At 45.9% G+C, this 57,671-nt stretch carries 53 protein-coding genes and 2 pseudogenes (1 of these 55 running past the window's edge); 21 read left to right on the forward strand and 34 right to left on the reverse strand.

What is annotated here, in order from left to right; translation table 11 throughout:
• Positions 1–351: 351 nt before the first annotated feature.
• Together xseB and xseA are read right to left on the reverse strand one after the other, a co-directional pair.
• The gene (gene xseB, locus QUA71_RS13745) at positions 352–579 is read right to left on the reverse strand and encodes an exodeoxyribonuclease VII small subunit (protein WP_333046043.1); all 228 of its coding nucleotides are present in this window, start codon (positions 577–579) and stop codon (positions 352–354) included.
• Positions 576–1,745 carry an exodeoxyribonuclease VII large subunit gene (xseA, locus tag QUA71_RS13750; protein ID WP_333285683.1) on the reverse strand — a complete coding sequence of 390 codons (1,170 nt, stop codon included), beginning with the start codon at positions 1,743–1,745 and terminating at the stop codon, positions 576–578. The genes xseB and xseA overlap by 4 nt, the downstream gene beginning before the upstream one ends.
• A 236-nt stretch (positions 1,746–1,981) precedes the next feature.
• On the opposite strand from xseA, the gene QUA71_RS13755 reads away from it, so the two are divergent.
• A complete protein-coding gene (locus tag QUA71_RS13755; RefSeq protein ID WP_333285685.1) occupies positions 1,982–2,716 on the forward strand; it encodes a hypothetical protein in 735 nt (244 codons plus the stop codon).
• Here the strand turns inward: QUA71_RS13755 and gmk are convergent.
• The 11 genes and pseudogenes from gmk to QUA71_RS13810 form a co-directional block, all read right to left on the reverse strand.
• Positions 2,713–3,282 (reverse strand): guanylate kinase, encoded by a 570-nt coding sequence (gmk, locus tag QUA71_RS13760; RefSeq protein WP_333285687.1) that lies wholly within the window; start codon positions 3,280–3,282, stop codon positions 2,713–2,715. The two genes, QUA71_RS13755 and gmk, sit on opposite strands and share 4 nt — an antisense overlap.
• Positions 3,283–3,360: 78 nt before the next feature.
• The gene (gene remA / locus QUA71_RS13765) at positions 3,361–3,627 is read right to left on the reverse strand and encodes an extracellular matrix/biofilm regulator RemA (RefSeq protein ID WP_190659785.1); all 267 of its coding nucleotides are present in this window, start codon (positions 3,625–3,627) and stop codon (positions 3,361–3,363) included.
• A 996-nt stretch (positions 3,628–4,623) separates the two neighbouring features.
• On the reverse strand, positions 4,624–6,726 hold the full coding sequence (locus tag QUA71_RS13770; protein ID WP_333285688.1) for a M3 family metallopeptidase: 2,103 nt from the start codon (positions 6,724–6,726) through the stop codon (positions 4,624–4,626).
• Between the two features lie 164 nt (positions 6,727–6,890).
• Positions 6,891–7,727, reverse strand: coding sequence for a hypothetical protein (locus QUA71_RS13775; protein WP_333285690.1), 837 nt, complete (start codon positions 7,725–7,727; stop codon positions 6,891–6,893).
• A gap of 707 nt (positions 7,728–8,434) precedes the next feature.
• A pseudogene (locus tag QUA71_RS13780) lies at positions 8,435–8,626 on the reverse strand (ATPase); the annotation flags it as partial.
• 50 nt (positions 8,627–8,676) lie between these two features.
• A pseudogene (locus QUA71_RS13785) lies at positions 8,677–8,922 on the reverse strand (IS1 family transposase); the annotation flags it as partial.
• Between the two features lie 81 nt (positions 8,923–9,003).
• On the reverse strand, positions 9,004–9,297 hold the full coding sequence (locus QUA71_RS13790) for a TIGR03792 family protein (RefSeq protein WP_333285692.1): 294 nt from the start codon (positions 9,295–9,297) through the stop codon (positions 9,004–9,006).
• Between the two features lie 26 nt (positions 9,298–9,323).
• Positions 9,324–11,534 (reverse strand): PAS domain S-box protein, encoded by a 2,211-nt coding sequence (locus QUA71_RS13795; protein ID WP_333285694.1) that lies wholly within the window; start codon positions 11,532–11,534, stop codon positions 9,324–9,326.
• A 581-nt stretch (positions 11,535–12,115) separates the two neighbouring features.
• Positions 12,116–13,324 carry an AAA family ATPase gene (locus QUA71_RS13800; protein ID WP_333285696.1) on the reverse strand — a complete coding sequence of 403 codons (1,209 nt, stop codon included), beginning with the start codon at positions 13,322–13,324 and terminating at the stop codon, positions 12,116–12,118.
• 71 nt (positions 13,325–13,395) lie between these two features.
• Entirely contained in the window at positions 13,396–13,941 is a 546-nt protein-coding gene (locus QUA71_RS13805) for an RNA 2'-phosphotransferase (RefSeq protein ID WP_333285698.1), read from the reverse strand.
• 321 nt (positions 13,942–14,262) lie between these two features.
• Positions 14,263–14,946: a class I SAM-dependent methyltransferase gene (locus tag QUA71_RS13810; protein WP_333285699.1), complete on the reverse strand. Its 684-nt coding sequence runs from the start codon at positions 14,944–14,946 to the stop codon at positions 14,263–14,265.
• A 523-nt stretch (positions 14,947–15,469) separates the two neighbouring features.
• Here QUA71_RS13810 and QUA71_RS13815 point away from each other — a divergent pair.
• The 4 genes from QUA71_RS13815 to QUA71_RS13830 all read left to right on the forward strand — a co-directional run bounded on the left by QUA71_RS13815 (position 15,470) and on the right by QUA71_RS13830 (position 21,267).
• Positions 15,470–18,325, forward strand: a complete 2,856-nt coding sequence (locus QUA71_RS13815; protein ID WP_333285701.1) for a diguanylate cyclase — start codon at positions 15,470–15,472, stop codon at positions 18,323–18,325.
• A 150-nt stretch (positions 18,326–18,475) separates the two neighbouring features.
• The gene (locus QUA71_RS13820; RefSeq protein ID WP_333285703.1) at positions 18,476–19,057 is read left to right on the forward strand and encodes a Uma2 family endonuclease; all 582 of its coding nucleotides are present in this window, start codon (positions 18,476–18,478) and stop codon (positions 19,055–19,057) included.
• A 188-nt stretch (positions 19,058–19,245) separates the two neighbouring features.
• Positions 19,246–21,024, forward strand: coding sequence for a leucine-rich repeat domain-containing protein (locus QUA71_RS13825; protein WP_333285705.1), 1,779 nt, complete (start codon positions 19,246–19,248; stop codon positions 21,022–21,024).
• A gap of 18 nt (positions 21,025–21,042) precedes the next feature.
• A complete protein-coding gene (locus tag QUA71_RS13830) occupies positions 21,043–21,267 on the forward strand; it encodes a hypothetical protein (protein WP_333285707.1) in 225 nt (74 codons plus the stop codon).
• Between the two features lie 8 nt (positions 21,268–21,275).
• Here the strand turns inward: QUA71_RS13830 and QUA71_RS29255 are convergent, their stop codons facing one another.
• Complete coding sequence (locus QUA71_RS29255; protein WP_445243780.1) at positions 21,276–21,599, reverse strand: DUF6887 family protein; 324 nt, start codon at positions 21,597–21,599, stop codon at positions 21,276–21,278.
• Positions 21,599–21,757, reverse strand: coding sequence for a DUF6888 family protein (locus QUA71_RS29260; protein WP_445242796.1), 159 nt, complete (start codon positions 21,755–21,757; stop codon positions 21,599–21,601). Before QUA71_RS29260 ends, QUA71_RS29255 begins: the two co-directional genes overlap by 1 nt.
• 230 nt (positions 21,758–21,987) lie before the next feature.
• Between QUA71_RS29260 and QUA71_RS13835 the strand changes: the two genes are divergently transcribed.
• From QUA71_RS13835 to QUA71_RS13845, 3 genes are all read left to right on the forward strand, one after another.
• Positions 21,988–22,281: a hypothetical protein gene (locus tag QUA71_RS13835; RefSeq protein WP_333285709.1), complete on the forward strand. Its 294-nt coding sequence runs from the start codon at positions 21,988–21,990 to the stop codon at positions 22,279–22,281.
• A complete protein-coding gene (locus tag QUA71_RS13840) occupies positions 22,268–23,407 on the forward strand; it encodes a DUF6745 domain-containing protein (RefSeq protein ID WP_333285710.1) in 1,140 nt (379 codons plus the stop codon). The genes QUA71_RS13835 and QUA71_RS13840 overlap by 14 nt, the downstream gene beginning before the upstream one ends.
• A 107-nt stretch (positions 23,408–23,514) precedes the next feature.
• Positions 23,515–25,248: a leucine-rich repeat domain-containing protein gene (locus tag QUA71_RS13845; protein WP_333285712.1), complete on the forward strand. Its 1,734-nt coding sequence runs from the start codon at positions 23,515–23,517 to the stop codon at positions 25,246–25,248.
• A gap of 460 nt (positions 25,249–25,708) precedes the next feature.
• On the opposite strand, the gene QUA71_RS13850 is transcribed toward QUA71_RS13845, so the two are convergent.
• The 4 genes from QUA71_RS13850 to QUA71_RS13865 form a co-directional block, all read right to left on the reverse strand.
• Positions 25,709–26,554: a nitrate ABC transporter ATP-binding protein gene (locus QUA71_RS13850; protein ID WP_333285714.1), complete on the reverse strand. Its 846-nt coding sequence runs from the start codon at positions 26,552–26,554 to the stop codon at positions 25,709–25,711.
• A 184-nt stretch (positions 26,555–26,738) separates the two neighbouring features.
• The gene (locus tag QUA71_RS13855; protein WP_333285716.1) at positions 26,739–28,739 is read right to left on the reverse strand and encodes a nitrate ABC transporter ATP-binding protein; all 2,001 of its coding nucleotides are present in this window, start codon (positions 28,737–28,739) and stop codon (positions 26,739–26,741) included.
• 255 nt (positions 28,740–28,994) lie between these two features.
• The gene (gene ntrB / locus QUA71_RS13860; RefSeq protein ID WP_333285718.1) at positions 28,995–29,837 is read right to left on the reverse strand and encodes a nitrate ABC transporter permease; all 843 of its coding nucleotides are present in this window, start codon (positions 29,835–29,837) and stop codon (positions 28,995–28,997) included.
• 79 nt (positions 29,838–29,916) lie between these two features.
• A complete protein-coding gene (locus QUA71_RS13865; RefSeq protein WP_333285804.1) occupies positions 29,917–31,311 on the reverse strand; it encodes a CmpA/NrtA family ABC transporter substrate-binding protein in 1,395 nt (464 codons plus the stop codon).
• 890 nt (positions 31,312–32,201) lie between these two features.
• On the opposite strand from QUA71_RS13865, the gene QUA71_RS13870 reads away from it, so the two are divergent.
• On the forward strand, positions 32,202–32,621 hold the full coding sequence (locus QUA71_RS13870) for a hypothetical protein (protein WP_333285720.1): 420 nt from the start codon (positions 32,202–32,204) through the stop codon (positions 32,619–32,621).
• An 85-nt stretch (positions 32,622–32,706) separates the two neighbouring features.
• Here QUA71_RS13870 and QUA71_RS13875 read toward each other — a convergent pair whose 3' ends face one another.
• Entirely contained in the window at positions 32,707–35,475 is a 2,769-nt protein-coding gene (locus QUA71_RS13875) for an HAD-IC family P-type ATPase (RefSeq protein ID WP_333285721.1), read from the reverse strand.
• On the opposite strand from QUA71_RS13875, the gene QUA71_RS13880 reads away from it, so the two are divergent.
• Positions 35,474–35,707 (forward strand): hypothetical protein, encoded by a 234-nt coding sequence (locus QUA71_RS13880; protein ID WP_333285723.1) that lies wholly within the window; start codon positions 35,474–35,476, stop codon positions 35,705–35,707. The two genes, QUA71_RS13875 and QUA71_RS13880, sit on opposite strands and share 2 nt — an antisense overlap.
• 177 nt (positions 35,708–35,884) lie before the next feature.
• Positions 35,885–36,067, forward strand: a complete 183-nt coding sequence (locus QUA71_RS13885) for a hypothetical protein (protein ID WP_333285724.1) — start codon at positions 35,885–35,887, stop codon at positions 36,065–36,067.
• 81 nt (positions 36,068–36,148) lie between these two features.
• On the opposite strand, the gene QUA71_RS13890 is transcribed toward QUA71_RS13885, so the two are convergent.
• Complete coding sequence (locus tag QUA71_RS13890; protein ID WP_333285726.1) at positions 36,149–37,603, reverse strand: methyl-accepting chemotaxis protein; 1,455 nt, start codon at positions 37,601–37,603, stop codon at positions 36,149–36,151.
• Positions 37,604–38,023: 420 nt separating this feature from the next.
• Between QUA71_RS13890 and QUA71_RS13895 the strand changes: the two genes are divergently transcribed.
• Positions 38,024–39,046, forward strand: coding sequence for a cysteine peptidase family C39 domain-containing protein (locus tag QUA71_RS13895; protein WP_333285727.1), 1,023 nt, complete (start codon positions 38,024–38,026; stop codon positions 39,044–39,046).
• Between the two features lie 51 nt (positions 39,047–39,097).
• Here QUA71_RS13895 and QUA71_RS13900 read toward each other — a convergent pair whose 3' ends face one another.
• The 3 genes from QUA71_RS13900 to QUA71_RS13910 form a co-directional block, all read right to left on the reverse strand.
• The gene (locus tag QUA71_RS13900; protein WP_333285729.1) at positions 39,098–39,433 is read right to left on the reverse strand and encodes a hypothetical protein; all 336 of its coding nucleotides are present in this window, start codon (positions 39,431–39,433) and stop codon (positions 39,098–39,100) included.
• Positions 39,430–39,918 carry a hypothetical protein gene (locus tag QUA71_RS13905; RefSeq protein WP_333285731.1) on the reverse strand — a complete coding sequence of 163 codons (489 nt, stop codon included), beginning with the start codon at positions 39,916–39,918 and terminating at the stop codon, positions 39,430–39,432. Before QUA71_RS13905 ends, QUA71_RS13900 begins: the two co-directional genes overlap by 4 nt.
• Before the next feature lie 170 nt (positions 39,919–40,088).
• Complete coding sequence (locus QUA71_RS13910; protein WP_333285733.1) at positions 40,089–41,117, reverse strand: isochorismatase; 1,029 nt, start codon at positions 41,115–41,117, stop codon at positions 40,089–40,091.
• A gap of 78 nt (positions 41,118–41,195) precedes the next feature.
• Between QUA71_RS13910 and QUA71_RS13915 the strand changes: the two genes are divergently transcribed.
• A complete protein-coding gene (locus QUA71_RS13915) occupies positions 41,196–41,927 on the forward strand; it encodes a TVP38/TMEM64 family protein (protein WP_333285735.1) in 732 nt (243 codons plus the stop codon).
• Positions 41,928–41,943: 16 nt separating this feature from the next.
• On the forward strand, positions 41,944–43,479 hold the full coding sequence (locus tag QUA71_RS13920; protein ID WP_333285737.1) for a mercuric reductase: 1,536 nt from the start codon (positions 41,944–41,946) through the stop codon (positions 43,477–43,479).
• A gap of 257 nt (positions 43,480–43,736) precedes the next feature.
• Here the strand turns inward: QUA71_RS13920 and QUA71_RS13925 are convergent, their stop codons facing one another.
• The 3 genes from QUA71_RS13925 to QUA71_RS13935 form a co-directional block, all read right to left on the reverse strand.
• Positions 43,737–44,213: a Uma2 family endonuclease gene (locus QUA71_RS13925; RefSeq protein ID WP_333285738.1), complete on the reverse strand. Its 477-nt coding sequence runs from the start codon at positions 44,211–44,213 to the stop codon at positions 43,737–43,739.
• A gap of 91 nt (positions 44,214–44,304) precedes the next feature.
• On the reverse strand, positions 44,305–45,258 hold the full coding sequence (locus tag QUA71_RS13930; RefSeq protein WP_333285740.1) for a phosphatase domain-containing protein: 954 nt from the start codon (positions 45,256–45,258) through the stop codon (positions 44,305–44,307).
• 138 nt (positions 45,259–45,396) lie between these two features.
• Positions 45,397–46,482 carry an RNA ligase gene (locus tag QUA71_RS13935; RefSeq protein WP_333285742.1) on the reverse strand — a complete coding sequence of 362 codons (1,086 nt, stop codon included), beginning with the start codon at positions 46,480–46,482 and terminating at the stop codon, positions 45,397–45,399.
• Between the two features lie 190 nt (positions 46,483–46,672).
• Between QUA71_RS13935 and QUA71_RS13940 the strand changes: the two genes are divergently transcribed.
• On the forward strand, positions 46,673–47,233 hold the full coding sequence (locus QUA71_RS13940) for a hypothetical protein (protein WP_333285744.1): 561 nt from the start codon (positions 46,673–46,675) through the stop codon (positions 47,231–47,233).
• A gap of 147 nt (positions 47,234–47,380) precedes the next feature.
• Entirely contained in the window at positions 47,381–48,382 is a 1,002-nt protein-coding gene (locus QUA71_RS13945) for a hypothetical protein (protein WP_333285746.1), read from the forward strand.
• Between the two features lie 7 nt (positions 48,383–48,389).
• Here the strand turns inward: QUA71_RS13945 and QUA71_RS13950 are convergent, their stop codons facing one another.
• Positions 48,390–48,713 carry a hypothetical protein gene (locus QUA71_RS13950; protein ID WP_333285748.1) on the reverse strand — a complete coding sequence of 108 codons (324 nt, stop codon included), beginning with the start codon at positions 48,711–48,713 and terminating at the stop codon, positions 48,390–48,392.
• Between the two features lie 136 nt (positions 48,714–48,849).
• Between QUA71_RS13950 and hemC the strand changes: the two genes are divergently transcribed.
• The 4 genes from hemC to glgA all read left to right on the forward strand — a co-directional run bounded on the left by hemC (position 48,850) and on the right by glgA (position 52,999).
• Positions 48,850–49,821 carry a hydroxymethylbilane synthase gene (gene hemC / locus QUA71_RS13955; protein WP_333285750.1) on the forward strand — a complete coding sequence of 324 codons (972 nt, stop codon included), beginning with the start codon at positions 48,850–48,852 and terminating at the stop codon, positions 49,819–49,821.
• Positions 49,822–50,177: 356 nt separating this feature from the next.
• On the forward strand, positions 50,178–51,002 hold the full coding sequence (locus QUA71_RS13960; protein WP_333285752.1) for a trypsin-like peptidase domain-containing protein: 825 nt from the start codon (positions 50,178–50,180) through the stop codon (positions 51,000–51,002).
• Between the two features lie 357 nt (positions 51,003–51,359).
• Positions 51,360–51,530: a hypothetical protein gene (locus QUA71_RS13965; RefSeq protein WP_333214903.1), complete on the forward strand. Its 171-nt coding sequence runs from the start codon at positions 51,360–51,362 to the stop codon at positions 51,528–51,530.
• Between the two features lie 41 nt (positions 51,531–51,571).
• Positions 51,572–52,999 (forward strand): glycogen synthase GlgA, encoded by a 1,428-nt coding sequence (glgA, locus tag QUA71_RS13970; protein WP_333285754.1) that lies wholly within the window; start codon positions 51,572–51,574, stop codon positions 52,997–52,999.
• A gap of 133 nt (positions 53,000–53,132) precedes the next feature.
• Here glgA and QUA71_RS13975 read toward each other — a convergent pair whose 3' ends face one another.
• The 3 genes from QUA71_RS13975 to QUA71_RS13985 form a co-directional block, all read right to left on the reverse strand.
• Positions 53,133–53,561, reverse strand: coding sequence for a DUF1824 family protein (locus QUA71_RS13975; RefSeq protein ID WP_333285756.1), 429 nt, complete (start codon positions 53,559–53,561; stop codon positions 53,133–53,135).
• Positions 53,562–53,780: 219 nt separating this feature from the next.
• On the reverse strand, positions 53,781–54,494 hold the full coding sequence (rnc, locus tag QUA71_RS13980) for a ribonuclease III (RefSeq protein ID WP_190739146.1): 714 nt from the start codon (positions 54,492–54,494) through the stop codon (positions 53,781–53,783).
• A gap of 377 nt (positions 54,495–54,871) precedes the next feature.
• Entirely contained in the window at positions 54,872–55,375 is a 504-nt protein-coding gene (locus QUA71_RS13985; protein WP_333285758.1) for an NYN domain-containing protein, read from the reverse strand.
• A gap of 672 nt (positions 55,376–56,047) precedes the next feature.
• Here QUA71_RS13985 and QUA71_RS13990 point away from each other — a divergent pair.
• Positions 56,048–56,191 carry a chlorophyll a/b-binding protein gene (locus tag QUA71_RS13990; protein ID WP_006632525.1) on the forward strand — a complete coding sequence of 48 codons (144 nt, stop codon included), beginning with the start codon at positions 56,048–56,050 and terminating at the stop codon, positions 56,189–56,191.
• 193 nt (positions 56,192–56,384) lie between these two features.
• On the opposite strand, the gene QUA71_RS13995 is transcribed toward QUA71_RS13990, so the two are convergent.
• From QUA71_RS13995 to QUA71_RS14005, 3 genes are all read right to left on the reverse strand, one after another.
• Positions 56,385–56,600 carry a hypothetical protein gene (locus QUA71_RS13995; RefSeq protein WP_333214914.1) on the reverse strand — a complete coding sequence of 72 codons (216 nt, stop codon included), beginning with the start codon at positions 56,598–56,600 and terminating at the stop codon, positions 56,385–56,387.
• A gap of 106 nt (positions 56,601–56,706) precedes the next feature.
• A complete protein-coding gene (locus QUA71_RS14000) occupies positions 56,707–56,925 on the reverse strand; it encodes a hypothetical protein (RefSeq protein ID WP_333285760.1) in 219 nt (72 codons plus the stop codon).
• Between the two features lie 463 nt (positions 56,926–57,388).
• Positions 57,389–57,671: the 3' portion of a response regulator gene (locus QUA71_RS14005; RefSeq protein ID WP_190655560.1), read on the reverse strand. Its footprint extends 110 nt past the window's final position; the window shows 283 of its 393 coding nt (coding positions 111–393); its start codon lies off the right edge, out of view — the gene reads right to left on this strand; it ends in the stop codon at positions 57,389–57,391.

The raw sequence follows: 57,671 nt of genomic DNA on the forward strand, positions 1-57,671 counted from the left end.
ACTTGTTTCTGAGATTGCAAGAGATACACCAAAATTTTGAGAGTCAGATATTCAGTATTTTTTAGTTGCCGTTGCAGGTGAATTTGGTAAAATTGAGGAAACATATTTAACAGATGGGGTTGGTTGAGAAAAATGACCCCATCTTTTTTTACCTTAAGTTGTCTCAATCCGCTACTGGCAATGCTTTTGACTGGGTTGTCACCCCGTCAGCAGCGCAAGTCCTCTAAAGAGGACTAATGAATTTAACAGTCCTCTTCAGAGGACTTTCGCTATGAGACAGGGAATTAATTCCCTGTCGGACTTTCGGTTTTACCTGCTATTTCACCTACATTAATCCGAGTTTATCTCCGGTTAAAAATCGGGTTCTGCGGCTAAAAGCTCGATCGACAAATCCATCTGTTCCTTCCCCCGCGCCAAAAACCTTTCGCACTCCTGCCAACACTCCACAGCCACCCCAAACTGCTCAAAAACCTCCTCTAGAGGCAACTCTCCCGATTCCACCCGATCGATAATCGCTTCAATTCGATCGACCGTTTCTTCATAATTCCAGTCAGACTGGCGCAACTGCGAATCAATCATAACTTTTCTTCTGCATCCAATACTTCTACAATCTTAACTTTCAGCACGCCCCGACTCAACCTCACAGTCAATTCCTCTCCCAATTCCAAACCGTCAGTTGTGCGGACTATCGTACCGTCACTTTGGATTACCGCCGCATAACCCCTTTGCAATACCGCAGCCGGATTTAATGCGGATAACTTTTCTTGCAATACTTCCAGTTTACCAGTTGCTTGCCGCAAAGTTCGGGATGTCGCAGGTAAGCGTTTTAATCGATTTTGTAACAGTTGCAAATGCTCTTCTTCTGTCTGAAATCTTGCCCGCACAGCACTTGCTAAATTGACCATTCGCTGCTTGTGTTCAAAGTAAAGATCTGCTAAAATTGGTACAGCTTGAGCCGCCGCCGCAGTGGGAGTGTGGGCTCGTTTATCTGCTACTAAATCCGCGAGAGATTCGTCTCTTTCGTGCCCGATACCAGTGATAATTGGAATCGCACAATTCGCGATCGCCCTGACAACTCTCTCATCATTAAAACAAGCCAAATCTTCCGCAGAACCGCCGCCGCGCGCTAAAACGATCACATCCGCCCTACCGTCCAATTCTACCCGGGCGATCGCCCTAGCAATGGCAGCAGCAGCCAATTCTCCCTGCACTCCTGTCGGCGACAGCAACACCCGCAAACCCGGATATCTTTGGGCTAGAGTGCGCTGAATGTCTCCCCAAGCAGCGCCAGTATCCGATGTCACCACCGCCACAATTTGCGGGTGTGCGGGAATCGGGCGCTTTCTGGCGGGATCGAAGAAACCCTCAGCATCCAAGCGCGATCGCAATTGCTGCAACCGCAAAGCCTGCAATCCTTCACCAGCCGGTAGCGATTGCACCACAGTCAACTGGTACTCGCCGCGATTTTTGTAAACCCGGATGCTTCCCAAAACCAGCAACTGTTCCCCTTTTGCCGGCATTTGCACCAATTTTTGCCGCTGAGAATTCCACACTACGCAGCGAATAGCAGCGCTTTTGTCGGTGTCGCACAGAGTGAAAAAGCAGCCGCTGGGGTGGTGCGAAACGTTCGACACCTCGCCTGTCAGCCAAACTGATTGCAGGTTGCGATCGCCCTCCAACAACTCTTGCAGGTATGATGTTAGTCCGGCAACAGATAAAGCTGTATCGGGAAGAATTGAAGTCATCCAATTTGAGATTTTAGATTTTAGATTTTAGATTTAGGCTACTATCAATACTTCGGACAGTGTGCGATTGCCAAGCGTAAAATAAGGGTGTCACGGCGATTGCCGAATCGACTTCCTAACGAAAAATCAAGGGTTTCCGACTAGGATCTCAAAATAGTCCGGACTATTGTAGTATATCTAAGGTAATTTATTTGTAGGCTGAGCGGGCGAGCGTAAATTTAACTGCAAACAAACTAATGATATCAGATACAATGACTTCGATGAATGTGCTGCGCCAAGAGGCTGCGGCGATCGGTATTACTGAGGCCGAAGCTAGAAAATATGGCGACCTCCGACATAAAAGAACTTGGTCTTTGGCGATCGAACATCACCTCTCACTGCAAGATTTTGCCGATCGCATAGAACAATCCTTCACAACTTCCGAACCAGATTCCTCCAGCGCACTCAACCACTCTCAGATTGCGGAGTCGAAAGACTATGGTATTCCGCTAACTGCGAACCTAGGCGAATCTAGAGTAACCAGGGACAACCAAACAGCCTCTCTTGCTTCGCCACAACAGCAAGCAGTAGCAATCGGGCGATCGCACACACATTCCGACCACCGCAGCAACCAAAACCGAGGTTTTAAACAAGTAGTTCAAAATCATATTAAAGCATTAACAATTGCATCCGCCTCCCGCACAAATCTGCCTCATTCACAACTGGGCAATTGGGTTTGTCCTGAGTGTGGGCCGGAGGGCGAATTGGGCTGTCACCTTTGCGCCGGAGAAGGCAATGTAGGGGATATTGCAGCTATTGGGTGGACGCTAGCTTATATGGAAATGTTGGGTTGTTCTCCTCGCGAAATCGAACCGATACGGAAATTTCCGCCTTCCTTAAATATTCTGGAATTGAATTTAAAAGTTTGTGTTGCTATCAAACAAAGTAGCGAAGTTTTAGCCAGGACGGAGAAATGGGTAATTAGTCATTAGTTACCTGAAAGCTCAACCAAATTAAGTATTGATTCTAGCTTTTTCAAAGCAACTTCCAAATCGTCATTAACAACTTGGGAATCAAATTCCCCCGCCGCTTCAATTTCCTCTTTAGCACGCAGCAACCGACGGGCGATCGCAATTTCGGAATCTTGACCCCGACTCCGCAGCCGCCGCTCCAATTCTTCCCAAGAAGGAGGTAAAATAAAAACTCGCAGCGCCTGTGGAAAATTATTCCTAATTTGCCTAGCCCCTTCGAGCTCAATTTCGAGGATTACCCATTTTCCCTCACGAATTCCTTGCTTGAGACCAAAATAAGGAGTACCGTAAAAATTACCGGCAAACTCAGCCCATTCCGCCAACTCTCCAGCCTCAACCATTTGTTCAAAGCGGCTGCGGCTGACAAAATAGTAATGCTGTCCCTCAATTTCTCCCTCACGGGGCGATCGAGTTGTCACGGATACCGAAAGATACAATTCGGGATGGCGATTGAGGAGCGATCGTACTAGGGTGCCTTTCCCCACACCGCTAGGCCCCGTCAAAACAATTAATTTACCGGATTTCATTTTTAGAAGAGAAACGTGTAACAATTTAAGTTTCCGCTTACTTTAGACTGTAAGCGCTCAAATTGCAACTAACAAACCTCAATCATCCCGACTTTGACCGTCTTTGCTGATCACAAAACGATTAGCAACCGTTTCCGGCTGAATCGCCGAGAGGATGACGTGACTCGAATCTGTAATAATTACCGCTCTCGTGCGGCGGCCGTAAGTCGCGTCAACCAGTTGTCCCCGCTCCCGCGCATCAGTAATAATCCGCTTAATTGGCGCTGACTCGGGACTAACAATGGCAATCACTCGATTAGCAGACACAATGTTACCAAAACCGATATTAATTAATTGAATATCCATGAAAATTTTAATCTGTAGGTGAACGATTGAGTATCAATCCTTACTTTTTATCATATAATATACAAAGATTTTTTATGAGAATCCTCAAATTAATCCCCACTAATTTTTTTAGTTTCTACCTAAAATTTTTACCCTTTTGACGCCGAGTACCCCGTTCTTTATCAAAAATTTAAAAAAGACTGGCTGTTGCCACTCTATCTTAAAGATTCCGTAAAAGCATCGATTTTTAGTTGCAAATAAAAGCATTAGCTGTATCGAGAAAACAACCCGTAAATGTTGCGAAATATAAAGTTAATGTTCAGGAGAGGAAAGTTAAGTATAATTAGTGTTAAATCACAACAAATATTCGCAAATGCTGCTTGGATGAGCTTTCCAACCTAAACTAAAAGCTGCTGGCGATCCTCTTCGAGGGCTTCGCTAACGCACTTTCTGCCCGATTTTTTACCAAAAGATTGGGGATGATGTGCCAAACTACAGATTTTTATTGCATGATGTTCTACAATAAAATAAGTTTGTAGTGAAAATTTTAGTTTTATTAATACCAATAAAAAAAGTGTGGCTACAATTATCAATTGTATAACAACTCTGAAAACTTGCAGAGTCTCGCGCCGGACACGGCAGTGCCGTTTCCCTACAGATGGTCGCAGGATTATATGTTGCAATAATTGTGGGAATTAGTATAAAAATCTAAACACTTTAGTTTTACTACAAACATTTTGAATTCAGCAAAAGTTAGGCAGAAAAGGGTTTTACGCATGAGATGAATTCCGGTTTAATTGGAATGATTAAACCGCAGAGGACACAGAGAACACACAGTCAGAGAACAGAGAGATGAATAATTCCCATCCTACCTGATGTGAGATAAATTATAGCGGTAAGACTTCATGCACACCGCACCCTACACATACAGGATATTCGTAAATTTTGGCTGACAAACAACCGGGATTAATGCAGGTAAATTTACCCGCATTAATCCCGAGTTATTCCACACTTAAATTAAGCAGCAACTAAACCGCTGTGTCTCAACAAAGCTTTAGTGCTCGGTTCGCGTCCCCGGAAAGTTTTAAACACTTCCATCGGGTGCAAACTGCCGCCCAATCCTAACACTGTATCTCGGAAGCGCTTACCTGTAGAGGCGATCGCACTTTCATCTTCCAAACCCGCTTCCTCAAACGCCGCAAAAGCATCAGCGCTGAGCACTTCCGCCCATTTATAACTGTAATACCCCGCCGCATAGCCGCCCGCAAAAATGTGTCCGAAAGCGCACAAAAATGCGTCTTCTTCCAGAGGAGGCAAAACGGTGGTAGTTTTAGCGATGCGGTTGCGGACATCGGCCACAGTTTCGCTGCCGCCCGATCGATAGCGGTGGTGCAATTCGATGTCAACGCTGCTAAAATGTACTTGCCTGAGCATGACACTGCCACTCATGTAGTGGCGCGCTGCTAGCAGTTTTTGGTAGTAGTGTTCCGGCAAAGTTTCCCCGGTTTCGTAATGCTTTGCCATCCCGAACAAAGTCGCGCGATCGTAACACCAATTTTCCATAAATTGACTGGGCAATTCCACCGCATCCCACTCAACATTATTGATGCCCGAAGCCCCCGGATAGTCTACCGTTGTCAGCATATGCTGCAAACCGTGACCGAATTCGTGAAACAAAGTTTCGACTTCGCCAAAAGTCATTAAACTCGGTTTCCCGTCAACCGGAGGACTTTGGTTGCACACCAAATAAGCCACCGGCAACCGCGTGGTTGTTTTTCCGGCTTCCACAAATTTAGCGCGCACCACGCACTCGTCCATCCAAGCACCGCCGCGCTTTTCCTCGGGGCGGCTGTAGGGGTCTAAATAGAAATTGGCGATCGTATTTCCTGCTTCATCATCTATTTGGAAATAGCGCACATCTTTGTGCCACACAGGAGTTTGACCGTCCGCCGCAGTTACTCTCACGCCGAACAGCCGCTTTACTAATCCAAATAACCCCTCTAATACCTGTGGCAAAGCAAAATAAGGCCGCAATTCTTCCGCACTAAAAGCAAACTTTTCTTCCCGGCGGCGTTCCGACCAAAAACCTACATCCCAGTGCTTCAAATCTCCAGCTTCCGCCGCGCCTTTTTCGGCAGCAAAATCTTTCAATTCTTCTAAATCTTTAACAGCAGCATCATAACTAGCCTGACGCAATTCTTCTAACAAAGCTTCCACTGCTGCAACGTCGGGAGCCATTTTGCTCGCCAAGCTCAATTCGGCATAACTGCTAAACCCGAGCAAAGCAGCTTTTTCCTGGCGCAAAGCCAAAATGCGATCGGTCAACGGCCAGTTATTCAATTCTCCGCTACTTGCTCTGCCGATAAAAGCTTTGTACAACTTTTCGCGCAAGTCGCGGCGGGTGCTGTGCTGCATGAAAGGGCCGTAACTCGGGAAGTCTAAAGTAATCCGCCAAGGGCCGTTTTCGGCATCCGCATTTTCTTCGCCGGCGCTGCGAGCGGCTTGAGCTGCTAAACTCAACAAACTCGGCGGCAAACCGTCAATTTCGTCTTTGTTTGTGAGGGTGATGCTGAATGCTTTTGTAGCGTCGAGGACGTGATTGGAAAATTGGGTAGTAATTTCGGCCAATTCTAATTGAATGGCATTAAAACGCTCTTTTTGCTCGCCTTCTAAACCGACGCCGGAGAGTTGGGCGTCTCGGAGAGCGGCTTCGACAATTCGCTTTTGAGCTGACTCTAAGCTGTCCCAATTTTCGCTGGCCCGCAGCGCTTTAAAAGCTTCATAAAGCGGTTTGCTTTGACTGAGCTTGCTCCAAAATTTTACTACTTCCGGCTGCACTGTTTCCTGAGCCGATCGCAGTTCCGGGCTATTTTTTACGCCCATCAAATGTCCGACAATGCTCCAGCTCCAATTTAAACGCTCTCCGAGTCGCTGCAATGGTTCTACTAAGCCGCTCCAAGTCGGCTCTACAGACGATTCTAAGTCAGCTAGCGAGGCTTCTAGTTCGGTCAGCAGTTGAGTAACAGCGGGGACTACGTGTTCTGGTTCGATCGCGTCAAATGGAGGCAATCCTTGACCGATTAGTAACGGGTTATCAGCAATAGTTAAGGTTGCAGTCATTTAATTTTCTTGTAACAGGTTGAAAACAGGTGAACTAGACAGATTAGCTTTTCATTTTGTAACACAGTTGTCGAAAAATTTGGACTCGATCGGGCGTTAGTCGCAGAATGTCTGAGTCGAAAAATCTTCCTTCTGACTGATGACTAATGACTGCTTACTAATGACTAATGACTACTCTCTTGTGTGTGCTGCAACTCCTTGACAACCGAGATTAAGCGCTTGAGGTGAGGTTTGACAACTTCTTGCTGCTCGTGTTCCAAACGGTGGATTTGAGCTTGGACGATCGACAAATCCGCAGTCGATTGGTGCGCGGGAGCTTGCAGCTGGCTTTGCAAATTGGCCATGACTTTCTGGATTTCCAAAAATCGAGTATTTACTACTTCCCAGTCGTCTCGGGTAATAGAAGTTTCTGTCAAGCCTTGCGTCGCACTTTGCAGTTGCTCTATAGCCTGTTCCACAGCTTGGAGATTCGCCCGTTGGTCAACCGATAAATCTTGCAGTTGTTCGCTCACCTGCTGGCGGACATCGAGCACAGCAGACGCCACGATTTCTTGCAAAGAAGCTACCGACTCTCCTAAACTCAGCAACTGCCGCTGAATGTCGAGAGAATCCTCAAAGCCCTCAGCCCTAGGCATTGTCGCCATTTGCTGGCGCAGCGCTGCAATATCTGCAGACAACTGCCTGCGTAATTTAACAATTACCGTCACCGCCGTTCTTTCGACTTTATTGACAGACTTTTGGACTTGGGCCATTTCCGAATGTTGATGCACGCGCACTTGCTGCTCGAAGCGATACCGGTTAGCAACATTCAGCGACAAAGCCAAAGTTAGGGGAGCCACCCCGTAAAAAGCTTGGCCCGACACTGCCACCGCCAGGGAACCCACACCAGAGGCCGCCAGAGAGGCGTACTCTGCCAGCTCCAGCCAGTGCCTTTGAGGAAAACTTGGTCTCAAGCGGTTTGCAACAGAGGGTTTTGGCTTCCGCACGGCTCTTTGGGTCATAGTATTTGCTCGTTGTGGGTAAGGTTGCGAGACTGGGTGGAGCATCGATTTCTATCCTTATTTTCAGTTATATGTTTTAGATTATTTCTTGGCACTCTTCTATTTTTACCTTTGTGAGTAAGTTAAGGATGACTGCCATATTATTATGTATTTGGGAGCCTGTGACGATCGCGCTCAATTCCGGCTGTTAAAAGGTTCGCCCCAACGCGCCCTCTATTTTACAGGAGTTAGGGTCATCGGGTTCGGGCGATCGACAATAGCTGTCCAGGCTAACTGAAAAATGCCTAAGACTATTTTAGATTTTAGATTTTAGATTAAAAGTTAACAAAAGGCGACCTACTGAGGACGATCGTCGTTTGGAGATGGTCGGGAGTTGCCTTTTTGTTCGCGCATTGGTATAATTTACTATTTCTCAATGACCCGGAGCAAATTTACTGTAAAAATTGACCAATGAACTCAGAAAAACCCGGAATTGGCGATCGGCTAAAGTCTATTTTCAGTATCGCCATTTTTATCCTTCTCGTACTTGCAGTAGGCTTTTTAAGCCTTAATTTTATTTCAGCTCTCTATGCAAAACTTTCTTAAAATTAGTCCTGGACGCATGGGGTTAAGAAACCGGGTTTTTTTACAAAAATACTTCGTCGCAGCCTGCAGACTCGGTAAAAAACCCGGTTTCTTGGGTATTTATGCGTCCAGGAATAATTTGGTTACAACCCTTTGATATATTGCTTCAGTACAGGTGGCAAAGTGTAAAGACTTTCCTGTTTTTCGATCAAGCAGCGGCGCGATAGAGATTGCAATGCGTTTAGCAAATCTGATGATGATATTTGTCCGTTTTCTAGCAATTTCGCGAATTTGACTGGCTGGTTTTCTGTCGCCAACAATGACATAAATGGTTTTTATAGTTCGGAAGTTGCTAGTCCTGCATAGCCATGAAAAAATAAGGCTTTCACTCTATAGATAAACAGGCGTTATACTCCTGAATAAAATACCCGATTGCTCCAATATGATTGGAGACTTTTTTAGAAAAGGAAAGAGTTTTTCTGACAAAACGAGATATTCTTTGTCTCATCGTATTGTTAAATCTTTATATATAGGAAGTTTTGCCACTTTCCTTGACTACTGATTGGTGTCTCTTTTTTGGAAAAACTCTCTGATAAGCACTCCAACAGTCGGTGAAAAAACAAGCACCTTGACTCTGGAACTGTCGGTAGAGAATCCCGCAATCCTTGAGTTCCTAAATGGTAACTAATGACTGATGACTGATGACTGATGACTAATGCAAAAACTTGCGGACTTGATATTCGCGACTTTCCGCGATCGCAATTTGCAAATCGCCCATTTTGGCATCCAACTCGTCGATTGTGCTTTGTGGCACCGCCTTCCACTTCTCCCTAGTTTCCCAGCGAATCAACATCACCACCTCATTTTCCACCGGATCTACCCAAACTTCTTTGCCTAAAAAACCGTCGCAACTTTTTAGTCCCGCCGTCCAAACTTCCTGATCTCGCTGAATAAACTGCTCCCACTTTTCTTGAGGTACTTTAAATTTAAGCCACTCAACAACCATATTATTTCCTATTTATAAACAGCCCATTAATCGTTGCCGATGGCAATTCTAATTATCAACTCTGTTCCCTCTCCCGGACGCGAAACACAGTGCAACTTACCGCCGTGCTTTTCTACTACTAAATGCTGGGATATTGCTAGACCCAAACCAGTGCTCGTGTCTGGACATTTAGTGGTAAACAAAGGGTCAAAGATGCAGTCGAGGACTTCTTCAGTCATGCCAGGGCCGTTGTCACTAATGGCGATCGCAACTTCGTTTTCCCCTACCACGGAGGTCCGAATCCGAATTTCGGGAGTGAATATTTCAGAGCTCGACCTGGCTGAAGACAAGTAAGACTGATTTTGATTTTTACCATACTTTGCGTGATGTCTCCCCCCTTCTTCCAAAGCGTCGATCGCATTTGTCAACAAGTGCATGAACACTTGGTTTAAGTGTCCCGCATAGCAGTGAACTTGCGGCAAATCTCCGTACTCTTTAACTAGAGAAATCCCCGGCCGTCCCCCTTTAGCTTGCAGGCGATTTTGCAAGATCAGCAAAGTGCTGTCCAAACCTTCGTGGATATCAGCAGGCTTCATTTGCGCTTCGTCGGTACGCGAGAACAAGCGGAGCGATCGCACGACATCGCGAATCCTTTCCGAACCGACTTTCATTGAATTTAGCAGTTTTGGCAAGTCTTTTTTGATGAAGTCTAAGTCTAATTCTTCCATCACATCTTGAATTTCCCGCACGGGACGGGGATAATACTTTTGGTAAAGGTCGATCGCTCGCAGCAGTTCTTGAATGTAGCCGGTGGCGTGGCTGACATTGCCGGAAATAAAACTAACTGGATTATTAATTTCGTGCGCTATTCCTGCTACCAACTGCCCCAGGGATGACATTTTTTCTGTTTGAATCAGTTGAGTTTGAGCTCGCTGCAAAATTAACAGCGTCTGCTCTAATTTAGCCGCTTGTTGTCGCAGGCGTTCTTCGGATTCTTGCAAAGCTAAAAGAGACTGTTTGCTTTCTGTGATATCCAATCCGACAAATACCGCCGCCGTACTGTTATGGTATTTTTGAGCGACAATTAGATAAGTTTTATTTTCTCCTCTGATGCTCGCTGTTACTTCTTGAGATGTCTTCTTTTTATGGTTGGCAAAGAAATCGTATACTAAATCGTTAAATTTGGGACTTGTATCTAAAAAACCTACTTTTTGACCGATAAATAGTTCGGCAGGCATTTTGTAAGCGGTAGCTAAATGTCGGTTTACTCCCAAGTAGCGCAAATCGGAACTTACCCAAGAAACTAATCCCGGCACGGCGTCCAAAACGGCTTGAAGTTGCTCTTTCGCCTCTAAAAGCGCTGATTCTGCTACTTGGCGTGCCGAAATGTCGCGGGCGATCGCGCAGCGGTATTCGCAACCGCCGTATTCTAAATAATTGACTTTAACTTCGACGGGAAAACTGGGGCCGTCTTTGGTTTTGTAAGTGGTTTCAAAAGTGAGGTTGGTTTGCTGCTTCAGTTGAGCCCAGTGTTCTCGCCAATCCGATGCTGGCAAATGCGAATCGATGTCGCTAACCCTCATGTTTAGCAGTTCCGATTCCGAGTAGCCGAAAAGATGGCAAGCGGCTTTGTTCGCGTAGCAAATTTGACCGTCGGACGTAGTAAAAAAGATTGTATCAGCAGCATTTTCGAGGGCAATTTGAGTTAGTTGCGGTATAGTTTCTAACTGCTTGCTTTTGAGCTCGGACTGAAATTTATTAAAGCAATTAGTTTGAGCGGGAGCCTCAGCTATCTTAGATGCAAACAAAATCAAACCGCCGATCGCACCTTCGCTATTTGTCCAAGGCTGAAATACCCATTTTACCGACTCGCTGACAGAGCCGCTTGCGGTTTTTCCTGATACAGATGCGATCGATCGCCCTGCCACAAACTCGCTGTATTCCAAAACTCCCGTCAAACAAGCCTGGGCATTTTGCTCCCAATATTCCGGGAGATTCGGGAACAGTTCCCAATGAGATCGGCCGATGGCCTCGCCGTCGCCCAACCCCCAATCTGTTTCCCAGCGACGAGAAACCGACAGATAGCGCATTTCACAATCTACCATTGCCACGGCCTCGGCGGAGCGCTCCACAAACCGCCGAAATCGGTCTTTACTCTCGGACACGGCTGCCTCTGCGGGTTGTTGGGCGATCGGGACAGTCCCGTCAACGTACCTTCCCAGTCCCTGACTTTTTTGCTGAACTGGCTTAGTGTGCACGGTTTGGGATTTCCTCCATAGCTGTCAAGTCTGAAAAATTCTGTTTGAGACCAAAAATGCTGTTTTCCCCTGATGTGCTCTCTCGGTCGATATCCTTAGAGGGTCTCACCCATCATTGATATCATTTTTGATGGGGATATGTCTATAGGCATTGCTATCAACTTAAGACCAAAGCTAGTGCCCGCTTGCTGTTTGACCATTAGGCATAGATCGCGCCCGCGCCCCCGAATAGTCGGAGGAGACTGGAGTGATCTCTTGCCTGCCCCGACTGTGCGGGGGCGCAAGAGGGCAGCGACACTAGGCAAAAAACGAGAGAGACAAAGGGTTTTAGGCGATTGTTGACACCCATGGTCTATAGGTACTCAAGAAAGTTTCCCCCAAACTTTGATATTCAGAAGATTTCCTGGTGATTGTTCGGTATTTTATACAAGTTCCCAAAAGAATGCAACTGTAGGCCCGCGCTCCAAACCATGAGCTTCCTCAGTCATTCCCAATTCTTTAATTGAAAACCCCACATCGAACATGGTTGAGATCGTGTAGCCAGTGCGATCGCCATATAGCTTGAGAATGCAAGAGAGCGCTCAAACAAATTTGTGCGTAAATTCACTGGTAAAATCCACTCTCCCTTTGCGTAACATTGCAGGATCTAATCTTTCAGTGGTGTTGCAAGTCATCAAAACTACGAGTTTTTGCTGAAATTGAATGCCGTGTTCGTCGATGACGCTTTGGTACAAAGTTCCATCCAGCAAACTCAAAATGTGTTCAGTTTTGTTAGTGCGTTGGGCTTCTGCTGTCGATCTATCTTGAGCCAAATTATCAGCCTCGTTGATAATAATACAAATCCGCTCTAAATAACTCGGAGGCACAAAATTTTCCACAGCATCGTGGTCTAAGATAAAAATCACATAACCTAGCGGCACTAAAATTTCCTTTGCTACCGCTTGCGTCCAAGCAGTTTTGCCCGTACCCGGTTCGCCACTGACCAAAACAGCCAACTGATTTTGATCCAAAATTGCCTGCTGAATTGTATCGGTAAAACTTTGAACCTCCGCAGAAAAAGTGCGAATTGGGAACTGGCTGTGAACCTGTCCGACGCGGCTTTTGTACCCCCCCAGAATCACCGCTAAATTATAAGTTGCCTTGCTAACGAGCGGCGCAATATCTTGGCAAATTAGAGTGTAGCAGCGTCTTCCCCTGTCGTAGCTGTCAATTTGCAGCCAGCAGCCGAATCGAGCCCAAGAAGCATAAACAGTACCCAAAACTTCCAAGCGTTCCCAGCTAATAAATCGCTCCGGAGGATAAGAAAAATGTCGCTCCATAAAAGACTGGGTAATTGCATCCGGTTTCCCTAGCAAATCCAGAACTTTGAAAACAGTAATCTCTTGGAGTTTGTTAAGAACGTAGTCGATGGGAATGCTAGCGCGGCTGACCAATTGCACCACAGGCGTTTCGGTAACTAAAACGTCTTTGTAGCGGTAATCCGGGTAAACTGGCTGCGGAGTAATGTAATCCCAAAATTCATCAATTTCGTAGCGAGTATTTTCCGAAAATACATTTAACATATTTGCCCACCAAGTATATTGGTGTCGTCCCATTGCATCGGCAATGTCGCTAGCTGCCCCTAAAGTTTTTTGAGCTAGTTCTAAGGGGTCGCTAGACGCTAAATGTACCAGGTGTTCCCAATCTAATTGACGGTAAAAAGGTCGCCAACCCGAGCCTAGCAGACCTCTATTTGGAGAATTGTTTTGATGAAAATTGTTTTCGCGATCGCCCATATCTTCCGCACTCATTTTGCAAAACTCCTACTTACTCTTATTTTACAGTTTTTGTGGTACACATTCTACAAAAAAAGTGAAAATTATCAACTTATTTTGAGATAAGCGGGCGGCACAAAATCTACTAACCAAACTTTGTTTGCCGAGCAGTAAAATGTATGACCGTCGCGTTGCATGGCTGCGGCATCTACACTAAAGACTGCCGGGATGCCATGTCTTGCACCTACTTGGCGCGCCGTCTGGATATTCACGGACAAATGAACGTGATGCCGCGACATTTTCCTAATTCCTTGACTGAGAATAGACTCGACAACAGTGCTACCTGTTCCGTGATATAAAATATCTGGGGGAACAGCGGGTTCTAACTGCAAGTCAACCTCTACGCTGTGTCCTTGATTGGCACGAATTAGAGTGCCTGTGGAGTCAAATGAAAAGCGCTGCTTGTCGTTTTGCGCGACTACTTTTTTGAGTTCTGCAAGCTGAACTGGAAAGTTATTTTTTTGGCACGCATCGAGGAGTTCGCTAACAGTAACCCAGCCACCGGGAGCGAGTTCAATGCCGATGCGCGATGGGGCGTGGCGCAGGTGTTTGCTGAGATATCGGCTAATTTTTACTAATCGAGCATCGTTCATAATTTTACTTTATTTATTGAGCTTTTAAATCCCCTATTACAAAATGTCACTAGCGGGTTGTATCGTTGATGGGAGGCGGGTTTGTTGAATCTGTTTGCACTGCCAGAGGGCGCTTGAGTGAACGCGCCTCTACAGGTTTAGGAGAAGGCTTCCCGGATCTAAAAAATAGTTTTACGCGCTAATTCAGGTGGTAATGTGCGCGCTTCAGCACCTACATAATTAGGTTCTGCGTCCGGGAGTAAAAAAGTATTCGGTGTGCCATTTTCCACGAGCTTTATCTTTTGATAATTATCAAAAAGTTTGCCTTTTGCCGAATGCCTTCTACCTTGGAATAACGCCGCCAAAAATAGCAAAATTTAGATAGCGCCAGTGACATCCTGCGTCGGCAAAACCTGCTTGTGCAAGCCACTTTGTCTGCTCTTCCACAGAGGAGGGAATATCTTCTTCGAGATATTTTTGAAACCAGGCTGCATCGTCTTCTCCGTTAGCTTTCATGTACTGCCGCCACAACTGTTCGTATTGCTGAGTCAGCCGGGGAGTAGCACCTGTCACAATATCTCGAATTAGCAAGATTCCCCCTGGATTCATCGAGTGGAAAAGTTTGTGAAATAGCTGTTGTTTGCCTGCGCTGTCGAGGTGGTGGATCGCCAACCCTGAAACTACCAAATCGTAACCGCTGCCGAAATCATCTTCGGCAAAGTTTCCTTGCTGCAAGGTCAGCCGTTCTCGGAAAGCGGACAAGTTAGTTTGGCAAGTTTTCAGCATATTTTGGGCGATGTCAAAGGCTAGAACTTTTGCTTGAGGAAATGCTTGCAGAATCCTAGCCGACAGTATGCCCGTTCCCGCGCCTAAATCCAGAACTTTTATGTTACCATTAGTTTCAGAAGGGATTAACTGCAATATTACATCGTGTTGCTCGCGATATCGCGGAATGAGGCGCGGAATTAAGCCGTCATAATCAAATGCTCTTTGTTCAAATTGCTCGCGTACAGCGTCTAAATTCACAGACGATTTTCCTCAAATTGTTAATAGTTGAGTGCGTCAATGCAGTTGGGCGGTTCTCTTCTCTGAAGGTATATTACAGATATAATACAAAAAATTTACATACCTGTCAAGATGTAGAATAAAATAATTTAAAAGAAGTTACGGACGATCGCCAGACAGGGAGTTTGTGCGCCCAAACCCGCCCCCGATCTGGGAACGGTCTAGCCCTGCACATATATCTCCTTCAGTGCAGATGAGGCAGAATGCCACAGACTCGAAAGCCTGCCGAAGACGAGACTTTGTGCCAGATACTAGGAGTAATTGTGAGAAAAAAGTTGACGGTTAGGATACCCGTTTCAAACAAGAATGCAACTGTCGGTGTGTGCTCCCCACCATAAATTTCTCAGTGATTCCCCCTAGTAAAATATAAAAGATAAAAACGAATGAGCTAGCAGCCGACGATCGGCTAGATCTGAAAAAATCAGTCCTCAGATTGACAAACTTTAGCCAACTATAAACAAAAATTGAATTGACTCCCGAGTGGATGTGGTACCTGCCAATTTTTCAGGAAGATGAAGAGATACAAAATATTACACCCGTCGGTGCGGGAAAGAAAATTGTGATAATGAATCAGGATGCGATTAGATTAGGTGTCAGCCGTCAGGGGAAAATAAAAGCCATGGAAATCCAACAACGGAGTAAGGATAAGCCCGATCGCCAGCAACAAAACGCGTCAGATAGGCTCGATCAATTTTCTACCACAAAAGAGGTAGATTCCTTGCTGCAAGAATGTTTAGATTTTAAAAGAGTGATCAACCGATCGGCACTTGCGGTGAGAACTGACGCGCGAGGAATTATCAACTATGTCAGCGAACGAGTTTGCTCCATCTCCAACTATTCCCAGGCTGAACTAATCGGCAGCCACTTCGGCATCCTCCATTCGGAATATAAATCTTCGGAAATAATCAAAAATCTCCTATCAACTGTTGCCAAAGGTGAAGTTTGGCAAGGAGACATTAAGAATAAAGCCAAGAATGGAACTGATTATTGGGTGTACGCAGCAGTAGTTCCACTGTTGGACTGTAAGGGAAAACCCTGTCAGTATTTGGCGATCGGATTTGACATCACCGATCGCAAAGCCGTTGAAGCAGCCCAAGCCGAAGCCAACCGGGCAAAAGACGAATTTCTGGCGATCGCCTCCCACGAACTGCGATCGCCCCTGAGCGCGATTTTGGGATGGGCGCAGCTAGCTCGATCGCGCAATTTCAACGAAGCCACCACCAACCGCGCTTTGGAAATCATCGAGCGCAACGCCAAATTACAAAACCGGCAAATAGACAATCTCCTCGACCTCTCGCGGCTGCTGCGGGGGAAAGTGTGCCTGAACATGAGCCGAGTTCACCTCCCGTCGATCGTAGAATCTGTGATCGATACCCTCCGTCCCGACGCCGAGGCTAAAAACATCCGCCTAGAAAAACATTGCGACCCCGCCGTAGGCTACATTTTGGCAGATGCAGAACGCTTGCAGCAAGTAGTCGCGAACCTCGTTACCAACGCCATCAAATTCACTCCAGAATCGACACCAAACCCAGTTCAAGTCCGGATCGAGCCTAGTCCGTCCGGCGTCTTGATTCGGGTCAGCGACAGCGGTTGCGGCATCGACCCCAAATTTCTGCCGCACATCTTTGACTACTTCCGCCCCGCAGACAGCTTCCAGAGCAAGGAACAGCACCGGCTTGGGCTGGGGCTCTCAATTGTGCGGCAGTTAGTGGAACTGCACGGGGGAAGTGTTTGGGCTTCGAGTCCCGGCCTCGGTCAGGGGGCGACCTTTGGGGTGCTGCTACCGAGCCCCAACAAAAATGCACCCGACGATCGCACTGCTGCGATCGCCCAAAGTGAAAGCAGACCGGGATCGGTTTCCAAACCCCTAGCGGGAAAGCAAGTCCTGGTGGTGGAAAGCAGCGCCGAGATCCGAAAATTTCTCAAAACTGGCCTCGAAGCATTTGGAGCCAAGGTAACAGCAGTGGGTAGCGCCGCCGAAGCGATGGCCGAGTTGCAACAGTCGCGGCCCGACGTGTTGGTGAGCGATATGGAGGTGTCGGGAGCAGACGGCTGCGATTTGATCCGCCGCATCAGAGCAATGGAAATGTCCGAACACAGGGAACTGCTGCCGGCGGTGGCGCTGACGGGAGGCATCGAGGAAGAAGATTCGGCATCGGCGCTGGAGGCGGGGTTTCAGAGGCATTTGTCGAAGCCGGTGGAAGCGAATCAGTTGGTGAGCGCGATCGCCCAATTGGCGGGACTGACTGGATTCAGCGCCGGAGAGTGGGGAGCGGGAAATGTCGGCGCGAGCGGACCCCAGACCCCGCTGCCGGAACCTAACAGTTCTGAGGACAAAAATAATGGGGAACAATTAACACCTGACAGCCAAGAATTACCGCTGTTGCTGGTAGTAGAAGACAACAATTTTTTGGTGGCTTACCTCCAAACTTTATTGAGTCCGTACTATCGAGTCGCCGTGGCGAGTGACGGAGTTGAAGGTTTAGAAAAAGCCAAAAGTTTGCAGCCAAATTTGATTGTGAGCGATCAAATCATGCCCAGACAAAACGGGCTGGATTTGCTTAAGGAGATTCGGAACACGCCAGAATTGAAATCGACTCCGGTAATCTTTTTGACAGCGCGATCGGGGATGGAAGCTCGGATCGAAAGTTTGGATGCGGGTGCTGATGATTATATTTCAAAGCCTTTTGACGAGAGGGAATTGCTGGCGAGGGTGAGAAATTTGTTGCGATCGCACGCAGCCGAACAGCAGTTGGCGGAACTCAACCGTCAGTTGCAGCAGCAGAAAAAGCAGTTAGAAACGGTGAATAGAGCCTTGCACTATTTGGCAACTTACGACAGTTTGACTGAGGTAAGAAACCGCCACTCTTTTAATGAATACCTCGAGACGGAATGGCGGCGTTTGGCAAGGGAAGAAGCACCGCTGTCTTTGATTATGTGCGACATTGATTATTTCAAACTTTACAACGACACTTACGGTCACCAAGCGGGGGATGAATGTTTGCGGCAAGTGGCGGCGGTTATCCAACATTCGGTAAAGCGACCGGCAGATTTAGTAGCGCGTTACGGTGGAGAAGAATTTGTAGTAGTTTTGCCGAATACGGATATTGAAGGTGCGACTTGCGTAGCTGAAACGATCGCACAACAGGTGCGGGGTTTGCACATACCTCACGCTAAGTCTGCTGTCAGCGAATACGTGACGCTGAGTTTGGGTGTAGCTTGCTGCATTCCGGCGCCGATCTCGCACCCGGGGGCGCTAATTGCGATCGCCGACGAGTCGCTTTATCGGGCGAAAGAATCAGGGCGCGATCGAGTTTCGGTGGCCACAGTTGAAGGATAATATAATAGTTAAATCAACTTGTATGGTGTATCAGAGATCGATTCGTTTCGACCACTTAAACAGATTTTTGGGATCTGACGCACCCTACCAATGTGCTGGCAAACTTGTGCCAATTCAAATTGCTATAAAATGTTTAAAGGAGGTCGTGCCATGACAGCAACCTTAGACAAACCAAAAGACCAGCGCCTAATTCACTCCGGGATTGATTGGCAACAATTCAAGCTAATCGAGCAGGGGTTTTCGGATTCCCCCGGGATTAGACTGTTTTATTTCAAAGGTGAGGTAGAAATCTGGGCAGTTTCGCAAGAACATGAATCTTTCAGCAGGACGATCGCAAGTTTGCTGATGGACTACTTTGTGGAAAAAGACATTGAATTTAACCCGTTGGGTAGCTTTACCCAAGAGAAGGGACAGGAAGTCTCAGTACAAGCTGATGAATCTTTTTTAATTGGCAAGTCAACAGGTATTACCCCCGATCTTGCCATCGAAGTAGTGTTTACCAGTGGGGGAGAAAGCAAATTGAATCGCTACCAAGCATTAGGAGTCCCCGAAGTTTGGTTTTGGGAAGACGGAGTATTTGGTCTGTATCATTTGCGATCGCACGGATATGAAAAAATTGACCAAAGCGAAATATTGCCTGATTTAGATATTAATTTATTGTCTCGCTGTCTGCTGATTGCTTCAAGGGTGGAAGCGGTTAAAGAATGGAGGCGAGGCATTTCGGGAGATTAGATGAAAAGTGTTTTGTGAGTGCGACATCGCCCGCAGTCCGAGTTACAAATTGCAATACTGGCGATCGCGATCGGGTGGTTAATAAGTGCGTGCGATCGCTGGCATAATCCCCAAAACGCCAGAGATATGTTATTTAAGGTAGATACCGACATCAGATTTTAGCAACTTTTCTAGGAGGTTATTGCCCTATGTCCTCTCAACAACCAAACCCTACGACCACTTCTGACTGGCGCTTGCACTTTGGCAGCCTTTCACAAGAAGCGAAGCATACAGTTAAGGTGCTGTTGTTAACAGCACGAAAGTCTGGCTTTTATAAATTAGAACAAATACTGTCAAATTTGACCGATCTGAATCTGGAAAAAAATCAAATATCAGACCTAACACCCTTGCAATCTCTGACCAATTTGACTAATCTGAATCTGGGCAACAATCAAATATCTGACCTAACACCCCTGCAATCTCTGACCAATTTGATAGAGCTGAATCTGGAAAAAAATCAAATATCAGACCTGACACCCCTGCACTCTCTAACCAGTTTGAAATATCTGAATCTGTCCCACAATCAAATATTAAACCTAACACCCCTGAAATCTCTGACCTGTTTGACTAATCTGAATCTGGACAACAATCAAATATCAGACCTAACACCCCTGAAATCTCTGACCTGTTTGACTAATCTGAATCTGGACAACAATCAAATATCAGACCTAACGCCACTGAAATCTCTGACGATTTTGACATACCTGAATCTGGACAACAATCAAATATCAAACTTAACACCGCTGAAGTCTCTGGTCACCAATTTGACATATCTGAATCTGGATAACAATCAAATATCAGACCTCAAACCCCTGCAATCTGTGACCAATTTGAATAATCTGAATCTGGTAAACAATCAAATATCAGACCTCAAACCCCTGCAATTTCTAACCAGTTTGAAATATCTGAATCTGGACAACAATCAAATATCAGACCTCACACTCCTACAATCTCTGACCAATTTGATAGAGTTGAATCTGGACAACAATCAAATATCAGATCTCACCCCCCTGCACTCTCTGATCGATTTGAAAAAGCTGTCTCTGCCTAACAATCTTTTATCAGACCTAACACCCCTCCAATATCTGTGGAAATCTCTCGCCAATTCCACAGAGCGAGTCGATCGCACTCGTGCCGCAGCCGCGATCGAATTTGCCTACACAGCTCTCGGCAAGACTTGCCCGAAAATTATTTTTTGTTCGAGTCCCCACTCTGCCATAACACAGTTAAAAAAATTGAAATCTCCCACTAATAAAAATGATTTTTTTCAGCGTATTTACAAACAGCTAGAACCAGCCTGTCTGCCGTTTAGGTATATATTTTTTTTGTGCTTGTATTATTTTGCACTAACAAGTGAGCAACCACAGCCAAAAACAGCTTTTTTCCAGCTTATTTACCAACAGCTAGAATCGGCATATAGGCCTTTTAACTTAATAAGATATAGTAGTTCGTATTTGCCCCAATTAATAGAATGGGAGCGGCAGCTCACACAAGAATTGCAACGTGATTTTTGGGACTATTGTAGAGACAACTCAACCTCGATCGTTAATCGGGCATACCTGTGGGATAAAATCTGTGTGGCTGACTTCTGTGTCTCTGTACTTAGAATTGTTCTCAACCCAGATGCACAAAAAGCTTTTGAATGCTTGAAGCAGCTTTTAGTTGAATGTGGCTGGATTTTTGCGTTTGACAAGGTTTGCTATGTGTGCGATCGCCCTTTAAAACTCTCCCTCGACAGCGAACATCGGCCACACGCAGAAGGAGAAAGCGCGATCGAATTTAGCGACGGCTACAAACTCTACTCCTACCACGGCGTCACCTTGCCCGAAAAATACGGACAAATCCACCCCAATCAGTGGGAATCTACGTGGATTTTAGAAGAAGAAAATGCCGAATTAAGGCGAGTGTTAATTCAGGGAATTGGTTAAGCCAGAATTTGCCAAGAATTGCAAGCCACAGAATTAGATTGCTGGCAAGAATACACCCTGCTAAGAATTGATGCTGATATTGATGGCTTCGATCCTGCTAATTTCGATCCTGATGATAATGTTCCTGAAAAAGAGGCAATCTACTTGTTAAAAATGACTTGCCCGAGTACCGGATTCATTCATGCTTTGCTGGTTCCGCCTGAGATGCAATCTGCAAGGGGAGCGATTCGCTGGGTGAATTAGGATGTCGATTATGAGGATTTTTCGGTGCCAACTTGAAATTTAGGGCAAGTTAGAAACCTAGTTGATAAGAGTCGGCAGTTGAAACCTATCCTACACAAACTTTCGTCCAAGTGCGCGGACTGAAGACTAACCTTTATATTCTTGCATTTGCTGGCGAATGGCTGCCTCAATCTTAGTATCGAAATCCGAATCTCCACTTTTTTTATGATTGAATTAGACCGCTTTTTCCGCCTGTCTAAGTAGGCTTGTAGTGCAGCTTTATTCCCGCAATTTTTAAGAAAATAACGCTTCAATTCTCCATATGAAATTGCAGTATAATCTACTTGGCTCATTAAACTACCTCCCCATTTGGAGCAATTTCAATCTCAATTTCCTCGTCATATCCAGCCAACACGAACAACTTTTTGCTTCTCTCGTCAACACAGACGAGGTTAATAGGTTGCAATGCCAAATATGTCAAGTAATAACTGATTCCATAAATTAACCACAATATTTGTAGTGGCGGGTTTCACCAACAATCTTTCATTCACATCGACAATATCTATAAACCCGCCCTCACCCAGGCGACTTTCACGATCCAAGATAACGCCTGTCAGTGCAGCAAAGAGTTATGGAATGTGGTTTGTGGATATTGACTCCCGTGTATTACCAATGTAGTATTGAGTTACGGTAGAAAAGGTCGATCGACCGACACCAGCAAACAGAATTTAGAAAAAACCTATGCAACCCATCCGACAAGGCGACGTAATTCTCACTCCCGTACCGAAAATCGAAGGAGAAAAAAAACCTCACCTAACTCTCGCCGAAGGTGAAGTCACGGGACATTCTCACCAGATTATTGAAGGACAAGCTGAACTGTACGAAAAAGACGGCACTCTGTACTTGCGGGTGCTTTCACCGACAGCTTTATTGAGTCACGAAGAACACCATGCGATCGCAATTCCCGAAGGTAATTGGATGGTGCGAATTCAGCGCGAATATGAGCCCCAAGGTTGGAGGTATGTCGAAGACTAAGGTTAAAAAACTAACGCCTGAACAAGCAGCTTTGATTCCAGTTTATCGGGAAAAGTGGAGAGCGATCTCGCTTTCCACTGGCCCGATAAATCGCTCACAAGCTGCGGAAACAATAAAATTGGCTTACAGTGCGATCGGCAAAAAAGCACCGGAAATCATTTTTGTCGATCGCCCCTACGAAGCTGCAGATCTAATCCTCAGTCGATTTGACAATCCCAGCAGCGAACTGCGGAGCCAATTCGAGACAAAACTTCGCAGCCAGCTAGAAAAACAACTGCGAGGTTATTTGGGGAGCCAACTAGAAACCGAACTGCAAAGCCAACTGCAAACTCAACGGTCAGCTCGACTTTATACTCAACTGCAAACGCAATTGTGGGAGGCGCACCGCAATTATTTAGCTGGGGAAATAGCAAGCCAATTGCTACCGCAAGAGGTGCTCAATGAGCGGAGTGGAGACATTTACTGGCAAACATTAGGAAAACAATTCAGTAATTGCATTCAACCAGTATTGTGGGCTGCTTATGGCAGTTTGTTGGATTTTTGCATTTCCGTTCTAAATTTACCTCATTCCAACCGCAGAAATTGGATAGTTTTTCAATCGATTGTCCGGGATTGCGGCTTGATTTATCCCTATGAAAAAGTTTGCGTTGTCTGCGAAAAGCCGATCGCACTTTCCGCAGACAGCAACTACCGCTTGCACGCCGAAGGAGCACCAGCGGTACAATTTGCCGACGGTGTTTCGATTTACGCCTATCACGGCGTGATTTTGCCCCAATGGTACGGTAGGCTGCACCCGCACCAGTGGCAGTCTAAGTGGGTGTTGAAGGAACAGAATGCAGAAGTTCGGCGCGCGTTAATTCAGGGAATTACTTACGATCGCCTTTGTCAAGAATTAGCGGTGACAGAATTAGATAGTTGGCAGGAATACACTTTATTAAGCATCGAGTTTGACGATGATTTTGATTGGGTGGGTAATGCAAAGCCAGTTTATTTGTTAAAAATGAATTGTCCAAGTACGGGACACATTCACGCTTTGCGCGTGCCGCCAAATGTGCGATCGGCTCAAGAGGCAATTCGTTGGGTAAATTGGGATATCGCTCCAGCGGAGTTTAGCGTGCAAACTTGAAGATTTTTAATTGCCACACAGGCCGGCAGGGGTTTAAACCCCTGCCGGACTGCGGAACTGACGGACAGGCAGACTGAAATTTTACCAAAATAGAATCGGAATTTACTATGTCAGAACCACAAGCAAACCAACCAATTAATTTTAGTAGCTTTGCCGACTGGTGCACGCACAAAGATAGTCTTTCAAAATCGGCAAGAGATACAGTTGAAGTGCTGTTAAAACGGGCTCGCACTTCTAAGTGCAATAAAGCCGCTCGGATACTTTCAAACCTCACGGAACTTTCTCTCGACGGCAATCAAATTACCGACCTAACTCCGCTGTCGGCACTCACCAACCTGACATCCCTGTATCTCAACAACAATCAAATTACCGACATCACTAGGCTGTCGGCACTCACCAACCTGACATCCCTGTATCTCAACAACAATCAAATTACCGACATCACTGGGCTGTCGGCACTCACCAACCTGACATTCCTGTATCTCAACAACAATCAAATTACCGACATCAGGGGGCTGTCGGCACTCACTAACCTGACATCCCTGAATCTCTGCTCCAATCAAATTACCGACATCACCCCATTGTCGGCACTTACCAACCTGACAGACCTGAATCTCTACTGCAATCAAATTACCGACATCACCCCATTGTCGGCACTCATCAGCCTGACATCCCTGTATCTCTTCAGCAATGAAATTACTGACATCGCCCCGCTGTCGGCACTCATCAACCTGAAAGGCTTGTCTCTCCACTGCAATCCAATTATCGGCTTAAATGTGTCGATCGAATTTACACAAAAGTACCTGACGCTCTTTACGGCACCAATTGATTATGAAAAAGCTACAGAAACCCTGAAAAAAATATATGCAGGTATCGATAGAGAAGCACCTAAAGTTCTTGTTGCCAGCAGTCTGCCAGCTACTCTAACACTACTAAAACAACTACAAAATGACTGTATAGCACAACATCAAATATCGCTAATAGCGACTGGTAATTCAGGATGGGGCAAGTCGTTGTTAAATGAGTTATATCAATCGGTAGATGTAGGAACTTTGAGTCCGGTGTTGTGGGAGGCTCTATTCGAGCAAATAATACTAGATCCGGATGCCGAGCCCATACTCCAGACAGAATTTAATCAATTAGTAGAAAATTACCGAGAATCGCAGGCAGTTGATTTCCTCTCAGATTATAACTATCTACAGCCACTAACCTCTAAGGATCTGCTGAAGCAAATCCATTTGACTGAATTTTTTATCTCGAAATGTGGTTTTACTCTCGACTTGAAAGCCCAAGAACTATTTCACTGCAAGCAACAGTTGTTCGAGGAATGCGGGTGGATCTTGCCGTTTGAAAAAATTTGCATAATTTGCGATCGCCCCCTGCACCTTCGCTTTGACGCTGAAAATCGACTACACGCTGAAGGAGAACCGGCGATCGCATTTGCCGACGGCTACAGTTTATACTTTCACCACGGCGTTAAATTACCCGAAAAATACGGAAGAGTACACCCCGATCGGTGGCAACCAGAATGGCTTTTATCTGAAGAAAATGCCGAACTTCGTCGATTGTTAATTCAGAGAATTGGTTACGATCGCATTTGTCAAGAATTAGCGGTGACAGAATTAGATAGTTGGCAGGAATACACTTTATTAAGCATCGAGTTTGAGGATGATTTTGATAACGAGGGCAATGCAAAGCCAGTTTATTTGTTAAAAATGACTTGTCCGAGCACGGGATTTATTCACGCTTTGCGAGTGCCGCCTGATGTGCGATCGGCTAAAGAAGCAATTCGTTGGGTAAATTGGGATATCGATCCAGAGGAATTTAGCGTGCAAACTTAAAGATTTTCGATCGCCTAATCCATCCAACACAAATCAATGCCCCGCAGTGTGCCAGTTCACAGGGTGGAATGCACAAACCAGCGATCGCCCAAAAACAGTTAATAACATGAAGAAGAAGCCCACCCTCGATCGAAGGTGGGCTCAGTTCATGCCAGCTTACCGACAGCTAGGCAATCGGGTCTCTTGGCTGGTAGACGTAAAATATCGGAAAAAGATCCGAACGTCCGAAAAAACTTATCGCCCACCATTCAGCTTCAGTTTACCCAACCGGATCGGGAAAATTGCGCCCCTAGCGATGTTCCCCTGAAACCGGGGAACACTGGGGCTTCAACTTTTCAATAGACTTCTGCAAAAAAGCTCGTCTTGGGCCGGCAGGATGCCCAACCCCTACTCCGCACAAGAATTAAAATTTTTCCAGAAGTCCCATAATTCTCCTCTTTAACTTTGATTTCCCAACCGATTAGGCATCGTGATCGTGTGCAAAGCGACGGAACAGGAAATCTAGGGCGTAGTTCCGCAAATTGTAGTATTCCGGATCTTCCATCATTTGAACCCGATCGCGCGGACGCGGAAAAGGAATCTCCAAAACTTCGCCAATTGTCGCCGATGGGCCATTAGTCATCATCACCAGTCGATCGGCTAAAAACAGCGCTTCATCAATGTCGTGAGTAATCATCAACACCGTACAGCGGTGATCGTTCCAGATTTTCAGCAACTCTTCTTGCAATTCCTCCTTAGTAATTGCGTCCAGAGCACCAAAAGGTTCGTCTAAAATCAGCACTTTCGGGCGAATTGCCAAGGCGCGGGCGATCGAAACCCGTTGCTTCATCCCCCCCGAAATTTGCGGCGGTCTTTTCTCAGCAGCTTCTGTCAATCCCACCATCGCCAAATGCTCTTTGACGATCGCATTTTTTTCCACCTTCGACTTATTCGGAAATACAGCATTAACCGCCAGATAAACATTTTCAAACACCGTTCGCCAAGGCAGCAAAGCATAACCCTGAAACACCACCATGCGATCGGGGCCCGGCTTCGTAATCCGCTGCCCGTTAATCGACACGGTGCCCTGGCTCGGATGGCTAAAACCCGACACCATATTTAACAGTGTTGATTTACCGCAGCCCGAGTGTCCGATCAGAGCAATAAACTCTCCCTCCGCTACATTCAGATTGACGTTTTCTAAAGCCCTGTAACCGTTTGGATATTCTTTGTAAACATTGTCCATCACCAAAAAAGGTTGGCGGCGACCTTTTCCCGGCTGGATTTGAGTTTTGGTGTTCGTCTGGTTTTTAGTGGTGTTGAGCATTGGTTTAGGAAATTGTGAGTGGGTGATTCGCAAAGAAAGAAGGAAGTTCGGCAACGAGCAATGTACGGGATTTAACGGATGTAACGGAGGTCATGAAGAGGGAATTGCTCACTAGCAATTAACCGCTAAAAACCAACAACTAACAATTAGCAATTACCCTGTTTTTATCGAACTAAAAACCGCTCTAAGCAGCTCGGCGACCGGAATCGAGTACAACTTCCGCCATCGTGAAATCGCGTTTAATCGCCAGATTGTTGAGATAGCCGATCGGATCGTCTGCATTAAACACCGAGCCGTCAAACAAGCTGAGAGAACCGCGAGTGTAAGTAATATCAGCCATCCCCAGCTCTCGCGCCGCCGTGCTGAACGCACCGACTCGCACCACCCGCTCCAGAATTTCCACCCAGTTGCGCGGGAACACAGTATCGCCCCAGCGCGCCATCTGCACCATGTGCCAGAGTTGTTCGGTGCGGCTTGGGCGATTCACCCCCTCTCCAGAAAACAAGTGGTGGGCGTATTCCCGCATCGGAGTATCGAGGTTGCAAGCAAAAGAGTTCGGGTCGCCGAGTTGGATGTAACTCTTATCAGTAGCGACGTACTCCCTTCCGGCGACAATTTCCGAAACCTCGGCGGCGTGATTTGGATCGGCGCAATAGTGGCAAGCTTCCAGCAAAGCTTTGACTAGAGCAATGTGAGTGTTGGGATAAGCATTTGCCCAGTCTTCCCGAACTCCGAGAATTTTCCCGGGGTGTCCGGGCCACAGTTCTAAATCTGTCGCCACCGTAAAGCCGACTCCTTCCATCGATGCCCGCAAGTTCCAAGGTTCGCCGACGCAGAAACCGTCAATAGTGCCGCCCTGCAAGTCAACGATCATCTGAGCCGGTGGGATATTTTTCAGCAACACATCGCGATCCGGGTCAATGCCACCGGAAGCCAGCCAGTAACGCAGCAAGAGGTTGTGCATCGAAGAAGGGTGAACGATGCCCATACGGTGCGTTTGCGCGGGCGTTCTCTGGAGCATTTTTTTAAAGTCTGCCAGAGTGTAGATCCCTTGGTCGTAAAAGCGCCTCGCGAGGGTAATTCCGTTGCCATTGCGGCTCATAGTGAGGGCTGTAACCGTCGGAATCGGCTTCTCTTGGTGGCCCCCCAAGCTCAACCACACCGCCATCCCAGAGGGCATTTGAGCTGCGTCTAAGTAACCTGCGGCGATGCCGTCTACGATGCCGCGCCAGCTTGTTTCCCGCACGAGGTGGACTTCATCGAGGCCGTGCTTGGCAAAAAAGCCTTTTTCTTTGGCGACAGCGAGGGGAGCACAGGCTGCCAGCGGAATAAAGCCGAGTTCGAGGTTGACTTTTTCTAGACCGTGGCGGGCGATCGCGGGTACTTTCCGCGCCCGCAGTTTTTTGACGCGCTTCTGCTGGTTGAGGAAGTAAATCATTTCGCTGCGTAGAGCGTAGTAGCTGGGGTGTGAGACTACTTCCATCCGTTTGCGGGGGCGGGGGATGTCTACTTCGAGAATCCCGCCAATCTTCGATTCTGGGCCGTTGGTGAGCATGACGATGCGATCGCTCAGCAACACGGCCTCATCCACATCGTGCGTTACCATCAGGGCGCTGATTTCGTACTCTTGGCAAATTTCCATTAACTTTTCTTGCAAGTTGCCGCGAGTCAAAGCATCCAAAGCGCCGAAGGGTTCGTCTAAGAGTAACAGTTTGGGGCGCAGGGCCAGAGCACGGGCGATCGCCACGCGCTGTTTTTGTCCGCCCGATAGCAGTGCGGGTTGCTTCTCGGCGTGGGGCGTCAAGCCCACCATGTCGATGTGTTTTTGAATGATTTCGAGGCGTTCGGCTTTGGGTAAGCCGCTCATTACCGAGTCTACGGCTAGGGTAATGTTTTCTCTGACCGTCCGCCAAGGTAGCAGCGAATAGTTTTGGAATACTACCATGCGATCGGGGCCTGGCTGGGTGATTCTTTGCCCTTCAATTGTCACCAATCCGGATGTCGGCAAATCCAAACCTGCCACCATATTGAGCAGCGTAGATTTGCCACAGCCGGAGTGTCCAATTAATGAGATAAATTCGCCTTTTTTTATTTCCAGATCGATGCCTTTGAGGGCTATGTATGTGCCACCGTCTGATAAATTAAAAACTTTTTCGACTTGTTCTACTGCAATCAAAACAGACATGATTTTCTTGCCTTTTTTGTAGGTTTGTTATTTCGATAGCTGCTAATTAACTTCCCAGGCAGAGCCTAGAAGTAGAGTGGAGGGAGAGACGGGAAGCATAAATACTGTGACTCCGTTACCCGTAGAAGATTATCTACTGCTTCGCTCTTCTTCCCTCTTCTTCCTTCGTGTCCTAGCGCTTGCGCGCCGCTTCGCTAACGCGTCTTCGCGGTTAAATAATCCTAATTCTTCCGGCATCAAAGAAGTAACTCAAAACTACTTTCCTTGACTAGGAGCAATCTTTTGCTGCAACCAAGCCATCATGCGATCGAGCAACAAACCAACAGCCCCAATGTAGAACACCGCTAACAGAATTTCGCTGATGTAGTTTTGCTGGTAAGCATTCCAAATAAAGAAGCCGATACCCGTAATCCCAGACATCACGATTTCCGCAGCAATAATCGCCAGCCAAGCCAAACCGATCGCAATTCTCAATCCTGTGAAGATATAAGGAAGCGCCGACGGAAACAAGATGTTGATGTAATATTCCTTTCGAGTAAGTTGCAGCACTTTCGCCACGTTGTTGTAATCGTCGGGAATTTGGCGAACACCTTCAGCCGTGTTGATTAAAATCGGCCAAACTGAAGTGATAAAAATCACGAACAAAGCAGCAGGTTCGTTTTGTTGCAGTGCAGCCAGGGCGATCGGCACCCAAGCCAAAGGCGCTACCATCCGCAAAAACTGGAAAATCGGATCTAAAGCCTTGTTCAAAAAGGGATTCGTACCTACCACAACTCCCATGCTGATTCCCACAGCGGCCGCGAGAGTGTAGCCTTTTGCTACCCGTTCCAAACTCGCCAAAGTCTGCCAAAATAAGCCGACTCCGTAGGTTTTGGAGTTCATAAAAGGATACAGCAACAAAATCCGCGTCCGTTCGTCCGTCCAAACGCTGATCGGCCCCGGCAATTTGATAATTCCCAAACTCGACAGGAACTGCCAAACTAACAGAAATCCAATTACTCCCAAAAGTGGTGGCAAGATATTCGGGGAATTATTCTTCCAAAACTCGCCAAAAGCTCCTTGTGCATTGCCGCCTCTCCGACTTGTACTTACAGCCATGCTGGTCATCTCCTATGTCTGGTGGTGTATATTTTCGAGACTAAATTTCGAGACTCAATTATGGGAAACTAAGACCCCATCACACTTTTTTAATTGCCAAACTCTTGAGATAAGCTTCTGGCTTGTCCGGGTTAAATTCTGTGCCGTCAAAGAACTTCTCAACGCCGCGAGAGGTACTTTTCGGAATGTCAGCATCAGCAACTCCGGCTAATTTAGCTGCGGCTTTCCACAAATCTTCTCGGTTGACTTTATCGATGATTGTCTTAGAATCTGCCAAGGTTTTTGTTGGCAAGAAACCCCAGCGAACGCTTTCGGTTAAGAACCACAAATCGTGACTCTTGTAGGGATAGGAAACGTTGCCGATGTCGTCTTTCCAGTACAGCGGACTGCTCATTCTGTCGTTGATGTCTGGTTTGCCGTCGCCCATGACATACTTGCCTTCATAAGGAGGCGTCAAAACCGTCGGAGATACGTCAAAGAAGTTTCTTCCAGAAACAATGGCGACTAATTCGGCTCGATGTTCGGGCTTGTCGCACCACTGCTGTGCCTCAATTAGTCCTGCGAGTAAGGCTTCGGTGGCTTTGGGGTGTTTGTCTACCCAGTCGCCGCGAATTGCTAGATATTCCTCTGGATGTGCTTTCCAGATTTCGGAGGTGAGGGCGGACATGAAGCCGATGTTTTCTTTGACAATCCGCAGCGGCCAGGGGTCGCCGGTGCTGAAACCGTCCATGCTTCCGGTTTTCATGTTGGCGACAGTTTGGGCGGCCGGTACTGTTAGCAGTTCGACATCTGCGTCGGGATCGATGCCGTTAGCTGCCAGCCAGTAGCGAATCCACAAGTCTTGATTAACTTTGGGGAAGGTGTAGGCTGCTTTGAAGGGCGTGCCTGCTTGTTTGAGGCCTTTGATGTAGTCTTGGGCCGCTTGATCTAGTTTAAGTCCGAGGCCTTTGCCTTGGTGTTTGGCTGCGATCGCAATTCCATTTCCTTGAGTGTTCAACTGGGCCAAAACATACATCGGGATTTGGACGCCGTTTTTGGTGATCAGACCTTTACTAATTTGATAAGGCATGGGCATTTGCCACTGGCCGCCGTCAATGCCGCCGCCTGCCGATCCGATTTCTACGTTATCTCTTGCCGAGCCCCAGTTGGCTTGCTTAGCAATCGTGACTTCGGTCATGCCGTATTTGGCAAAAAAGCCTTTTTCTTGGGCAATGATTAAAGGTGCTGCTTCGACGATCGGGATATATCCCAATGTGATTTTAGTGCTTTCAATTCCTTCGACTCTTTTCTCGTTGGCAACAGCCACTACTGAGGTAGCTGCGGGTATCGCGCCGTCAGCACCGGCAGTTGCACCGGGTTCTGGGGGGTTTCCCAAACAACCTTTTAGCAGTATTGAACCCAGGGCAGATGCACCTGCTTTGATGATAAATTTACGCCGAGAAAGCGCAGAAAATTCATCTGAAAATCTTGTCATAGCATAGCCTCGCTGCAATTCATAATCTTCTGTAACAACATTCACTGAAGGTTATCAACGCGCTTTTTTGCTGTTCGCTAATTGGGTTTAGCTAACTGTTTTGAGCGCAGGTTGGCAGGAGGGAGCGAAAGATTTATAGCTAGTATAAGTCTTTAAACTATCCCTGCTGATTTGACTGGTTTGATTAATATCGATATTTCGATCGGCCGAGTTGTGTGAACTCACTTTTTGCGAGCCGCACGTTTCCTTCACTTGATAATTAACTCTACCGTACTCTTGCGGAAATTATAAAACAATTATTAAATTCGATTGATAAGTAAATCTTTTGGGACTGCGCTCTCGATAAGGAGGCGTTGGGAAGAGCGATCGGGTTTGCTTATCAAAACTGGTTCAAACCAAGACTTGCGGGCTAAAGGTTGTAGCGAAGGGCGATCGCGGGTCATTCAAATCTCTTGTCAATAAGCGACTAATATCGCCACCAGCGCCGATTTGCTTTTTTAATACATTTGTAGTTTTTTAAGGATTAATTGTAGCGGGTTATACAGAAATAATTCAGGTTTTACGATACTGCTGTTTTCAAAGGGTTAACGGGTTTTCATTGGTGGACTAAAATTGGCGCTTAATCGTAAGTGTTTTACCGGATATGATATGACGTGGGCTTTCAGGTTCGATTTCTGTAAAACCCACATTCCGCACCCCCAACTGGCACACTACGAATTTTGGTTATTCGATCGCTTGAGACTGTCGAGCGTTGCCACGAGCGATCAGTACCTTTGTATAAAAAGAAACTTAATTTTCGATCGAGCTTCCGAAAAAACCGATTGTGACAGTCTCGGGTGCGGAATGTGGGTTAATATAGTTACCACCTAAGCCACCCTAAAAATTAATTTATGAATTTGACAAAAGGTGCAGCAATAAGACTAACAATTATGTTTATTTTTCTGGGCATAGGGGGTGCTTATTCATGGCAAATCATGTTAAATCCTGCTTCTTTAGAACAAGCTGAAGCACAAGCTAAGTTATTAGAACAAATTTATGTAAATGGCAATTATATTGAAGCCTTCATCTGGTTTTGCTTTGCTATTGGTTTCGCTGTTAATGCCGTAAAAAAATATGGAAAAACCAGAACTCATCGCCTGATTACTACCCTAATTTTTTTCTTGTTTGGTGGCTCAGATATTGTCGAAGTACAAACCGGCGCGTGGTGGAGCCCTTGGTGGTTATTTGTTTGGAAAGTTTCTTGTGTTTTATCTATGGCGATCTTATTTTGGGTTTATTTACGCGATCGCGCTTTTGATAATAAACTATAATTGGTTTGTAGTGAGGAATGTGAGTCCTCTGATGGATGCGGACTCGCATTCCTCACTACGAAGCTTTCCTGAATGCAGAATCGTGTTAGTTGGGCGGGTCAAAGCGGTTGACGGAGAGAGCAACACCGATCATCGGTAGCGCGACTCCGAAACAAATCAGCCACTGATCCAGATTCATCGGAGCTGTCTCAAATATGCGATTGACAAACGGAGAATTAGCAAAGATGATCTGCAAAATCACCGCCAGGACAATTCCCACACCGAGGGCGGGAGCACCGCTAACTTCTTCCTTAGAACCGCTAAACTTAGCAATCAAAGAAGGCAACAACTGGCTGAGACTCAACAGGTAAAAAATTCTTCCCATTACCAAAGCTTGAATCGCCATCGTGCGGGCCAGTTCCAAAGTGCCCCAATCCGCTTGGCGCACCCATTCAAACATCCCGAAAATCAGAGTCCAGTTGTAAAGAGAAATAGCGATGATCCGCTTGATCCGATTTCCGGTGAGAAAAGGTTCGTTTACCGGTCGGGGCTGCTGTTTCATGACTCCCACTGACTTGGGCTCGAAAGCCAGAGGCACAGTCATGGTGATCGAGTTGAGCATATTCAGCCAGAGAATTTGTAGCGACAAAATCGGCAATTCTCGACCTAGGAGCGTGCTGAGCAAAATTGTCATTGACTCCCCGCCGTTGACTGGGAGAATGAAGCTAATTGCTTTGAGCAGATTTTTGTAAACAGATCGCCCTTCTTCTACAGCAGATTCGATCGACGCAAAGTTATCGTCAGTCAGAATCATGTCCGCGGCTTCCTTAGAAACCTCCGTACCGCTGCCCATTGCAATCCCGATATCGGCTTGTTTGAGAGCGGGCGCGTCGTTAACGCCGTCTCCCGTCATCGCCACAATTTCGCCTTTCTGCTGCAAGGCTTCTACGAGGCGGAGTTTTTGTTCGGGGGCGACGCGGGCAAAAACTGAACCTGCTTCTACAGCTTCGGCGAGTTCGTTCTTGCTCATTTCGGCGAGTTGGGCGCCGGTGTAGGCTACAAGTTCTCTGTGGTGTTTAGTTTTGCGGAATCCCATGCGGCGGGCGATCGCCTTGGCTGTAGCGATGTGGTCGCCGGTAATCATTTTGACTTGGATGCCGGCGGTTTGACAAGCTTGGACGGCTGCGATCGCTTCTGCCCGCGGCGGGTCAATCATGCCTTGCAGTCCCAAGAAAACCAGGCCTGACTCCAAATCCGAGTGATCGACGGAATTTTGCTCTTCGGGTACTGGCTTTTTCGCTAAAGCCAAGACGCGCAAGCCTTGCTTTGCCATTTCATCGACTTGATGGTGAATTTCTTCGCGATCGACTTTTACCGGATTTCCTTGAGTGTCGAGACTGGAACTGCAGCGGCCGAGAATGGATTCTACTGAACCTTTGACGTACAAAATTTTGCCACCAGTGGAAGTTCGGTGCAAAGTTGCCATGTATTGAAACTGAGATTCAAAGGGAATTGAATCCAGTCGCGGCATTGACTTTTCTAAAGTTTGCTGGCTCAATTCTGCTTTTTTACCAACAGCAATTAACGCTCCTTCTGTCGGATCTCCAACGACTATCCAATCATCATCTTTAAATTCCAAGTGAGAGTCATTGCAAATCATTCCGGCTTGCAAACATTCTTGCAAAGTTGGAGCTTGACTGACCGTAATTGGCAGTTGGTTGAGTTGAATTTCACCTTCGGGGCTGTATCCGTTACCCGTAACCGAGTAGGATGCGCTGCCAGAATAGATTTCTTGCACCGTCATTTGGTTTTCCGTCAAAGTTCCGGTTTTGTCGGAACAGATGACTGTAGCGCCGCCGAGGGTTTCGACTGCGGGCAATTTGCGGACGATCGCGTGGCGATTTGCCATCCGGGAAACGCCTACGGCTAGGGTGACGGTAATGACGGCGGGTAAGCCTTCGGGAATTGCGCCGACAATCAGGGCAACTGCGGGTTCGACTGCTTCTTTAAAGGCTGAAACCCCTGCAGGGACGGGCTTACCCAATCTGACGGCGAAGGTCAAGGTTGCCATTCCCAACACGAATAACAGCCAGTTTTGACTGAATTGGTTGAATTTGCGGGTTAAGGGGGTGGTGAGGTCGAGGTGCCGATCTAATAGTTGGGAGATTTTGCCGGTTTCGGTTTTATTGGCGATCGCAATTACGATGCCGCTAGCTTGGCCAAAAGTGACAAAACTGCCGGCATAGGCCATGTTATCCCGTTCTGCTAGCGGCGTTTCTTGTGGCAGAACCAAGTCTCCAGATTGTCCTAATTCTTTTTCGACAGCAACTGATTCCCCGGTGAGTCCCGATTCGTCAATTTGCAAGTCGCGCACTTTCACTAAGCGCAAGTCGGCCGGTACTTTGTCGCCGGAACTCAGGATTACTAAGTCACCGACTACGAGTTCTTTGGAGGGAATTCTTAATTTTTTGCCACCCCGAATGACTGTGGCTTCGGTGGTGACAGCTTGGGCTAGGGCTTCAATTTTTTTCTCGGCTCCAGCTTCTTGGATGAAACTAATAGTAGCGTTGGTGGTTGTTACGCCCCAAATTACGCTAGCGTTTAGCCATTCTCCGATCACTGCTTTGATTAAACCTGCACTCAGCAAGATGATCAGGAGGGGTTGGTTAAATTGCAGGATAAATTTTAACCAGGCTGGTTTCGCTGCTTTAACCGTTAGTTCGTTGGGCCCGAATTTCTGTTGGCGATGGTTGGCTTCTGTCGGTTCTAAACCGCTTTCCAGGTTGGTTCCTAAGATAGTTGCAACCTTGGATATTTCTAGGTAGTGCCAATATTGCTCTGCTACGTCTACATCGTTGGCGGATCTTGATGGCATGATTCTTCCTGAATATTTGGGGTGTCTGACGAACTTCGATCGCTCATTAATAGGCACGCTCAATACAACTCACCGCTCGTTGGAGCGTGAATATATTGAGCGGCCTAATTGTTTGTGGATTACTTTAACGGGCTGTGACTTACATCTATATTACAACGGATGTGGCCGTTTGTGGCAAGAGATTTGGGGAATTTTTTCCGGTGCTAAATCTTGTTTGGGACTTGGTGGCTAAGATGGGGGAAAGTCGATCGAGTCCCTTGACATTTGGCAAATTTTAGGTGTGGTTAAAGAAAGAGGGAAGAAGGCAGTAGGCAAAAGAAAAATGCTCCCACTCTCTCCTCCTCCTCCGCTGCCCCACGGACGATCGCATAAATGTTAAAACCTAGTTAAGCGACCATATTCTGAACTTATGGAAATACTTGTGACGCTGGTGCTGGGTTCGGTGCTGTTTGTCTGGGAAATGCGGTTCGGGCGGGTGTTAGTTCGATCGTCCGTTACTGCTAAGGATTTGTTTAAGGGCAGAAATTCGATCGCCCTGGCTTTCGCGATGCCATCGCCTGCGATCGTTTTGACTTGGATGTCGGCTGTTTGACAAGCTGGGAGGGCTCCGAGATCAATTCATGACTCAATGCTATCAATTGCTAGTCTGCTAGCCCAAAACACTGATCACCCTTTAGACAATTGAATTGAGATTTTGGGCTGCATCGTTCAATTGTTGAGTGCCTAATTTGGTTTGAGTAATACCACTAGCGGTTTCTTTTGCCGATAGGTTGAGGGTGTTCATCGCCTCCACTACTTGTTGAATGGCCACTGCTTGTTGTTGGGCAGTTAGAGAAATTTGTTGATTGTTCAATACCACATTATTAACAGCATTTGCTACTTCCGAGAAAGCTGCTGCCGTTTCTTGACTGATTTTGGTTCCTTCTTCTACTGTTTTAGTACCTTCCTGTGTCACCGTTACAGTGGAATTTATCGCATTCTTGATATCATCGACTAGGCGGTTAATTTTCTCGGCAGATTTCTTACTTTTATCTGCTAGTTTGCGGATTTCTGTGGCTATGACAGTAAAACCTTTGGCGTTTTCGCCCGCCCGGACTGCTTCTACTGAGGCATTCAGTGCCAGCATATTTGTTTGATTGGCTAAATCTGTTACATCAGTAGAGATATTGCCAATCTGATGGGTTTGTTCGCTCAAGTTCAGAATTTGTGCCGCGATCGCCCCGACATTTTCTTTCAATATTGTCATCGATTCCAGGGTTTGCTCCACTGCTAGGGTTCCCTTTTCAGTGATTTTTAAAGCTTGCCGTGCAGATTCCGCACCAGCGTGGGCTTGCTGGGCTGATTGTTGGGAAGTAGCGCCCAACTCATCCATTGTGATTGTAGTTTGATTTACAGATCTAGATTGCTGTGCGGCTGTGCGTTCCTGTTGTTCAACTGTGGCAGCAATCTCTGTGGAAGAACTAACAATCATATTGACTGACTGATTCATTCTCTTTGCAATGCCTGAAGCAATCCACAGAGCGATCGCAATTGCCATAATCGCCGCTATAGCAGTGCTTAAAATCACGACTGTAGTCAGGAACTGCAAAGCTTGAATTTGCTGTTTTTCTCTGTTAGCTAAAATCTCTGCTTGGGTGCTTTCAAACTCCTTAGCTATAGCATCAACCTGACGAAGCTTTGGTACAATTTGTGCCTTCCACAAGTTAATTCCATCGTCTCGCTTACCTCGATCGACCAAAGAAAAGGCTTGTCTATAGCCTTGGTCTATCTGATCTTGTAATACATTCATTTGATCTAGCCGCTGGAGCTGCTTCGGGTTTTGAACCCGCTTAAGTAAATCCTGATAGAAGTAGTCAAAGCTGTTTACCCCTTCATTGTATTCAGTTAAGAAAGCACTCTCTTGTCTCAAAAAATAGCCACGAGCAGCTTTCTGCATACCTGAGAATCCCAGCTCAAGATCTTTTAAACCGAAAACAATAGCATTAGAATTATTTAAATTTTTTGCTTTTTCTTCTACTTTTTTAGCATGAAAAAAAACCCAAGTAGCTGCTCCAAATGAGAGCAAAATCGGTATGGAATATCCCCACAGGATACGTTCTCTTAATTTTGTGGCGTTGAAGTTAAGCATCTTAAACTTTTCCTATAATTACCAAAACAATTACTTAATCGCCTTCAAATCAATGGGAACTCCAGATCCGAGTAACATCCGGTTTCTCAGCTTTAACTTGGCAAACATAACAATATCTCCTTTTGGGTTAGGTAGCTGAATTATCTGATTGTCAACCATTGATTCACACTCATCAATAAAAACATGGCAAAACTTAATGTCGAGCAAGCGATGCAGGTCAAGCCTTTAGGATTAAGGGTTGTTCTACCTGCTTCAATTTTGGATAAATCCGGTTTATTCGATTGTAGCGATAAATTGAGGAACGAAACCCAAACATAGTCAAATTCTCTCTCCCACTCTTCCTCTCTCCAACTATTGATTGGGCTCCGCGATCGACTTGGAGCGTGTTACAACGTAGTTAAGCAACAAAATTTTGAGTTCATGGAAATAGTAGTGACGCTAGTGCTGGGTTCGGTGCTGTTTGTCTGGGGAATGCGCTTCGGGCGAGTGTTAGTTCGCTCGGGAGTGACGGCTAACGATTTGTTTAAGGGCAGAAATTCTATCGCCCTAGCTTTTTTGGGTTTTTATATTGCTTTGCTGCTACTGGCTCTAAATATGCCTCAAATGCCAGCTTTGCCGATCGAGTGGCGCTTTCACGGGATGCAAGTTACTTGGACTTTGCTACGAGTGATGTTGATGGGAGTCTGCGGTATTGGCTTTAGTATAAGTTGGTTGACAGCGCGATCGCAAGTAATCGCAGTAATCTTAATTGGTGGCTTGGGATTGGCAGGATTTACAGGCGCTGAAAACTATTTTATGGCGCCAATTTACGCTGATTTAATAAATAATTTGCAGCCAAACGGTGTGTTTCGACAAACATCTAACAGCAGTTGCGCGCCGGCGGCGCTAGCAACTGTGTTAAGGCGTTGGGGAATCGATGCGACGGAATCGAGTGTAGCGCGTTTTGCCGGGACGAGTCGCTTGGGAACTTCCATGCCGCAGTTAATTATAGCAGCAAGAGCTTTGGGCGTAAATGCGATCGAACTAACGCCAACTTGGGAGCAAATTCAGCAAATTAATCGCCCCGGAGTGCTAGCAGTTTGGCTGTTTGACGGCCCTCGGAAGCTACCCCACGCGGTGGCGTTGCTGGGAATGAATGACTGTGTAGCTGCCATTGGAGACCCGGCGCGGGGCAGGATTTTCTATTTAGATAGGGCCACTTTTGCCCAGATTTGGCGAGAGGAATACGTGCCGATTTTCCGGTCTGCCGATATCTTGTTAAGCAATCAGCAAGCTATTGACTATTTGAGTAAATTAGGATATAATTCTGGTAAGTTGCAAGCAGATATTGAGCGCTTTCAAAAAGACAAAAAATTAAAAATCAGCGGTCACTTAGACCGGATGACTGAGTTAATGTTGAGCGGCAGTTTTTTGGAAGGAGTCCCCCGATTGGATGGGAAATAGTGCTTACAAATCATCAAGCGCAGAGCACTCTTGACCGACAGAAAATAGGAATCATGCGGTTTTTTTTTCAAACAATCTTTGAGTTATTCGTTCATAGCGATCGCAAATATTTGATTGCCCCAGCAGACGATCGACGATCGCACCTTCGTAGCATGGCTGCATGAAATTACCCATATAACCGTAGGCAGTTGCATCTAATTCCTCCTCTATTTTGAGCGTTGCAGAATTTGAGGAGGATTCTTGTGGGGAGTAGGGTGAGGCGTCCCGCCTGCTGTGAAAATACACGCCTTCGGGGTACGAGAGTCGATGCCACAAAACCATCAAAATCATCCCGCAATTATGCAACACCCTATTTTTAGGATCGATCGCACCTTGGCCACCCCTCACCGTTTTTGACAATTGGGAACAGTTGAATCGCTTTTTTTAGGCTCAGACAGCTTGACTTCCCATCCAGGTAAATTCCACCAATTAACTCGCTGATTCGGCTGAATCCAAAAGTTTAGTTGCGTGATCTTGCCATCCTCAAATCTGAGTGTGGGAAAGGTAGGATAACTGGTATCATCGGTTTCGCGATAAGTGCGTCCAAGGTAATTTAGGCAGGCCCTTAATCCATCACTAATTCCCAATTCTTCCACTCCCTTTCCCTTCAATTTGGCATCATCGTAGCTGAAAGAACCGTTGAATGAATTGCCCGCTAACCCGCCTTTGGTAACAGTGATGGTGAAATCGTAGGTTACGGGAACTGCGTAGGCTTCGGTTGCAGTGACAACTGTGCTCATAAGAGTCGTGGCGATCGCCACCGAGAGTTTTGAAATTGCTTGCACACTCGCCTTCGGAAAAAGAACAACACTATAAATTTCGCTTCCAGTCATCGGGAAACTCCTTGATTACACTTCTCTAGTAAGTGATTTTTCGGATATGATATCATACGTAATCCGTTAAATGCGATCGCAGCCGACTTCCAAGCGAACAAAAATTACCGCCTCTGCTTAATCATGTATACTTTTTTTGCACTGAAAACCCCAAGAGAAAACACTCGTCTTTAATCGCCCAAAATTAACTCGGTAGATTGAACAACATTCATTCCCGCAGCCGCAAATCTTTGAAAAGCTGCATCTGCTTGTTCCGTAAAATCAACAACACCCGGAACAACCACAGGCGAAGTGCAATCTTCCAGCAAATAAACCTTCTTTGCCCAATTCGGATCTCGCGCCAAAATTTCCGTTAACAAATCATCAATTGTCCAAGCAACGCAGTGACTTTTGGCTTGTCCTGCAATAATTACTGCATCAAAATCGAGCAATTTGTCAATAAACTTAGCATTCTTTTCCGCAATCGGATTGCCGTCGAATCCATCTAAAACTTCTGGCCGCAAAACCGAATAGTTTTCTGTCAGTGGATTCCCGCCTTTGATTTCAAAAAGTGCTTGGCTGTCGCGGGCTATAGTATGAAAAAATATTGCTTCTTCCACCGCAGAAACCAGGGCGTGTCCGATGCCGCCCAGCATCGAGTGATAGGGCCAAATTATCAGCGGATATTTCCCATCGTCGCTGAGTTTTTTGACGTAGTAGCAAGCCTGTTTTTCCAGTGCTGAAAAATGGGCGCCGCTGATGCTGTGGGCGACGGCTGGATTGACTTTCCAAATGCCTTTTTGGACATCTTCGAGTGTAATAGAAGTGGCTGCTGGTACGGGGTGTTCGCCTGCTTCGTCGATCCAAAAGATTGGATGAAAAATTTGCATGGCGGTGTGGGTGTCCATTGTCGGCGCAATGGTTGTAATTGCATTTAAATTGCGGTAAATAAATTCGCACAGCCGCAGGTTGTCATCAACTGCACCGCTACCGGAATGCCCGCCGACAAATAATTCAAATTCGGGCAAACAAAAGGTATTTTGGGCATCGATTATCAGCAAACAAATGCGGTTTGTGTCCTTTGCGGCTGGCTGGATGTTGTGCTGTTTTGCCCAATCTTTGGCTTGGGCGGCGCGTTCTCGGTAGGGGACTCGCCAGACTTCGCCTACTTTTTTATGGTCGAAATGTTCGGGGATTGGGAGTTGGGCTTTTGGTGTCATGACCTATCGCTTGTCGGGTAGTTTACAGTAATAATTTAAGTTTGCAGTATAATGCTAATAAATATTTGCGGGTGAATCATGCCAAAAGAACGAATCCAAGATTATGCTAGGGTAAAATTTAAACGCATAGTGTTGTTTTTTTCAATCGCACTTTTACTCGCTCTCTTAATTGTAGCAACTAGATCTGCCTACGTTCAAGATGTTTTGAGAACTCTGTTAATGCGGATCGAAGATTTAGGCTGGTGGGGGCCAGTGGCTTTTGTAGCTATTTACAACTTGGCTACTGTGCTGTTTGTACCGGGTTCGGTACTGACGCTGGGAGGGGGGGCGATTTTTGGTTTGTGGTGGGGTTCTGTTTACGTTTTTGCGGCGTCCACTTTAGGTGCTGTATTTGCTTTTGCGATCGGGCGCTATTTGTGCCGCGATCGCGTGGTAAAATATATGGAATCTCACCCCAAGTTTAAAGCTCTCGATCGCGCAGTTTCCCAAGAAGGATTAAAAATAGTTTTTTTGACTCGTCTTTGTCCTTTATTTCCTTTCAATTTATTGAATTACGCTCTGGGAATTACTCAGGTTTCTTTGAAAGATTACGTGCTGGGTTCCTTGGGCATGATACCGGGTACAATTATGTACGTTTACTCCGGTTCTTTGGTGGGTAATATTGCGGCGATAGGCGCGATATGTCAGTCAACAAATCCCCAAACAGAAGCAGCAAAATGGTCGCTCAATATCCTCGGTTTTCTGGCTACTGTTGCGGTAACTGTTGTTCTCACTAGGATAGCCAGCAAAGCCTTGGAAGAAAGTATTTAATTAGGAGGATTTGCGAATGCCGGAGTCAAAAGTCGATCGCGTAACTGTCCCCCCGATGGACGAACACAACCAGAAATTAGTCTCCTATTTGCATCCGCCCGATTGGGTAAATCCGCAGCCCGCTAGCAGTTATAATTTAGTAGTAATTGGTGCTGGCCCCGCCGGATTAATTGTGGCTGCGGGTGCGGCAGGTTTGGGCGCGAAAGTTGCTTTGATTGAAAAACATTTAATGGGCGGCGACTGTTTGAATGTCGGTTGCGTGCCGTCAAAAACGCTGATTCGTTCGTCTCGTATTGTCGGCGATATCTGGGAAGCCAATAAATTTGGTGTTAACGTTTCTAACGCTGCAGAAGTGGATTTTGCTGCTGTGATGGAACGGCTGCGCCGCATCAGGGCGGGAATCAGCGATGTTGATTCTGTTCAACGATATCAGGAGAAATTAGGAGTCGATGTTTTTCTGGGTTCTGGTCGTTTTACTAGCAATAATACAGTAGAAGTTGCAGGTCAAACTCTCCGCTTTAAAAAAGCAGTAATTGCCACAGGTGCAAGGGCGCTACAACCACAAATCCCCGGCTTGCAGGAAGCTGGATATCTGACAAATGAAACTGTTTTTAACCTCACAGAAAGACCTCAGCGTTTGGCAGTAATTGGCGCAGGGCCGATCGGCTGCGAATTGGCTCAAGCATTCCGGCGGCTGGGTTCGGAAGTCGTATTGCTGCACAAAAATGCTCAGATTTTAGACAAAGAAGATGCGGATGCTGCTAAAATCGTGCAGGAGGCTTTTGTACGCGAAGAAATTCAACTAATACTAGAATCCCAAATAGAGCGCGTTGAGAAAACAAATGCAGCCAAAGTAATTTATTATAAATCTCAAGGTAAGGAAGCCTCGGTAACAGTAGATGAAATTATTGTGAGTACAGGGCGATCGCCCAACGTGGAAGGATTAAATCTGGAGGCTATCGGCGTCGAATATGACACACAAACAGGCGTCTTTGTCAACGATTATTTGCAAACTACTAATCCCCGCATTTATGCCGCAGGCGATATTTGCATGAAACATAAATTTACTCACGCTGCTGATTTTGCCGCGAGAATGGTAATCCAAAACACTCTATTTTTCGGACGCAAAAAGCTCAGCGCTTTGACGATACCTTGGTGTACTTACACAAACCCGGAAATTGCGCGCGTCGGAATTGGGGAACACGAGGCTAAGGAAAAAGGCATTGATATCGATACCTTTTTGATTCCTTTCAGTCAAGTCGATCGGGCAATTATTGACGGCGAAGAGGAAGGATTTGTGAAAATTCACGTCAAGAAAGGCAGCGATAAAATATTAGGTGCAACTATTGTAGCGCGACACGCTGGTGATATGATTAGCGAAATTACTTTAGCAAGGGTTAACAATATTGGTTTAGGAAAAATTGCTAGCACAATTCACCCGTATCCGACACAAGCTGATGCAATTCGGAAAGCGGGAGATGCTTACAATCGCACTCGTTTGACGCCGTTTGTGAAAAACTTGTTTAACCGCTGGCTGGCTTGGACGCGATAAGTAAATAATTGTGGAACAGGCATCTTGCCTGTTCATTATCGGCTTTTATGGGCGGCGCCGAAGCCCACCACAAAATAAAATTCACTCTCTGTGGAACAGGCATCTTGCCTGTTCATAAAAAAGCTGCAAAATTAGGTGTGTTTTTATCCTTCTGTTTCTGTTTCTGTTTCCAATCCAACACCTTCATACAAAAGTGCGATCGGCAAATCAAACCCAATACTTGATAAAGTTACAATCTCTCCAGCAGTGTAAGAATACTAAAGCCACATTCTCCCCTCTCCCCGACAGTAACGCTCAACAAAAATCTTTTGTGAATCAATCAAGATATACTCTTGCAAAGTCGGAATTTTTAGGTAACAAGTGAATTTTTCATCCCGATCTTTAGCACTTGTACTGGGTGAAAGAACTTCGACAATTATTTTAGGATTCTGAATCAATGTGCGGGAATTGAGGTCTTGAGGGTCGCAACTGACTATCACATCGGGGTAGTAGTAACGGCTTTGAAAACTGACTTGCAATTTCACGTCTGACACGTTGATCCGACAGCCTCTAGAACGCAGATGCGGGTACAAATTCCTGTAAAAGTTGAGTGCAAGATCGTTATGAGGAATTGTACTGCCCGTCATGGCAAAAACTTCGCCGTTGACATATTCGTGGCGAATCTCTTGTTGAGCTTCCCATTCGAGATATTCCTCAACGGTCATTTTTTGGGGCGCTTGGGGAATGGATATCATAACAAAATTTTTTGCAATGTTGCTTTGATTCTAGCATTAGGGGTAAAACTATGCTTGGAAGTTGCGATCGCCCCCACCAACAAACCCTGCCTTAAAAATCCCCTTCATCTACTTGAAATACAGTCAATCCCAAGCTTCTCCACATATCAACAACTTGCTGGCGATCGTCCAACACAAACTTAACATTATATTTTCCTTCAATATGTCGCCGATAGAACTCCTCTTTAATAATCGAATCCTTCCTCATATCTCCGGTTTTCCGCATATAAAGACTGGCATAATTAACCTCGTACTGCTGCAACCATTTTTCAGTTTGAGGCTGACAGTCATCTGTGCGGCCCGACACTACAATAATATTAACGCTGGACTGCCACTTGCGAACGGTATCTAAGACGGGCTGATTGGGCAAATCGCGATCGCACCTCGAAGCATCAAAAGGATTTCTGCCGTTGAGAAGTGCCAGGGTACCGTCCATATCGACAATAATTGCATCCGGCAAATCCGGGTTATATTCCGGCGGCGCAACCGGAACACGAACGTACTTATTGTACATCTTCATAATCACATCTTTGCCCACCGAATTAAGTCTTTTCAAATCCCGTTTAATACATTCCTCTACCGGAACTTGGAGAAAAGAATCATTAACTTCCACAACAGCTTTACCTTTAACCAACTCCTTAATATGCTCGATGTGAGGGCCAAAATTAGTATCATCAACAATGACGTGTTTGCCACTTTCTAAAGCCATCAAAATAATCGTATCTCTCAATTTCACAATAAACTTTTCATTTGCCGGCGACCAATGAGAAGCGTGAGCCATTTCTCTGAGCAAATCTTTATTGCTACGCACCCACTTTGCAGGTTCAGACAGCAGCAATTCCCTAGCAAATTGAGATTTTCCCGAAGCAGGCAAACCAACAAGTACAATAACTCTTTTCATGGTAAGTAGAAGGAAGAAGGAAGAAGGAAGTTCGGCAACGGATTCTGTAACGGATGTAACGGATGTAACGGATTTCAGGAAGAAGGAAGAAGGAAGAATGCTCATACAGCAAGCTTTTTAGCCATCTGTATCTTAGGTTTAATTAGGTGCATTTAGTTCTTGATTCGGTCACCTAAATATAATGTTAATCTTCGTTCGTAGTGAGGATTTTAGTCCTCCTTCAAGAAACGACTGTAGTCGTTACTACAAACCTAGATGGATGTAATCTAAACCCAATAGCTCCTCTATTTTATGGATCGTAACATCACGGAGAGCTTCTTTCACTCCCGCAACTCTTCGGGCCCGCAAAGAAAACAAAATCCCGGAATACGGCAAATGCTTCACAGCTAATGCAAAATCTTTCTGAACTTCGATATGTTCGTGCTGTCGGTAAGCGTCCTCGATTTCTTCAACCAAAGATTGATATTTGTCTTTAACTTTTTGATACAACTCACTCCACTCAGGAAAATAAGCTAAAAACTCTTCTCCTTCATTAGTTAAAACAATTTCTATCAGGCGGCGGGTCGAAAACCCTTCACGGAGAGGGTAAATCGCGACATATTGCGGAGACTTAACTTTAACTCTGTTGAAGTTAGCATCGCAGATAATATACCCTTCCGAATCCATCGGATCTAAATGTTGAGCCGCTTCGATAACTTCTTTCCAGCTAGTTAAAGGATAGGAAGCGACCAATTCCCAGCCATATTTATTGGCCCAAAGACTCGGGTCTGTTTCTACCAGCGTTTGAGTGTTGCGAACCCCGTGCAGCACGATTTGATTGTTTTGTTGCTGGACAACTATTCTATTGTAAGGCGTCATCAACTCAAATATAAAACACTGGTCGGTTTCTTGTGGCAATTGATATCGCAATTCTTGCCAGACTTTCCAAAAAAGTTCCGCAAAGCTGAACCCAAAACCATTAACTTCGCCGGCGGCGTCGGGAGTGCCGCTAGATTGCACTCTCCATTCTCCCTTGTAAAAATACAGTACAGTCAGAGAACCGTCTAGTTTTTCATAAACTTTGGCATGACTCCAATCAATTGCAGCGGCGTGGATTTCTCCGTAATTAAAAAATTTGTTGTAGGGATAAGAAACTATTTGCCAATCTTGAGATGAATCTAAAATAATGCCTCGGCACTGCTGGACTATTTTTTCGCCCAGGGGAGATTCTATCTGCGAGTATTTCAGACAGACTAAATCGGGATATTGGCGGTGGCGGGTAACTTTGATATGATAAGTTTCGGACAAAGTTTCCAATCCGTGCTGGCGCAAATACTCTTGAAGTTCCACGATCGACTCCTAAATTGCTCGCCTTCTCTATATTATATATGACTTCATATTCTGTCAACCTTGTCAAGATAGTCAAAAAACATTTTTCCCGGAAAAGCGAGTCTTAATTTGGTATTTTGAATTATGGTTGTACATACGTGAATGCGGTTCGCCGCCCAACTAAACTCTTGGAATATTAAGGGAAAAGACCGTGAAGAAGAAATTATTACTTTTGGCTACTTCTGCTTGTGTATTGACGGCTTTAGTACCTCCCTCGGTTGTTTTTGGATCTTCGCAATTGTCGCAGCGACAATCGGGAACAACACAAATTGCTCAAGGAGGCACTGCGTTTCCGGTAAATGAAATTTTGCGAAAGTTAAAAGGCAAAACGCAAGTGCCTATTTTTATTCCCAGCAGGATTCCGGATTTGCCAAAAATGTACTATCCAACTACAGCACAAGCAAACAGCTATAGTATTTCAATCGAGTATAAACCAGATTGCGGCGGTACGACTGTTTGCACTTTTGGGTCAATTCAAGGTCAAAAAGGCGGGGAGTTTACTACAAAACTAGAAGGGGTAACTAAGACGTTAAAAAATGTCAAGCTTGCGGGCGGAGTGAAAGGAGTTTTTCATAACGGTTGCGGGGCTTACTGCACAGCAACTCTTCAGTGGAAAACTCAGGGTTTTATGTATACCGTCACCATTAAGAACGGACGAGAATCTGATTTAATTTTAATAGGAAATTCTGCTATTCAAGCTGGGAAGCGTTAAGTTTAGCAGTCGGGGAGGCACAACTTCTATATGTAGGGTGCGTAAGGGCGCACCTTACCGTTATTGTATGATATATCTTAACTCGCACTCGCCCCTTACAAGATGCTATTGTTTTTTTTGCGCTGACCTACTTAGGGGGAAATCAGGATGAGGGGAAGATGGCTATTTGCGGCGATTTTTGCTTGTGTGGTGACTGCTTTTACGCTCGCACCTTTGACACCAAACTCAGCGTTAGCAAGGACTGAACTCCCGATTACAGAAATCCGCTGGTTTAATTATTCCCCTGAAGATAGCTGGCAACCGATACAGTTTATTGTGCCCGATCGCAACACTGCAAAATCTGCCGGCAGCCGCAAGTTGCGGTTGTACGATGTTCATATTGCCAAGATGTTTGAGATTTCTCATTTTCTGTGCGATCGCGATCGCGCTTCTGAAGGTTACAATTGGTCTTATCAAGCGGAAAATGGCAGTATTGAGATGGGACGCTTCAAAATTAGCTGCAATCTCGCCCGTTCCATAGCTCCAGCTTACGGCTTAGGGAAACCAGAAATTACAGTGATTCGCCGCCACTTCAACCTGAAAAACGGCCGCCCTTCTATTGCGGTAGAGAAATATTCGATTCCCACTTTTAAAATTGCTAAAAATAGAGTTGTGCAGTGGAGGGATTTTGTGCAAAAGTTTCCCCCAATCCCCGATAAGTCAGCAAACCAAGCTAACAGTATTTTTCCTGCGAGTAACATTTCTAAGCAAATCAAAGGCAAAACGCGAGTGCCTGTTTTTCTTCCGAGCATACTTCCTTTATCTAACACTCAGCAAATTGATTTTGACGTGCAAGCAGGTTCCCACGGTTACATTGTGGAAATGTATTTAGGCAAAGGATGCCGCGCCGGAGCCTGTTATTTCGGCACCATCGAAGCTAAAAGAAATGAACCGTTTTCGCCTCCTTCGCAATTACCGCAGGATACTTACAGAAGCATTGAATTGGCCGGCGGCATCAGGGGGATTTATTTCAATAATTGCGGTGCTTACTGCACTGCTTTTGTTGAGTGGCAAAGGCTGGGGGTGTTATACCGAGTCACAAGGAAAAACGCACGGCAGCAAGAAGTTGTCCAGATAGCAAATTCTGCACTTCAAGCAGGACAGCGTTAAATTTTGGTTAGAAATGGAAAAGGTACGCGCCAGCGAAGCTATCTTCCCGCAGCGGTTCCTGAAGAGTAGGGAATCGCGCTTTGGTCACCGAAGCTGCTACAAATAAATCCGATCGCCCTTTTCCCCTCGCCACTACATTTCTCTCTCCAAATCTCGCAACCTTTGAGCTAATTCTTGCGAGCTGCTGCTGAGCTAACTCGTCATGCCAACCAGGTTCATCGGGTTCGACCCTAGGTAAATCGTACATGGCCGGCAGCCTTTGCTTCGGAATGTCGATCGCCCCCGCGCCAGCGACGGGCAAGGCTGGATGGGAAACATCATCAAGGCTCACTGCTACTGGCGCTCAAAACCTGGTATTTCTATTTTATCGCCCGAATTGTCCCAACCAGCAATTAAAGTCCCCACCTGCGGTACGCTAGATCAGGTGAATATATTGGCTGATTTCAAGCTATCCTCCGAGCGATCTTATGTCCCCAACCACATCTGCCCCTTCCCGAACCGTTCGCATCGGTTCCCGCAAAAGCCAACTCGCTCTCGTGCAAACGCACTGGGTGCAAGAACAGCTACAGAAACACTTCCCGGAACACACTTTTGAAGTCCACACCATGTCAACCCAAGGGGACATAATTCTTGATGTCGCCCTCGCTAAAATTGGCGATAAAGGACTTTTCACCAAAGAATTAGAAACGGGGATGATTAACAATGAAACGGACTTTGCCGTTCATTCCCTCAAAGATTTGCCTACCAATTTGCCCGAAGGTTTAATTTTAGGATGCGTCACCGAACGGGAAAATCCCGCTGACGCCTTGGTAGTTCACTCCAAGCACAAAGACAAGCAACTCGACACCCTCCCAGAAGGTGCAGTAATCGGCACTTCTTCTCTGCGGCGGCTAGCTCAACTGCGGCACCATTTCCCCCATTTTGAATTTAAAGATATTCGCGGCAATCTCAATACTAGACTCGCTAAATTAGATGAGGGCGGTTACGACGCGATTATTTTAGCAGTTGCCGGATTGGAAAGATTGGGAATGGGCGATCGCATCCACCAAATTATCCCTGCTGAAATCTCCCTTCACGCCGTCGGACAAGGTGCTTTGGGCATCGAATGCCGCGCTGGAGACACCGAAATCATGGCCGTGATTAAAGCTCTCGAACACTCGGAAACTGCCCAAAGATGTTATGCCGAACGCGCATTTCTGCGGGAATTAGAAGGTGGCTGTCAAGTGCCGATCGGCGTCAATACCAAAATAGAAAACGGTCAATTAACCTTAACCGGAATGGTATCGAGTCTCGACGGCAAGCGGTTCGTCAAAGATACTGTTTCCGGCGCCGCCGAGACTGCGGAAATGATCGGAATTGACCTCGCTCACCGACTGCGCCAACAGGGTGCTAGTGCAATTTTGGAGGAAATATTTGTCCAAGTTCAACGTGGTTCCTAAAACCGATCCGCATCTCTTTGTCAATGCTTTTAGACGTGATATATCGCCTTTTGTAAAATAAAAATAACAGGCGGTTTGCTTTGGCAAAACAGGTAGAGTAGCAGTCTGGTTGTAGATTTTTGATGGGATTTTAGGTAGGACTTGCGCGATAGATTTCAAAAATATCTGACTAATTTAGGACGCTCCGCACGGGTGTTAAGCAACCCGGTTTCTGATGTAAGTCTCGCTGTATAGCCCAAGATTTATGGTAAAAACCGGTTTTTTTCGTAAGTCGTATAATTCTTAACCTACCCATCCACAATCTACAATCAAACATCCAAAATTAATCAGCAATTTATTTCAGGTAAAGGCCCAATATGAGCGCTAGAGAAATTCAATTAAAGCTGGAATTGAAAAAGGTTCAGCAACTGTATAGCAAAATGCAGGCCGACCAACAAGCTTTGCAGAAGCAATTGAAAGAGTTCAAAACTCAACCAGGAAATTTGTCGGATGTAGTCGAGCAAGTCTTGCCGTCGGTAGTGTCAATTTACGTCATGGATTGGGATACAGAAGAAGAGATTTCTTCTGGAAGCGGGTTCTTTGTATCGCCGGACATAATTGTCACGAACTATCACGTTGTAGAAGATATTGCCGATCAAGATTACTTCTATGAAGAAGATGAAATCGAACAGGTTTTAGTCGAAACTCACGACGGAAAATTGAGATTGGCCGAGGTGGTGTTTACTGGTAATGCTGAAGAAGATTTAGCATTACTCTTAATTAGCGATTTTACCTTCGACCCGAAAACAGGGGAACAAGTGGATTCTCCCCAAGAATATCCTCCCCTAGAGTTGTCTTTTGATGTGAAAGTGGGAGATAGAGTAATTGCTGTGGGCAATCCTTTGGGGCAGTTTGCTTCAACTGTAACTCAAGGTATTGTGAGTGCAATTCGCGAACCCGAGGAATATGAAGAAGGCGACGACGAAGATGATGTTGCTGAGGTGAAGGTGTTGCAAACTGATGCGGCGATTAATCCGGGCAATTCCGGCGGGCCGCTGATTAATATGGCAGGTCAAGTGGTTGGGGTGAATACGTGGGGATGGGAAGATGCTGATAATATTAATTTGGCGATCGCCTCTGAAGCTTTGGATGATTTTCTAGCGGGATTTGAGGAGACTTTTGAGGACAATTCTCAGAATTAGTCGGGAGTTATCCGGAGAGCATCTCATATTTGTAAAAACACTTCTTGTGGCTCCTTCCTTCTTCTTCTTTCTTCCTGCCTCCTGTCTCCTCTCTCCTGCCTCAAAACTGCAATTTCTAGCTTGGCTGCTTTCATTGAGATGCTCCCGTTGTCCGTAATATGTGATTCGGGCGTTGGCGAGGCCCTCGAAGAGGATCGCTCTTTTTCTCAGAGGGGATGAAAAAGGCGATCGCTATTTCCTTAATTACATACTGATGGCTTTGCGTGCAGTTTTACTAATGCGTAAAGGTGAGCAGACTGCATACAATTTTTGATGTTTACCGTCCCTCAGAAAGTGACAGATAAATTTGATTAGATCGTGAAAATTCTCGCGGGAGGAGAGTACGGGCGATTGCTCTTTTTTTCACCGCACAGCGACGTGGATGGAAAAAGGGCGATCGCATTCTTGAATAAACTGCGATCGCTACAGCAACTCAGATTTATACTTGTTTTTGGACGGCGCGTTAATATTGTGTCGCTCGCCATTTAAACTTAATCTAGACTAACAATTTCAAGGAACACAAAAAAATAATGCGTATTTTATTTGTATCCGCCGAAGCAGCACCTCTCGCCAAAGTCGGCGGTATGGGCGATGTCGTCGGCGCTTTGCCTAAATTTCTGCGGCGCATGGGACACGATGTCCGCATCTTCATGCCCTACTACGGTTTTATCCCTGACAAAATGGACGTTCCCAAAAAACCTGTTTGGGATGGGGCTGCCATGTTCCAAAGCTTCTCGGTGTTTGAAACTGTTTTGCCGGGAACCGATGTACCTTTATACTTAATGCAACATCCATCTTTCTTGCCGCGCCGCGTTTACGGCGGTTTAGATGAAGATTGGAGGTTCACTTTCTTTGCCAATGCTGCGGCTGAATTTGCCTGGAATCACTGGAAGCCCCAAATTATCCACTGTCACGACTGGCATACGGGGATGATACCTGTTTGGATGAGCCACGATCCTGATATCAGCACAGTTTTTACTATTCACAATTTAGCTTATCAAGGGCCGTGGCGCTGGCGTTTGGAGCAGATGACTTGGTGTCCTTGGTATATGCAAGGTCACAATACAATGGCTGCCGCAGTACAGTTTGCCGATCGAGTAAATACAGTTTCCCCGACTTACGCCGAGCAAATCAAAACCCCAGCTTATGGGGAAACTTTGGAAGGTTTGCTGTCTTACATCGGCGGTAAAGTATCGGGCATTTTGAACGGAATTGATACAGAATCTTACAACCCAGCAACTGACAAGTACCTCCATCAACAATTTAGTGTTGATACTATTGAAAAGCGCCCCGCTAATAAAATTGCGCTGCAAGAAGAAGTCGGCTTGGAAGTGAATAAAAATGCTTTTTTGATCGGCATGGTGACGCGGCTGGTAGAACAGAAGGGATTGGATTTGATAATTCAAATGCTCGATCTGTTCATGGCCTATACCGACGCTCAATTTATTGTACTCGGAACGGGCGATCGCTACTACGAAACCCAACTCTGGCAAATGACAGCCCGCTATCCCGGTCGGATGTCCACCCAACTACTTTACAACGAGGCCCTCTCCCGGCGCGTTTACGCAGGCTGCGACAGCTTCCTGATGCCCAGCCGTTTCGAGCCCTGCGGCATCAGCCAAATGCTCGCCCTCCGCTACGGGTGCGTGCCAATGGTTCGCCGCACCGGCGGTTTAGTCGATACCGTTTCTCATAACAACCCGATCGACAATACTGGTACAGGTTACTGTTTCGATCGCTACGAACCCCTCGATTTGTTCACCTGCATGATCAGAACTTGGGAAGGTTTCCGCTACAAAGATAAGTGGAGAGAACTGCAACAGCGCGGCATGAGAGAAGATTTTAGCTGGGATATTTCGGCCCGGAAATACATCAACTTGTACAGCGATATTTTGGGACTGCCACCCGAAGAAACCGCACCGCAACAAGAGCCGGAATTGAGCGTTGGCAAGGGTTAATTTTAGTAAGGTGCGTCAGTCGGTGTTTGATTCAAATGAATCGAAGGGCGATCGGCTGACACAGCTTACAGCTTAGTAAGGTGCATCAGTCGGTGTTTAATTCAATTTAATCGATCGACTGACTACTGACAAATTAATCAACAAATAAATCGAGAGGTAAATGACCGTAAGTTCCGCTAACTCCACCTTCTGAGGAAGATTGGCACGACACCAAAACGCCCCGGTAAGTTCCGGGATAGCCGTCAACATAATACGAACCCTTCAAAGTATTGAACTTAATATAAACCGAACCAGCAAAGGTCGAGACAGCATTGGGATCTAAAATAGCTTGATATCCCAAAGCTTTTAAATAAGCTTCTAAAGCTAAAAATCCCTCATCCGTCGAAGAAGCGCACACTCCCAACATTTGATAATCCGACAAACTTGCTACCAGCAAAATCGCTTGACGGAGTGCCTTTTTTTCCAGGGGCGATGCTACAGATTGCATATCCAGACAAGTGAAATCTTTGAGGATTTGCTGTGCTTCTTCAACAGTTAGAGTAGTCGGGTTGTGAGTAGACATGAATTGCTCTGATATTTCCCAAAATTACGATCGACCATCGGGCACTCGTCAACGAATTTCTGTCATTGCAACCCTCAATCGACGGCGGTAACACTTGCACAAGTCCTGATTATAGCCCATTGTGTACTCTGGCAATCAATTCGGGCGATCGTCTTGGAGGGCTTGGCCAACGCCGGAATCGCACAAAAAAGCTAGTAGTTTTTACCCCCCTTTTCAAGTTTAGATCAGTCCGCGTTTTTTCAGCTTTGCTAGCGCATCTTCTGCTGCATTTTTCTCAGCATCTTTTTTGCTTTTGCCTTTACCTTCTCCATAAAGTTTCTCTGCAACATAAACTTTAGCGAGAAATTCCGGCTTGTGGGGTGTGCCTCCTGCTTGGACTGTCACATATTTGGGGGGAGTCGTGTCACCATTGGCCTGTACCCATTCCTGAAAGCGATTTTTGGAGTCTACAGTCGATCGAGTTTCCACCACATTTTCGGGAACAGAATCAAACATTTGTTGCACAAAGTTGCGAACTTTGTCCATGTCTTGCGTGTCGAGATAGTAAGCGCCAATAAAGGCTTCAAAAGTGCTACTGAGCAAATTTGGATTAGTAATCCCACCTTCTCGATAAGCTCCTTTTCCGAGCCGCATTTTTAAGTCTAAACCGATTTCAGTAGCAAATCTGGCTAATTGTTTTTCATCTACTAATGCAGAACGTCGGCGAGTCAGTTGGTCTTCTCCCATTTCTGGGTGACGCTGATAGAGATATTCGCCGCTGAGAAAAGTCAGCAAAGCATCGCCGAGAAATTCTAAGCGTTCGTTGTCTTCTTCGCGGAATGTGGGGTTTTCGTTGACGTAGGAACGGTGAGTGAGCGCTTGGCGCAGCAGTTTTTCATGGTGGAATTCGGGAAGGGTGATTTCTATCTCTTGTGTTGGATTAGTTAATGGCATAGGAGTTTTGTAAGGGTTATTGTTTCTGGACTTTGGTGTTGTTATGTGGGCATAAAATAGCCGCAAATAGCGGTTTGTTTGGAGAATCTAGTTTATCAAATAAACTGGATTTTTGCTATCGGCGGTTAGGTGAATTTTAACAGATATTTGGCGGTTATACTATTAGTCCGTTAGTCCGTCAGTCCGCCAGGGGTTTTAACCCCTGGCTCATAGCTAAAGTCCTCTTAAGAGGACTGAAGATTGTATTTTTATAACTGTCAGTCAGTCGGTTTTAACCGACTTTAGCTATTAGCCAGGGAATTCATTCCCTGGCGGGCTGTGTTGCTTCAAGCAGATAATTTATCTGCTTCTATTGATAACTTTTTTGGATTTTCAAGTTACGGTTTCAATCCTGCACACAAACTAGACAATTCGTCTACATCATGAAAGTTATCCTCGCCAACAAGGTTAATCAGTTTTTTGCTTGCACTTTTGCGCCGTGCAAAAACGATGACTGTTATACGCAAAGCCTTCAAAAAGGTAATTAAACCTGCAAAGTCCCGATCTCCTAAAACTAGGATAATTAGATCCGGAGAAGGCTTAATTGCAAATCGCTTACTACAGTCAAACACCAATTGTTTATCTAGACTGTTTTTGGCGGAATCGCGGACATCAACGCCAATACAACCAAGCTTTTCTAGCCGATTTTTGTCGTTAACTTGATTTTTGTGCTGCGAGTTATAGTAAATTTTAGGCGGTTCTAAACGTCCTTGTGATTTGGCAAAAGCCAGTAGGAATTCGGCTTGATCTTGGTTTAAGTAGACGTTCTGAGTATCCCAAGACATAGCAACTCGTTGAGACTGGCTTTTTTGTTTGGCTGTGGTTCGATGATTATCCGTCATTTCATTATGTCCTACAAAGAGGTTGACTGGACAGCCTCGACATATCGCGCATCTAGGATTCATGGAACGTTGCCTCTGGATTTGCTCAAAAATGAACATCTCGGCATAGGACAATCTGTTACCACAAAACACTATAATTTTGTAGGGATTTGATTAGCGTCTTAGCTACAGGGTTTACAGAACTGGAACGAGCTTTGTAGCAGCCCGTTGAAGGGAAATGGAACTCAATAATGTTTCGATTTTCTCAAGCTTGTATCAACTTGTTAAAACGACATTAGACGTACTTTCCGCTCAACGGGGTGCTAGAAACTTGCCCCAGTTTTATAAACCGTGTAGCTAAGACGACTCAATCAACATTCCTTCATTTTGAATGCGATATTTAGTTTTAGCTGTGCTTTTAGGCTAGCGTTCTAATTATTGGATGTCAAGTATTAACTCAAGATAATTTTCTTACATCCTGACACATCTCACTACGGTTTTCGCCAATTTGACACCGATCGCCCGTCCCCACATCAAAAACTCTCTCCCCCTCCCCCCGCGAACCCCTCTCCCTGCGGGCCCATCCCGCTGAGCTCCGGCATTTGAACTGTAAATGTAAAAATATGTTGCAAACTTTGTACGGCTGTGTTAAGTTTAGTTACATAAGGTTGAAATTAAACGAGGTTTCTGGTCATGGAAAACAAAGACGCAAAGTTGGGCTTTACTGAGTTCGCTGAAACCTGGAACGGCCGTTTGGCAATGTTGGGCTTCGTTATCGGCTTAGCTACCGAATTCCTCACCGGTCAAGGCATTCTCTCTCAAATCGGTTTGATGTAATCAGCTTAACTGCATACAATAGCTGAAATTCAGGCGATCGACCCCTTCACAAGTGCAAAAGCCCCCCCGCTAATAAGTCCCCTTCACTTCACACGGAAGGGGGCTTTTGCATTTTCTCTCAAACAATCCAACAGATGGCACAATCAAAAATCTTTTCCGTCTCCATATTTATCGCGAGACTAACTCCAGCAAACTAAGCAATTCCTACTGAATCCAACATTCTCAATTTAGGAGTCAAACCAGGAAGCTTTACCAAAGCGTCTCGTTTGTGAACCCCCGCACTGTTATTACCTAAAATCATCTCCGACAGATCCGGCATTTCTTGCCAGCAGTGCGAGCAGAACCAATAAACGCGATTGTGGCGAGCGTGGCGGAGTAATTTAGAGGAGCAACAAGGGCAACTATTCATGATATTTTAAACCTTCTTTCAGATAATGCAGCGATAACCGAATCATTACAAAGATTGACGAGTGCCGGCGCATCTCAACTTCAGACACCAAAATAAAAAATCTCTTTCACTCACAACTTTGAGCGTCTCGCAAGTAGAACTTTTGGAGACCCAACAGCAACACAACAATCAGAAGCTGAACGCTCCAAGGAGCCCAAGAGAAGCCCCAAATAAAACAACCCAGTCCGGCCCAAGCCACAAGAACAAAAATATCTTGAGAGGTTTGCCAGTAAATCCAGACTGCTGCCAGAGAAACTATTAGTAGCAAAATGTAAGCTGAGGGCATAGTCGTCTTCTCCCAAGGTGTCTGCCAACAGTCAGGAGCGATCCCTGACGTTCTGTTTTAACTTAAAACTAAAACCTGAAGAACTTATGAAGACGAGTGGGTTGTCACAAAAAGTAAAATACTCCTGCCAGCTTATATTTGTCCGAGAAATCTACAGGAATATTCAGTTCATGGCTGAGGTCGAATTCGGTTAAATGAAGGCACTACCCATAGGGACTTAGACATTCCTAATTGGTGTCAATTTCACCCCAAGACCGACAAGGTTGAAACTGATACCGGACTGATGTTTTTAGTCTTAAGCTGACAGGACGAAAGGTACGGCGCCTAAGTCGCTACATATATCCTGTCCGATCGACCCGATTCGATCGCTCGGCGCCATACCAAAGAAACCAAGTTTTTTTAACTCTCTTTGCCTGCAAAACTACTGGTTGAAAAGCTGCACAATTCAATGCGCGCGATCGATCTATTCTTGCTCCCAGCCCAAAGCCTCAGCGACCTGAGCCGCCAAAAACATCGGTTCAAAAGGCTTAGCAATCACGCTCACCACCCCCAAATCCGCGAACATCCGCCTGTCCCCAGCCAGAGCCTTAGCTGTCAATAAAATTACCGGAATGTGCTGCGTAGCCTTATTAGCTTGTAACTGTAGAAAAGTAGTAGGCCCGTCTTGGTCGGGCATCATCACGTCCAATAGAATAGCATCAGGCTGTTCGGCAAGAGCCTTAGCAACCCCCTCGCGGCCCGAACTC

It is taken from the genome of Microcoleus sp. MON1_C5 (genome assembly GCF_036701875.1).
Lineage (GTDB): Bacteria > Cyanobacteriota > Cyanobacteriia > Cyanobacteriales > Microcoleaceae > Microcoleus.

Excerpts from the sequence above, each read along its gene's own strand:
- xseB (WP_333046043.1), bottom strand. The coding sequence starts at position 579 with ATGATTGATTCGCAGTTGCGCCAGTCTGACTGGAATTATGAAGAAACG.
- xseA (WP_333285683.1), bottom strand. The coding sequence starts at position 1,745 with ATGACTTCAATTCTTCCCGATACAGCTTTATCTGTTGCCGGACTAACA.
- QUA71_RS13755 (WP_333285685.1), top strand. The coding sequence starts at position 1,982 with ATGATATCAGATACAATGACTTCGATGAATGTGCTGCGCCAAGAGGCT.
- gmk (WP_333285687.1), bottom strand. The coding sequence starts at position 3,282 with ATGAAATCCGGTAAATTAATTGTTTTGACGGGGCCTAGCGGTGTGGGG.
- remA (WP_190659785.1), bottom strand. The coding sequence starts at position 3,627 with ATGGATATTCAATTAATTAATATCGGTTTTGGTAACATTGTGTCTGCT.
- QUA71_RS13770 (WP_333285688.1), bottom strand. The coding sequence starts at position 6,726 with ATGACTGCAACCTTAACTATTGCTGATAACCCGTTACTAATCGGTCAA.
- QUA71_RS13775 (WP_333285690.1), bottom strand. The coding sequence starts at position 7,727 with ATGACCCAAAGAGCCGTGCGGAAGCCAAAACCCTCTGTTGCAAACCGC.
- QUA71_RS13790 (WP_333285692.1), bottom strand. The coding sequence starts at position 9,297 with ATGGTTGTTGAGTGGCTTAAATTTAAAGTACCTCAAGAAAAGTGGGAG.
- QUA71_RS13800 (WP_333285696.1), bottom strand. The coding sequence starts at position 13,324 with ATGAGTGCGGAAGATATGGGCGATCGCGAAAACAATTTTCATCAAAAC.
- QUA71_RS13805 (WP_333285698.1), bottom strand. The coding sequence starts at position 13,941 with ATGAACGATGCTCGATTAGTAAAAATTAGCCGATATCTCAGCAAACAC.
- QUA71_RS13815 (WP_333285701.1), top strand. The coding sequence starts at position 15,470 with ATGTGGTACCTGCCAATTTTTCAGGAAGATGAAGAGATACAAAATATT.
- QUA71_RS13820 (WP_333285703.1), top strand. The coding sequence starts at position 18,476 with ATGACAGCAACCTTAGACAAACCAAAAGACCAGCGCCTAATTCACTCC.
- QUA71_RS13825 (WP_333285705.1), top strand. The coding sequence starts at position 19,246 with ATGTCCTCTCAACAACCAAACCCTACGACCACTTCTGACTGGCGCTTG.
- QUA71_RS29255 (WP_445243780.1), bottom strand. The coding sequence starts at position 21,599 with ATGAGCCAAGTAGATTATACTGCAATTTCATATGGAGAATTGAAGCGT.
- QUA71_RS13835 (WP_333285709.1), top strand. The coding sequence starts at position 21,988 with ATGCAACCCATCCGACAAGGCGACGTAATTCTCACTCCCGTACCGAAA.
- QUA71_RS13840 (WP_333285710.1), top strand. The coding sequence starts at position 22,268 with ATGTCGAAGACTAAGGTTAAAAAACTAACGCCTGAACAAGCAGCTTTG.
- QUA71_RS13845 (WP_333285712.1), top strand. The coding sequence starts at position 23,515 with ATGTCAGAACCACAAGCAAACCAACCAATTAATTTTAGTAGCTTTGCC.
- QUA71_RS13850 (WP_333285714.1), bottom strand. The coding sequence starts at position 26,554 with ATGCTCAACACCACTAAAAACCAGACGAACACCAAAACTCAAATCCAG.
- QUA71_RS13855 (WP_333285716.1), bottom strand. The coding sequence starts at position 28,739 with ATGTCTGTTTTGATTGCAGTAGAACAAGTCGAAAAAGTTTTTAATTTA.
- ntrB (WP_333285718.1), bottom strand. The coding sequence starts at position 29,837 with ATGGCTGTAAGTACAAGTCGGAGAGGCGGCAATGCACAAGGAGCTTTT.
- QUA71_RS13865 (WP_333285804.1), bottom strand. The coding sequence starts at position 31,311 with ATGACAAGATTTTCAGATGAATTTTCTGCGCTTTCTCGGCGTAAATTT.
- QUA71_RS13870 (WP_333285720.1), top strand. The coding sequence starts at position 32,202 with ATGAATTTGACAAAAGGTGCAGCAATAAGACTAACAATTATGTTTATT.
- QUA71_RS13880 (WP_333285723.1), top strand. The coding sequence starts at position 35,474 with ATGATTCTTCCTGAATATTTGGGGTGTCTGACGAACTTCGATCGCTCA.
- QUA71_RS13875 (WP_333285721.1), bottom strand. The coding sequence starts at position 35,475 with ATGCCATCAAGATCCGCCAACGATGTAGACGTAGCAGAGCAATATTGG.
- QUA71_RS13885 (WP_333285724.1), top strand. The coding sequence starts at position 35,885 with ATGGAAATACTTGTGACGCTGGTGCTGGGTTCGGTGCTGTTTGTCTGG.
- QUA71_RS13890 (WP_333285726.1), bottom strand. The coding sequence starts at position 37,603 with ATGCTTAACTTCAACGCCACAAAATTAAGAGAACGTATCCTGTGGGGA.
- QUA71_RS13895 (WP_333285727.1), top strand. The coding sequence starts at position 38,024 with ATGGAAATAGTAGTGACGCTAGTGCTGGGTTCGGTGCTGTTTGTCTGG.
- QUA71_RS13905 (WP_333285731.1), bottom strand. The coding sequence starts at position 39,918 with ATGACTGGAAGCGAAATTTATAGTGTTGTTCTTTTTCCGAAGGCGAGT.
- QUA71_RS13910 (WP_333285733.1), bottom strand. The coding sequence starts at position 41,117 with ATGACACCAAAAGCCCAACTCCCAATCCCCGAACATTTCGACCATAAA.
- QUA71_RS13915 (WP_333285735.1), top strand. The coding sequence starts at position 41,196 with ATGCCAAAAGAACGAATCCAAGATTATGCTAGGGTAAAATTTAAACGC.
- QUA71_RS13920 (WP_333285737.1), top strand. The coding sequence starts at position 41,944 with ATGCCGGAGTCAAAAGTCGATCGCGTAACTGTCCCCCCGATGGACGAA.
- QUA71_RS13925 (WP_333285738.1), bottom strand. The coding sequence starts at position 44,213 with ATGATATCCATTCCCCAAGCGCCCCAAAAAATGACCGTTGAGGAATAT.
- QUA71_RS13930 (WP_333285740.1), bottom strand. The coding sequence starts at position 45,258 with ATGAGCATTCTTCCTTCTTCCTTCTTCCTGAAATCCGTTACATCCGTT.
- QUA71_RS13945 (WP_333285746.1), top strand. The coding sequence starts at position 47,381 with ATGAGGGGAAGATGGCTATTTGCGGCGATTTTTGCTTGTGTGGTGACT.
- hemC (WP_333285750.1), top strand. The coding sequence starts at position 48,850 with ATGTCCCCAACCACATCTGCCCCTTCCCGAACCGTTCGCATCGGTTCC.
- QUA71_RS13960 (WP_333285752.1), top strand. The coding sequence starts at position 50,178 with ATGAGCGCTAGAGAAATTCAATTAAAGCTGGAATTGAAAAAGGTTCAG.
- glgA (WP_333285754.1), top strand. The coding sequence starts at position 51,572 with ATGCGTATTTTATTTGTATCCGCCGAAGCAGCACCTCTCGCCAAAGTC.
- QUA71_RS13975 (WP_333285756.1), bottom strand. The coding sequence starts at position 53,561 with ATGTCTACTCACAACCCGACTACTCTAACTGTTGAAGAAGCACAGCAA.
- rnc (WP_190739146.1), bottom strand. The coding sequence starts at position 54,494 with ATGCCATTAACTAATCCAACACAAGAGATAGAAATCACCCTTCCCGAA.
- QUA71_RS13985 (WP_333285758.1), bottom strand. The coding sequence starts at position 55,375 with ATGACGGATAATCATCGAACCACAGCCAAACAAAAAAGCCAGTCTCAA.
- QUA71_RS13990 (WP_006632525.1), top strand. The coding sequence starts at position 56,048 with ATGGAAAACAAAGACGCAAAGTTGGGCTTTACTGAGTTCGCTGAAACC.
- QUA71_RS13995 (WP_333214914.1), bottom strand. The coding sequence starts at position 56,600 with ATGAATAGTTGCCCTTGTTGCTCCTCTAAATTACTCCGCCACGCTCGC.
- QUA71_RS14000 (WP_333285760.1), bottom strand. The coding sequence starts at position 56,925 with ATGCCCTCAGCTTACATTTTGCTACTAATAGTTTCTCTGGCAGCAGTC.